This window comes from Gemmatimonadaceae bacterium (assembly GCA_040882285.1).
In the GTDB taxonomy this organism is placed as follows: domain Bacteria; phylum Gemmatimonadota; class Gemmatimonadetes; order Gemmatimonadales; family Gemmatimonadaceae; genus JACDCY01.
The window spans coordinates 1-43,847 of sequence record JBBEBQ010000003.1; the positions used below are offsets into that span (position 1 = coordinate 1).

The following is a 43,847-nucleotide window of genomic DNA, read 5'->3' on the forward strand; positions in this document are numbered from 1 at the left end:
GTCACTAGTCACTAGTCACTAGTCACTAGTCACTAGTCACTAGTCACTAGTCACTGTTTCATTGGCTTGCGTCCCTTCCAACGCGGTCGCCGGCTCCGCGCCCACGCGCTCGGCTGCTATCGCGAACGTCGGGCAGTGGTGCACGAAGTCGCCGTCCGCGGGGGACCAGCTCACCACGCGCTCGCGGGAGAATGCCTTGCCGTCGGTGCCCATGCCCATGAGGTCCGGCGCCAGCGCGGCGCACAGCCCGCAGCCGATGCACTTGGCCTTGTCCACCTCTATGCGCATGTCGCGGCGCGGATACACGCCGCTCTCCTGCTCGAAGGCGCTGTCGTAGAAATCGAGCGCCTCGCTCGCCGCGTCGTACCCGGCGGAGATCAGCTCCGAGGTGCGGGAGAAGCTGAACCAGCCGATGTGGGAGACCTTGGGCCGGATGAGGAGCATCGGCGGGCCCGCCCAGTGCATAAGCGGGACGAGCTGCAGCGCGTGCATCATGGACGAGGCCGCGCGCATGTAGATCGAGCCGAAGCCGTGCGTGAGGATGTCCTCGCGGCGGATGATCTCGGCGCTGCCGACGTCCACCGCTATCACCGCGTCCATCCCCTGGGCCGCGATGGTGACGGGGAGGTTGTCGATGATTCCGCCGTCGGCGCAGACTCGCCCGGCAACGATGCCCGGAGGAAAGAACCCGGGGAGCGCGCAGGACGCGTACACCGCGTCGGGCACGTGAACGTCGCGCAGTCCGGGCAGACCCCACACCACCTGCGCGGCCTGCTCGAGGTCGACCGTGTTGACCAGCACCGGTATGTCGAGCTCGTCGAACGACGCCGCGGGCGCCACCGCTTCGCACAGCTCGCGGAGCGGCGCCTCGAGGTAGATCGAAACCGCTCGCTGCCTGTCGCGGACCATCCCCAGCCGGTTCAGGCGGAAAACGTCGCGCCGCCGCACGGCGAGCGCGCGCTCCTCCATCGTGCCGACGCTCGTCCCGCCCGCGGCGGCGGCGGCGATGAGCGCGCCGATGCTCGTGCCAGCCAGGAGGCTGGGCACGACTCCGCGCTCCTCGAGCGCGCGCAGCACGCCGATATGCGCGAACCCCTTGAGGCCGCCTCCGCCGAGTACCAGCGCGATCCGTTCCGGGAGCAGTGCGGTCATTGTGCAAGCGTAATCAGTGGAGTGATGGCCGGCATCGTCCAACCATATATTGGTTGCAAAACCTTCGACCCTCCACAGCCGCCATGTCCAGAATCCATTCGATGCTGCCGCTCGCCGTGATCCTCGCCGGCGCCGGCTGCGCCACCGTTCCGCCGTCGACCGACCAGAGCCGCGTGGAGCCCGCGGTGGTGGCCGCGGCTCCGGCGCAGCAGCGCGGGCACCTCGTGCAACCCCGCGAGATAGACGCGCACATACGCTTCCTCGCTTCCGATCTGCTTGAGGGAAGGGCGCCGGCCACGCGCGGCGGCAGGCTCGCCGCGGAGTACATCGCGTCGCAGCTGCGCCTGTTCGGCGTCGAGCCCGGCGTGAACGGCTCGTACTTCCAGGAGTTCCCGATCGAGGTGGTAGGCGCGGACCGGTCGAAGCTTTTCGTCGTGGCGGGCGGCCGCGCGAGCGCGCGCCTGCGCTACCCGGAGGACGTCGTCGTGTGGGCCGGCTCCGCCGCGCCGCGGAGCGAAGCATCGGGAGAGCTGATTTTCGTCGGGTATGGCACCACTGCCCCCGAGTTCCGCTGGGACGACTTCAAGGACGTTGACGTCCGCGGCAAGATCCTCCTCGTGCTGGTGAATGACCCGCCCGAGACGGCGGCCGAGCCGAATCTGTTCGGCGGGCGCGCGATGACGTACTACGGCCGATGGACGTACAAGTTCGAGGAGGCCGAGCGGCGCGGCGCCGCGGGAATGCTCATCGTGCACACCACCGAGCGCGCCGGCTACCCCTGGCACACGGTCGTCGGATCGTGGGCAAAGGAGCAGCGGATGCTGCCGCGCCCCGCGACCGGCCCCGCGCCGATCGGAGTGCGCGGCTGGATCACCGACAGCGCGGCGACCGCGCTGCTCTCGCAGGCGGGCGTCGATCTCGGGCAGTTGACGCGCTCGGCGGAATCGCGCGATTTCCGCCCGGTTTCGACCGGCATCAACGTGTCGATGTCGTTCCCCAACACCGTCGAGCGGTTGCAGGCGGTGAACGTCGTGGGGGTAGTCCCCGGCACGGATCCAGTGAAGCGCGGCGAGTACGTCGCGTACACCGCCCACTTCGATCATCTCGGCATCGGCCCGCCCGTGAACGGCGACTCGATCTACAACGGCGCGTCCGACAACGCGTCCGGCGTCGCGGTGATCCTCGGCGTGGCGAATTCGGCCGCAAATTCGCCGCGCGTCATGCGATCCCAGCTTTTCGTGTTCGTGGACGCGGAGGAGTCCGGATTGCTCGGGTCCGAGTATTACGCCGCGCATCCGACCGTGCCGATCGACAGGATCATCGCCAACCTCAACGTGGACGGCGGAAATCTCCTCGGCAGAGCGCGGACGCTGCGCGTGCTCGGCGACACGAAGAGCTCGCTCGGCTCGATGCTGGCCGAGCTCGTGCGGGCCGACACCGTCACCATCGAGCCGGATACGCACCCCGAGCGCGGCTACTTCTACCGCTCGGACCATTTCTCCTTCGCCAAGGTCGGCGTGCCTTCGGCGTCGATCGGCGCCGGCGTGCAGTTCGTCGGACGGCCCGAGGGGTGGGGGGTCGAGCAGAACGAGGACTACACCGCGCACAGGTATCACCAGCCGTCCGACGAGTACCGGCCCGATTTCGATCTGACGGGCGCGGCGCAGCTCGCGGGCATCGCATACCGGTTCGGGAGCTGGCTCGCCGATTCGCCGGTCGTCCCGACGTGGAATCAGGACGCCGAGTTCCGCGCGCTGCGGCCGGGAGGGGAGTGACCGCGCAGGACCCGCTGCTCGCTCTCCGGAGCGAATTCCCGATTCTGGAGCGCACCACGTACCTGGTCTCGAACTCCCTGGGACCGATGCCGCGCAGCGTGCCGGCGAAGCTCGCGGAATACGCCGCGGCCTGGGGCGATCACGGCGTGAAGGCATGGAACTTCGGCTGGTGGGAGATGCCGGTCACCGTGGGGAACGTAATCGCGCCGCTGATCGGCGCGGGCGAAAACGAAGTGGTGATGCTGCCCAACGTGACCATCGCCCAGTCCGTGGTTTTTTCCGCGCTCGATTTCCCGCCGGAGCGCAACCGGATAGTCATGACGGGGCTCGATTTTCCTTCGGTCCGATACGCCGCGCACGAGATGGCGCGCCGGCTCGGGGCAGAGGTCGTCAGCGTTCCCTCCGACGACGGGATCGCGATCGACACCGAGCGCGTGCTCGCGGCCATCGACGAGCGCACGCGGCTCGTGGCGGTGTCGCACGTCCTGTTCAGGTCGGCATTTGTGATGGACGCGGAGCGGATATGCCGCCGCGCGCACGAGATGGGCGCGCTCGTGGCGCTCGACGCGTTCCACTCCGTGGGCATTCTGCCGGTGGACGTCAAGGCGCTCGGCGTGGATTTTCTCACCGGCGGCGTCCTGAAATGGCTGTGCGGCGGACCGGGCGCGTGCTTCCTGTACGTCTCGCCCGCGATCAGGGACCGGTTGTCGCCGGCGCTCACCGGCTGGCAGGCACACGAGGAGCCGTTCAGCTTTGAGCCGGCGATGCGGTTCACGACCGGCGCGTTCCGCTGGCTCAACGGCACTCCCGTGATCCCCGCGCTGTACGCCGGCGCCGAGGGTCCGAAGATCGTGCGGCGCGCGGGGGTGGATGCCATAAGGCGCAAGAGCATGCGGCAGACGGCGAGGCTGATCGAGCTCGCGGACGAGCGTGGCTACCGGGTGCGCGCGCCGCGGGACGCGGCGCGGCGCGGCGGCACCGTCGCAGTCGACCTGCCGAGCGCGGAATTCGTGGCGCGGGACCTGGTATCGCAGGACATTCTGATCGACTACCGCGTGGGCGCGGGGATTCGGATCGCGCCACACTTCTTTACCGAGGATGCCGAGCTGGACACGGTCTTCGAGGCCATCGACGCGTCGCTCGCGACGGGGAGCTGGAAGAAGTTCGCCGGGTCCACGCCGGTCGTAACCTGAGACAGGCGGGCGAAGCGCTCCGCGTCTCCGCCAGTGTGGCCGACGCGCTCGCCGCCGGCAAGCCGGTCGTCGCGCTGGAGAGCTCGGTCTTCGCGCAGGGGCTGCCGGAGCCCGCCAACCGTGAAGCGTGCGACAGGATGCTCGGCGCGATCGCGCGTCACGGCGCCGTGCCGGCGATCACCGCGGTGGCGAGCGGCGAACTGGTCGTAGGCCTCGAGGACGCGGATCTCGAGCGCTTCCTGGCGCGGGACGGAATCGTGAAGGTCGCGGCGCGCGATCTCGCGGCCGCGGCCACGCTCGGCGCCGACGGCGCGACGACGGTGAGCGCGAGTCTGGTGCTCGCTGCTCGCGCGGGCATTCGGGTTTTCGCCACCGGCGGAATCGGCGGCGTGCATCGCGACGCGCCCTTCGACGAATCCTCGGACCTGATCGAGCTGTCGCGGAATCCGGTCGTCTGCGTCTGTGCCGGCGCCAAGGCAATCCTCGATCTCCGCGCGACCAGCGAGCGGCTCGAGACGTTGAGCGTCCCTGTCGTCGGGTTCGGCACGGACCGGCTGCCGGAGTTCTACACCGCGGGCGCGGCGATTCCGGTGGCGTGGCGCGTGGATTCGCCGGAAGAGGTAGCGCGGCTGTTCGAGCGGCATCTCGCGCTGGGCATGACGAGCGCCGTGCTGGTCGGGAATCCGCCGCCCGAGAGCAGCCGGCTCGCGCCGGACGAGATCGGGGCCGCGGTGGCGGCGGCACTGCGCGAGCTGAAGAGCGCGGGCATCGCGGGAAGGGAAGCGACCCCCGCGCTGCTCGCTTCAGTGGAGCGCGCGACGGGCGGAAGGTCGGTGGCGACGAACCTCGCGCTGCTCGAGAGCAACGCCGATCTGGCCGCGCGCATCGCCGTAGCGCTCGCCGCCCCGAAAAAAAACCGTTGAACTAACGAGCGCACAAGTGGTACAATTTCAAAAGGTTCTCTCGCGCCGGAGGAATGCACCAAAATGGCTACCCCTTTCCTTAGTTCTGAAGAGTACGACGAGCGTGCGCATCAGTTCTACAACGAAGGGAGGTACGACGACGCAGTAGAGACTTTACGCGAAGGGCTCGACGTGTACCCGAATTCCGTCGAGCTGCACATCGGTCTGGGATACGCTTTTCACGCGCGGGAGGAGTTCGCGTGGGCCCGCCGCAGCTTCGAGGAAGCTCTCATCCTCGACTCGGAGCACGAGGACGCGCTTGCCGGCTTCGGCGAGACGCTGCTCAAGTTCGGGCAGCAGGCAGCGGCGCTCCGGTCCTTCCGGCGCATACTCGAGCTGGGATACAGCGACGATCTCGAGCTGATGCTCCAGGTGGGACGCGCGCTGTTTCGCGAAGGCCTGATCGAGGACGCCAAGCAGTTCTTCGAGGTCGCGGTGGAGCAGGCGCCCGAGTCCGCCGAAGCCGTGGCATGCGTGGGCTACGCGCAGCACCGGCTCGGCGACAACGACGGCGCGGTCACGACGCTGCGTCGCGCGCTCCAGCTCGACAGCGACCACAGCGAGGCCCGCATCTATCTCGGCAACATTCTGTACGACCGCGGCGATTACGAGGCCGCGTTGTATCATCTCGACCGGTCGTCGCCCGACGACCACTGGGACGAGCTCGGCATCTGGCGGATCATCGAGCTCAAGAAGACCGTGTATCGGCTGCGCGACAACGACGCCGAGCTGAAGCCGTGGCAGGACCGGCTGAAGGATCTCGCCGGCGAGCCGGACGACATAGACGAGATGCTGGCGGAGATCGAGGCCAAGGTCGTCGAGTCGGACCAGGAGCAGGCGCGCGGCCAGCTGGAGCTGTTCGGCGCGCTGCTGACGTCGCTGGCCGGCCGCGAGGAACCGGAATTGCACACGATCGCGCTCGACGAGCGCCGTCAGCTCGAAGGGACTTGGGACGAGATCGTCGACCAGATGCACCGGGCGAGCCCGACGGCGCGCACCAGAACGATCGAGGAATACATGGCAACCGAGGCACGCCGCGCTTTTACGCTGACCGGGAAGACGGTGTCCACGTCGGACGCTGAGAGCTTCGTCCGTGCGATCGCGCACGCAGGGCTTGTCCGGATCGTAAGATGACGGCCGGCTACGGCGGCGGCGGCGCGGACTCCGCGCTGGCGGACATCCGGCCCGTAGTGACCAGGATCGACACTCCCCGCAGCTCGGAAGATCTCGCGGCCGACCTGATCGAGATCTGGAGCGGATTGGAGACGGTCCTGCGCCGGATGTTCGGCGGATCGGCGCTGAGCGGTCAGGCGCTGGTGCGCGAAGTCCGACAGCGGGAGATGATCACCCTGACGCAGGCGCACGCGCTGCTCGAGTTCCTCGCCGCGCGCGAGCGGTGCGACAACGTGAGCTACAAGCCCACGCCGGCGGACGTGGCGGCCGCCAAGGACGCGTTCGCGCAGCTCGACACCGCCACGGGCGTACCCGGCCGCGACGCGGCTACCGCGGGCGCCGCGTCCGCGATGGCCGGCGCACCGGCCGCCGCCACGGGATACAGCTCGGCGCAGCGCGCTGCCGCCGCGCCGCAGGAGCCGGCGATCGTGCCTCCGGCTCCGGGGCTTCGGCCGCTCATGCGCGAGCGCGCGGCCGGCCTCCCCACGTGGGGCTGGATCGCCATCGCGGTCGTGGCGCTCGCGTTCGCCGGCGTGGCGGCCTACTACGCGATGCAGAATCGCGGCGACGACATGGATAAGGCGGTCCGCATGATGGCGGATGGCAGGCGCGAGGCGGCGCGCGGAGAGTTCACCCGGATCGCGCGGGAGAATCCCGAGCTGGCCACACCGCACGTGTTTCTCGCGCGGATAGCCCGGGAAGAAGGCGATCTCGCGGCGGCGCGGCGCGAGATCGAGACGGCCATCCGGCTCGACCCGGCGTGGAGCGTCGCGCAGCGAGAGATGGGAATGCTGCTGCTCTCGCAGGGCAACTACGATCTCGCGCGGAGGTTCTTCGTGCGCGCGATTGAGCTCAACCCCGCCGACTCGGCAGCGAAGGGATTTCTCGGATGCTCGCTCATCCGGCTGGGGAACCGTGACCTGGGACTGAGGTTCATCGGCCAGGCGGGGACGGGGTCGTGGTCGGCGTGCGCCAGATAACGACCGTATCTGCCTGAGCGCGGCGGTCTCCCGCGTTGCCGACCCCGAGCGCGCGGAAGGGGAATCCAAGTTTGGAGTGTGGCAGTGCGGAGTCATCAGTGAGGAGTGTCCTCGTTTGCTACTCCGAACTCATCACTCCCGACTGCCACACTCCTAACTTGGATTCCCTGCAACATCCTGGAGCCCGGTCGCCCCATGATTGAGTTCCACAACGTCGGAAAAACGTACCGGTCTCTCACCAGCCGGAGCGTTCGCGCCGTGGACGGCTTTTCGCTCGAGATCCCGCGCGGAGAAGTCTTCGGGATAGCGGGCCCCAACGGCGCCGGCAAGAGCACGCTCATCGGCGTCCTGCTCGGGTTCCTGCATCCGTCGGACGGCCGCGTGCGCGTCAACGGGATGCAGCCGCGGTCGTACATAGAGAAGCACGGGATCGGCTACCTCTCGGAGCTGGTGACGATCAACAAGCGGTGGCGCGCGGACGCGGCGCTCACCCGCTACGCGATCCTCGCCGACATCCCCCGCGAGCGGATCTCCGAATCGGTCGAGAAGGTGATAACGACCCTCGGACTCGGCGAGCACCGGCGCAAGAGCGTGAAGGCGCTCTCCAAGGGAAACCTGCAGCGGCTCGGCTTGGCGCAGGCGCTGCTGCGCGACGAGGAGCTGCTCATCCTGGACGAGCCGACCCACGGTCTCGACCCGGTGTGGACGCAGCGCTTTCGCGACATAGTCGGCGGGCTGCGCGATCCCAACCGCACGATGCTCATCGCGTCGCACAACCTCGACGAGCTGCAGCGCCTCGCCGACCGCGTGGCGATCATCGATCACGGCAGGCTCCAGCGCGTGGTCGGCACGAGCTCGCTGGACCAGCAGTCCGTGGGCGCGCTCACCTACCGGATCTCGCTGGCCTCGGGCGCCGAGCATTTTATGCGGGTATTCCCCGAGGCCGCGGCCGTGGGTCGCGGCGAGTACGAGGTGGTCGTGTCCGACGTCGTGGCTCTCAACCGCCGCCTCGGCGAGCTGATGCTGGCCGGCGGGGTCGTTGCGGCGGTGGTTCCAACCAGGTCCGTGCTCGAGCAGCAGTTCCGCGAAGCGGTGGGAGAGAGCGCATGAACCGGCGCCAGGTCGCCTCGTACGTGCCGTGGCAGCTGTGGGACTTCGCGCTCGACCGCGGAGTCGCTCTGCTGTTCGTGGGCGGGCTGATGGGACTGTCCGTGCTGTGGCCCGGATACATCGCGCTCCGCGAGCAGATGGCCCCCGAGCTGGTCGCCGGCAAGCTGCTCGAAATCGCCGTCGCGCAGCAGGTATCGATCCTCGTGGTCATCGCGGCGAGCGGGATCGTCGCGAACGACAGGATCGGGGGCTACTACCGGTTCCTGTTCTCCAAGCCCGTGCGGATGCCGGCGTATTACGCGCTCCAGTTTTTCGTGACGCTCACCGGGTTGCTGCTCGCCACGCTGATCCTGCTGTCGGCGTTCTGGATTCTGGTGGGGTGGGCTTCGCCCATGGTGCCGCTCATAATGGTTGTCGCGACTTTTCTCGCTCTCGGCGGGACGATCTTCTTCTTCTCGACCATCACGCGCTTCGACTGGGCGATGCTCGTGCTCCTCTGGGGCGCGAGCGCGCTGTCGCGCACCCTCGCGGCCGACAAAGCATGGTACGAGGTCGCGCGCTGGGTGCTGCCGCCCACCCACCAGATCGGCAAGCTCCAGGGCGCGCTGTTCGCGGGCACGGAGATAGACATTGCCGGGACCGCCTGGCTCGTGGGTTACGGCGTGATCTTTTTCCTCGCCGGGCTCGTCGTACTCCACAGGAAGGCGATAGCAGAGTGATTCCCGCCGGGGTGACACGCGCCGTGCTTGGCAACGGCCTCACGGTGCTGGTGAAGGCAGACCCCGATTCGGAAGTCGTCGCGATAGTCACCTACGTCAAGGCGGGATACTTCGACGAGCCCGACGATTCCGTCGGAATCTCGCACGTGCTCGAGCACATGTTCTTCAAGGGCACTCCGACGCGCGGAGTGGGCGAGATCGCGCGGCAGACGAAGGCGAGCGGCGGCTACCTCAACGCTCACACGATCTACGACCACACGAGCTACTACACCGTCCTGCCGGCGGCCTCGCTCGCCAGGGGAATCGCAATCCAGTCCGACGCGTACCGCAACGCGCTGATCGACGAGACCGAGCTCGCGCGCGAGCTCGAGGTGATCATCCAGGAAGCCAAGCGCAAGGAGGACAACCCCGCGGCGGTCGTGACCGAGAACCTCTACGCGCTGCTGCACGACACGCACCGGATGCGGCGCTGGCGCATCGGACGGGAGGATGTGCTCCGCGGCCTGACGCGCGAGCGAATGCTCGCGTTCTACCGCGCCTACTACCGCCCGTCGAACACGATCCTGGCGATCGCCGGCGGAGTGGACACGGCTGCCGCTCTCGCGGAAGTCGAGCGGGCATACGGCGACATGCCCGCCGGCGACGTCGCGCGCGACCGCGGGCCGCCGGAGACGGGCACGCCGGCTTTCCGCTACCGCGAGCTCTCGGGCGACGTCGCGCAGACGCAGCTCGCGCTCGGCTGGCGCACCGCGCCGCTGGACGATCCCGTCACGCCGGCGCTCGATCTCGGCGCGATGCTGCTCTCCGCGGGACGCTCGTCGCGGCTGTACCGCGCGGTCCGGGAGCGGCAGCTCGCGTCTTCCGTCTCGGCGAGCAACTACACGCCGACCGACGTGGGCGTATTCGTCATCCACGCCGAGACCGAGCCGGAGAAAACCGCGGACGCCGCGCGCGGAATACGAGCGCAGGTGGACTCCCTGCGACACGGCGACATCGCGCGCGCGGAGATCGACCGCGCGCGGCGGCTGTTCGAGAGCCGCTGGATCCGCCACCTCGAGACGATGGAAGGGCAGGCGCATTATCTGGCGGAGTGGGAAGCGCAGGGCGGCTGGCGGCTGGGCGAAGACTATTACGCGCGCTTTCTGCGCGCGGACGAGCGCGACGTTGCGGACGCCGCCGCGCGATTTCTCGGGAACGACCGCTGCGGCGTAATGATCTATCGTCCCGAGTCGGCGCCGGCGGTCGCCGCGGGAGCCGCGGAGCTCAACGCGCTGCTGCAGGGGGGCGACGCCGGGCTGCGGCACGAATCTCCGCGCGCGGCGCCGGCTGTCCACACGCGGCCGGTAGAGGAGGCTGGCGTCGAGCACGGGGTGCACGTATTCCGGACCGGGCGCGGGCTCCCCATTCTCGTGCGGCAACGGTCGTCAGTGCCGATGGCTCACCTCGCGGTGGTCAGCGCCGCCGGCGCGGCCTACGACACCGAGGACCGTTCCGGTCTGGCGCTGCTGCTCGCGCGCACAGCGCTGAAGGGGACGGCCACCCGGACCGCCGACGAGCTGGCCGCCGAAGCCGAGCTCCTCGGCGGGAGCATGGCGACCAGCGTAACCGCGGAGACGCTCGGCTGGAGCATCTCGGTGCCGGCAAGCCGGCTCGAAGCCGCGGCGGCGCTGCTCGCCGACGTGATCGAGAATCCCGCGCTGAGCCAGGACGCGCTGGAGACCGAGCGCTCGATAACTCTCTCGGATCTGGCTTCGTTCCGCGACGACATGTACTCGTACCCCATCCATCTCGCGGGCGCGGCCGCGTACGGCGCGCATCCGTATGCCCGGTCCACGCTGGGGACGGAGCAATCGCTGCACGCGGCCAGCGCGCGCGATCTGCGCGAGCGGCACGCGCGATCGGTGGCGCGCGGGCGCGTCGTCGTCGGCATCGTGGGCGACGTGGAGCCGCGGCGCGCGGCGGAGGCCGCGGCCGGCGTGTTCGGGAAGATCGAGTACGACGAGCGCGCACAGCTCGTGCGCCCCGTGTGGCCCGACGCGGTCCGGCTCTCCGCGGAAGACCGCGACAAGGCGCAGACGGCGCTGGCGATGGCGTTTCCCGCGCCGTCGCGCCGCGACGACGACCGGTTCACCGCACGGCTCATCTCACTGATGGCCAGCGGTCTTGGCGGACGGTTCTTCGACGAGCTGCGCGAGCGCCAGTCGCTGGCGTACACGGTGGGCGTGCACGTGATCGAGCGCGCGCTTGCCGGCACCTTCGTCGGCTACATCGCCACGGCGCCGGAGAAGGAGGAAAGAGCGCGGGAAGGGCTGCTGCGCGAGTTCCAGCGGCTGCGGGAGGAGCTGGTCACCGAGGAGGAGCTCGAGCGCGCGAAGGAATACGCGGTGGGGACGCATGTCATCCGCCGGGAGAGCAACGCCGCGCTGCTGTCCGAGATGATCGAGGCCTGGCTGTTCGGGCGGCTGGCCGAGCCCGCGGAGTTCGAGGGAAAGATCCGCTCGGTCACGCGCAAGCAGGTACGGCGGCTGGCCGCGGCGTGCTTCGATCCCGCGAGGCGGGCGGAAGGAGTGGTGCGGGGCCGTTAAGGGGCGGCGGCTTCGCGCAGACCCGCGCGAGCCCGGGTGAGCATCGCCACGGCCGGACGCAGTCGTCCGTTGGGGGCTCGCAGTCCGCGCTCCGAGTTGTAATCCCCGGCCTCGCCGACGATCAGGCCCTTGATCGCGGTCTGCGTCGTCGCCCAGGCGAGTGCGCCCCAGATCGCCAGCTCCTGACTTTTCTCGCCGTGCACTGCGGGAAACCCGCCCGCGTTGAATACCCAGTGCGGCTTCTGCCGCTCCGGATTCTGCAACAGCCAGCGCTGCGCGATCCGCGTGCGCGTGTCGAGCGTCGTCGCCCCGTCGAAGCCGGGAAGCAGCGTGAAGCCGACGACGTCCATCGGCGATCCGGGGCGCGCGGCCCAGGAGTACAGCACGCTGTCGCGGACGCCGTAGTTCGACGCGGCGACCCCGACCCTCATCGCCGGACGCAGGCGCTGTCCGAGCTGCGCCGCGCGCGTCAGGTAATCGACCCAGAATTGCACGGGCTGCGTGCCGAGGGCGCGGGCTCCCTCGCCGTACGGCTCGACGGCCGGCAGCAGAATGTCGGGGCGCAGCCGCCGGATGATCTGATCCAGGTGGCGCAGGCGCGTCTGGTTGAACGCGGTGACGGACTCTCCGAGCCGGCCGTTGGCCTTGGGCGAATATCCCAGAGAGACGACGAGAAGCACGGTGTCCGCGCGCAGTCCGGCCAGCGCGCGCGAAAGCGAGTCGAGCGTCGGTCCTTCGATCGCCTCGGGAGTGAGGACGACGCTGACGACGTCGACTTCGAGCTGGTGCGCGAGCGCGGTGTCGTTGCGGAGCGCCAGGCGGGAGACCGGCCCACCCAGGTCCGGGAAGATCTTGAGCCCGAGCGCGAAATCGCCCGCGGGCCGCTCCTGCAGCCGCTGACTCTCGTACCGCGGATAGCTGCGCACCGCGGCCAGGCCGTCGGGGACTTCCACGAGCACCACCGCGGTCATGGCCATCGCGATCAGCGCGAGCACCGCCCGCGCGAATCCGGTGGTGCGCCAGTGCGCCGGGAGCGCGGGAGCCAGCAGCGGAACCTGCGCGTACGCGGTGCGCCAGAGCGCCGCGGTACCGAAGACGATTCCGGCCGCGCTGGTCTGCGCCGCCGCGAGCCCGTGCACGAACTCGGGGGGCTCGGCGCCGCGGGAGACCACGAACTTGCTCACTGCCACCGCGGCGATGACGGTGTTGTACAACAGGATCGGGACGCCGAACATCGGGGTCACCAGGCGCTTGCTCAGGGCATATATCACCTGCAGCAGGAACATCACCGCGACCAGCGGCCACACCCACAACAGCGGCTGCATCGCCCTTCCGTACAGAATCGACGAAGCGGCGAACGCGATCAGCAGAGCGGGCGCGAGCAGCAGCCCGCACAGCGCCGAGAGCGTGGCGAAGTTGCGGGGGGCCCGCCGGAGCTGGGCTATCCTGCCGGCGACGACGACGTTCCACGCGAACATCATCACCGACAGGATGACGTACAGCGGGACCATCAGCGATGGGTGGGGAATCACGTGAGAAGGCTAGATGACGTCGACACGGCTGGCAAGCAATTCACGGGCTGCGTAGCTTCGAGGGATGCCTGGCGCCGTGCCGATGAATCTGCCGAACATCGTTTCCCTCTCGCGGCTCGTGCTCGCGGCGGCGTTCATCGCGCTCGACGACGACGCGACCAGGATCGCGCTGATCGCCGCGGCCGGCTTCACGGATTTTCTCGACGGGTGGCTCGCGCGGCGGCAGCACACGTCGACCTCGATGGGAGCGCTCATCGATCCCATCGCGGACCGCGCGTTCGTGCTCACAGCGCTGTCGGTGTACCTGTTCGACGGCAAGATCACCACTCCCGAGTATTTCATTGTGCTGTCGCGCGATTTCGCGACCGCGATCGGCTTCCTCGTTGCAAGGGTCGTCCCATGGCTGCGGCCCGCCGTGTTCCAGGCGCGGATGCTGGGCAAGACGGTCACCGTGCTGCAGCTGACGCTGCTAGTGGTGGTGCTGCTCTGGCGCGCGCCGGTCGACCTGCTCGTGCTGGCCATCGGGGCATTCTCCGCGGCGTCGATCGTGGATTACACGCTGGCTCTGTGGCATCGGGCCAAGGCCGCGAGCGCCGAGCGCCAGGCCGCCGCCGACACCACCGTTCCTCCGCGGTAGCTCCTCCTCCAGCCGAAGCCAGGACGTTGATCTTTTGGAGAGCGGCTCTCGGTGCGCTCGTGGCGACGCTGCTCGCCTGGGTTCAGGCGGGCGCGCAGAACGCTCCGCGGCTCCAGCCCGAGGCCCGGCTCGACGTGATGACGGGCGCCGCCTGGGCGGTTCATGCGGGGCTCGGCGTGACGGCCCCCCTCGGCACATATGTCCGGTTCGGCGTGGTCGGCGGCATCGGACCCGGCGCCGGCGGCGTGACCGGACGCGGCGATCTGATCGCGCGGTTCACGCTCGATCCGTTCAGGGAGCGGCGCTGGGCCCCGTACGGCGCGGGCGGCGTTTCGGCGCGGTTCGGGGACGGCTCGCGCAACTATCTCCTGCTCCTGGCAGGCGTGGAGGGGCCGGCCCGCCGCGAGATAGCGCCCGCGTTCGAGCTCGGCGTCGGCGGCGGGGTCCGGGTGGGAGTGATCCTGCGCCGGGCTCTCGAGCGGCGACGGTGACACGCGCCCCAGATAACAAGAACGCCCCGCTCTAGGGCGGGGCGTTTCGAACGGCAGCGCGAGCTTTTTCAGGCCGCGCTCGCCGACTCCTGTGCCACGTTGCCCTTGGCGGGACGGGCGAACCGCTCGCCAAGAATCCGCAGCTCCGTCAGCTCGACGGCGTCGAGCTCGTGATACCGGTCCTCGAAGTACGCCATCGTATCGTCGAACCACTCTTCCTGGTGTCGCGCTTCGGCCTGCACGACGCCGCACTGCATTATCTGCTGAAACATCTCATCGCGCGCCCGCTCGAATACGCTGGGCCCAGCCGAGAACGTTTTAGGTCTGTTAGAGGTCTTTCTCGCCATTCCTGATTGTCATGAGTGTGTGATCCGACTGTAAAGATAACACCGGCTGCTTGTAATTACCCCGTCGAGTGCTCCATGGTTTCACTACGTTCGACACCGCGAGATCGCTAAGGGTTTGGACTACAACGCGTCCCGCCGCGCAATCTGCTGCCGCTCGCGGGATCACGTCTGATCCCGCGAGCGGATGAAGCTCAGCAGCAGCTCGCACAGTTGCTCCGGACTCTCCTCGGGGACCAGCCGCGCGACTCCGTGCACGCGGCTCAGCCTGCTGTCCGGGATCGCGTTCACCAGCCGGTCGGGCAGCTTCGGATCGAGCCACTTGTCCTGATCTCCCCAGACGACGAGAGTCGGCGCGTGAATGCCGCTCAGATCGAGGTCCTCGAAATCCTCCCGCCGGACCGAGCTCGCGAGCGCGAGCAGATGCTGCACCCCGTTCTGGCCGGCGAACGAGGCCAGGTATCGCGCGACGAGCTTCATCGGCATCTTGGCCGGATCGGCCACCCCGCCCTCGAGCACGCTCCGCAGCAGCGGCGCCGCGCCGAGAACTCCGCGAGTGACCCGCACGGCGAACTTCGCGGTGCTCCGCTGCATGGACGTGATGTCCTTGGGCGGGAGCTCGTCGAAAGCCGGCGTGTTGATCAACACCAGCCGCTGGACGCGCTCCGGGCGGGTGACCGCCAGCCGCAGCGCGATGACGCCGCCGAGGTCGACGCCGACGATCACGCCCCTGGCGACGCGGAGCGCGGTCATGGCCGCGTCGAGATACTCGGCCTGCGCGGCGATGCCGAAGTCCGCGTCGAACGAGCGATCCGATTCGCCGTAGCCGAACAGATCCACCGCGTAGGCAGTATGGCCCGCTTCGGCCAGCACCGGCGCGACGTTGCGCCAGAGGAAGCCCGACGTGCCGAACCCGTGCAGCAGAATTATGCCGGTGCCGCCGTGGCCGTACCGCTCCACGTGGATCGCTCCCGGACCGACCGGGACCCGGATGCTGTCAGCTTGCATAGCCGTAAATGGCGTTCATGGACTTACCTTTCCCGTTCATCCCGTTCATCCCGTCGTCTCGAGACAGCAAAATGGCCCAAAAGAAGGCACCTTCCGGGCGGAAGAGCTCCGTTCGCACCGCTCGCAACGCATCAAGTCGGCCACTCGGCTTCTACCTGATTCTCGGCGCCATCACGGCGGCCGGAGTCGGTGGGCTCGCCTACGCCGCCCTGAGGTCCGGCCCATCCACTACCGTGGCCGACGCGCCGGTACCGGTTACGCCCGGCAGCGGAACGGCCCGCGGGTACCTGCTTGGTGATTCCGCGGCCCCGGTGCAGATCGTCGAGTTCGCGGATTTCGAGTGTCCCTCGTGCGCGCGGTTCGCGACGATAACGGAGCCCGACGTCCGCACGAGAATCATCGAGACCGGATTGGCGAATCTTACCTACTTCGATTTGCCGCTGCCACAGCACATCAACAGCCAGCCGGCGTCGAACGCCGCCGCGTGCGCCGACGACCAGGGCAGGTTCTGGGCGATGCACGACCAGATATACGCCCGGCAGCACGAATGGAGCACGTACGCCACGAAGAACCCCAAGGGTTCGCTGCGCGCCGCCGCACAGGCCGCGGGCCTGGACCTGAGAGCGTGGGTGGAATGCTACGACTCTCGCCGGCACCAGGCGCGGATCGACGCGAACGCCGCCGAAGCCGGCCGCAGAGGCGTCAACTCGACGCCGACGTTCTTCATCGGCGGGAAGATGTACACCGGCCCGATGACGTACGATGAGGTCAAGGCTGCCGTGGATTCCGCGCGCGCGGCCGCGGGTGCGGCGGGGAGCGACACCAGCAGGTGAGTCGCCGCGAGGTCGTGGCGGCGCTGGCGCTCGCCGGGATCTTCGTCGCGCTGTACCTGACGCTGTACAAGCTGGGCGCGATCGGCGAGCTGTCCTGCCGCGTCGGTTCGTGCGAGACGGTGAACTCGAGCCCGTGGGCGGTGTTCCTGGGCGCGCCGGTGGCGGCGTGGGGCGTCGGGTTCTACGTGGTGACGTTCGCGGTTGCGCTGGCGGGGCTGCAGGCGCGTTTTGCCGGTTCCCGGCGGCTGTCGCTGGCGCTGGTGCTGCTGTCTGGGTTCGGAGTGCTGTTCTCCGCCTGGCTGACGTACCTGGAGCTGTTCGTTATCCGCGCGATCTGCCAGTGGTGCGTCGTGTCGGCTGTGATCGTGCTGGCGATTTTCGCTGTTAGCGTCTGGGATTATTTGGCACGCGGTGATTCCAGGAATGCTACGGGGGAATCCAGGCCGTGAGCTTTGAGCTGTGAGCAGTTGCTGATGGCTGATTGCTAATAGCTCGCTGCTCACGGCCTGGATTCCCCCGCAACATTCCAGGAGCTACAGAGCCCTCCCCAACGACAGCCCTACGCCCGTTGGACTGTCTTCTTCCTCGCCGCCGCGTCGTCCAGCCGCAGTCGCGGCTTGGTCTCCTGATCCTCCTGCCCCTCTTCGCGCGCGCGGCGCCTGAACGGAACCAGGTCGCGGCCCAGCTGCACCAGCGCCCTCGTGGCGACCGTGCTCGCCAGCGGCTCCGGGATCCCCATCACGCGCACGTACGTGTCAATCGCGCGGTCGAACGAGAGGTCCTCGGCCAGCGTGTCCACGAACATCAGCGCGTTGTCCACGTGCCCGCGGATGATCGTCTCCTCCGCGCGCGCCTGCGACAGCTTGAGCCGGCGCTCGGCGTTCGGATTCAGCTTGCGCGAGAATATGGATTCAGGAAACAGGCGACTTAGCATGGAGCGGGCGTTGTTGAGGTGGAGTCAATCTAAGCAGCAGTCGTGCCAGAAAATGGTGACTAGTGACTGGTGACTAGTGACTAGTAAGAGCCGAACAGCAAGGGCTAAGGGCAGTTACTAGTCACTCTTTATCCTCGTACTGAACCTTCAGGGCCGCCACCACGTTCGGGTCCGCCAGCGTTGTCGTATCGCCCAGCGCCCGCCCCTCGGCGATGTCGCGCAGGAGCCGCCGCATGATCTTGCCCGAGCGCGTCTTGGGGAGATCGGCGGAGAACAGGATGTCGTCGGGGCGCGCGATCGCGCCGATCTTCTGCGCCACGAAATCGCGCAACTCGTCGCGGAGCGCGGGGTTCTGCGTGAACCCCTCGCGCAGCGTCACGAACGCGGCGATCGCCTGCCCCTTGAGCTCGTGCGTCTTGCCCACGACCGCGGCTTCGGCCACGGAGGGGTGCTCGACCAGAGCCGACTCGACTTCCATGGTGCCGATGCGATGGCCGGCGACGTTCAACACGTCGTCCACGCGGCCGAGGATCCAGAAATAGCCCTCGTCGTCGCGCTTGGCGCCGTCGCCCGGGAAGTAGAGATCCGGCCGCCCATCCCACTTCGTGAAATACGTCTGCACGTACCGGTCATCGTCGCCCCAGATCGTTCGGAGCATCGCGGGCCAGGGCTTGGTGAGCGCCAGCAGGCCACCGCCCACGGGGATTCTCTGCGCCGTGGAATCGAGCAGCTCCGCGAAGAAGCCCGGCAACGGTTTGGTAGCACTCCCGGGCTTGGTGTCGGTCACGCCCGGCAGCGGCGAGATCACGATCGAGCCTGTCTCCGTCTGCCACCACGTGTCGACGATGGGGCAGCGGTTGCCGCCGATGTGCTCCTGGTACCACATCCACGCTTCGGGATTGATCGGCTCGCCGACCGTGCCGAGCAGGCGGAGCCGCGACAGGTCGTGCTTGGCGGGATACTCGTCCCCCCACTTCATGAATGCCCGGATCGCCGTCGGCGCCGTGTATAGGACCGTGACTCCGTGGCGCGCGCACATGTCCCAGAAGCGGTCCTTTTCCGGCCAGTCCGGCGCTCCCTCGTACATGAGGCAGGTCACGCCATTCGCGAGCGGCCCGTAAGCCACGTAGGAATGGCCGGTAACCCAGCCGACGTCCGCGGTGCACCAGAACACGTCCTCGTCCTTGAGGTCGAACACCATCTTCGTCGTGTATGCCACGCCGGTGAGGTATCCGCCGGTCGTGTGCACGATCCCCTTCGGCTTGCCGGTCGTCCCCGACGTGTACAGGATGTACAGCACGTCTTCGGCATCCATCTCTTCCGGCTCGCAGCCGATCGCAGCGTCGTCGACCAGTTGGTGCCACCAATGGTCGCGCCCGTCCTGCATCTCGGCGAACGTGTCGTCTTCGTGTCCGGCCGACGTGCGGCGGACGACCACCACGTTCTTGATCGACGGCGTCTCCTCCAGCGCCTTGTCGGCGTTGCGCTTGAGCGGGACGACCTGCCCGCGCCGGTAGCCGCCGTCGGCCGTCACCAGCAGCTTGCATTTGGAGTCTTTGATCCGGTCGCTCAGAGATTCGGGGGAGAAGCCGCCGAAAACCACCGAGTGAATGGCCCCGATCCGGGTGCAGGCCAGCATCGAGATGATGACTTCCGGTATCATCGGCAGGTAGATCGCTACCCGATCACCCTTGCCCACGCCCAGCCCGCGGAGGACGTTCGCGAACTTGGTGACCTCGCAATACATGTCCCAGTAGGTCAGCGTGCGCCGCTCGCCCGGCTCGCCTTCCCAGATCAGCGCCGCTTTGTTGCGTCGTGGCCCATTGAGATGCCGGTCCACGCAATTGACCGAGACGTTGAGCCTGCCGCCGACGAACCACTTGGCGTACGGCGGCTTCCAGTCGAGGACTTTTTTCCAGGGCTTCGACCACTGCAGCGTCGCCGCCTGCTCGGCCCAGAACGCCTCGTAGTCCGCGGTCGCGCGGTCGTAGATGTCGAGCGTGCGCACGTGCGCGTTCTCCCGGAACTCCGCGGGGGGCGGGAACTTCCGGTGCTCCTGCAACAGGACGTCGATGTCGTCGTGGCTCATTGAGATGCTGGAGGGATGATTCGACCGAAGTAAAGCCAGCAGCTAGCAGCTAGCTTTCAAGGGCTGCAATTCACCGCAATAGTGCCGCCGCGCGCAGCCGACTGGTAGAGCCCGCGGTGTTCCCCAACCGGACGAAATGATGAACTCAACCGTACGCGCACTCGCCGCAGCGGCCGCCGCCGCGCTGATTGCGGGCTGCGCCACGTTTCCACAGTCGGCCGGCACGCTGGCCCCGGAGCAGCGGACCTTCTGGACGTCCGCCCGCGCCCATTGCGGCCGGGCATACGAGGGGCGGGTGGCGCTCTCCACCGGCTCCGCGGGAGACACGGCCATGGCGGGGAAGCGTCTGGTCATGCACGTGCGCGAGTGCAGCGCGAACGAGATTCGCATTCCGTTCCATGTGGGCGACGACCGGTCGCGGACCTGGGTGCTGACCCGTACCGCGACGGGGATCCGCCTCAAGCACGACCACCGGCACGAGGACGGAGCTCCGGACGCGATCACGCAGTACGGCGGCGACACGCGCGGGCCAGGGACCGCTACCAGCCAGAGCTTTCCGGCGGACGCGCACACGATCTCGCTCAATCCGGTCTACGCAACCAACGTCTGGACGATGGAGATCGAGCCGGATCGGTTCGTGTACGAGCTGATTCGGGTGGGGACCGACCGCCGGTTCCGCGTGCAGTTCGATTTGACGCGCGCGGTTCCCGCGCCACCCGCTCCGTGGGGGTCGTGATCATCACCCGCCGCTCACCCCGCGACATCCCGGACGCCCCGGACGCCCCGGCCGCCCCGGCCGCCCCGGACGTCCCGGACGCCGTGACGGCGTGACGGCGCCCGAAGCCGACACACCGGAGCCGCGCCGGCTCGAGGACGCCTTCTTCGACGTCGCGATCGACATGCTCTGCCTGTTGGGCTTCGACGGCTATTTCAAACGGCTCAACCCTGCGTGGGAGAAGACGCTGAGCTTTACCCGCGAGGAGCTGATGTCGCGGCCGTTCATCGAGTTCGTCCATCCCGACGACCGCGAGCGGACGCTGCGCCAGAACGCGGCTGTCAGAGCCGGGGGACAGGCGTTGTCGTTCGAGAACCGCTATCTCTGCAAGGATGGCTCGTTCCGCTGGCTCCGCTGGAACGCCGCGCCCGATTCGGCCAGGCAGGGGATCTACTCGGTGGCGCGCGACATCACCGGGAACAAGCGGGCCGCGGAGGAGCGCGAACAGCTGGTGCGGGAGCTTCAGACTGCGCTGGAGGAAGTGCGGACGCTGCGCGAGATCCTGCCGATCTGCTCGTATTGCAGGAAGATCCGCGACGACGAGAACTACTGGCACACCGTCGAGAGCTACATCTCGCAGCACACGGGGACGCGGTTCAGCCACGGCATCTGCCCGAGCTGCATGGCGGCGCACGCCGAGCCGGCGCACGACGTAGACTAGCCGGGCGCCGCGCTGCGGTCGCGCAGCGGCTCGAAAGGGGTGCGGCAAGCCAGAGAAACCTGCGCAAAGGCTCGGATTCCCGATCGTCTATGTCGGCGAATTACCAGGGATGAATTGCAGGTTTTCCTGATGGTTTTTGCGACGCGAAGCGGTTTCACTCCAATGCAAGGCCGGCCGCTTCGACCGGATATGGCGGAGGTGCTATATGGAAGCCGCGCTTATTGTCATTCCGCTCGTGGGACTCGCGATCCCGATCGGGATGTTGCTCGCAGCGATCGCGTTCGATGCGGCAATGGTCGCATGGGCGACGTATCGGACGGTGCACGATCACCCGCCGCACCCCTCACGCTGGCTCCACCGGGTTCATTGGCCCGACGGGTTCACGCACCCGCGGCTGATACGCAAGTAAGACGGCCCCGGGTCAGGGGATTCGCCGTGGGCCGGCGCGAAGCGCCCAGCTCGCCAACGAGCCGGCAATGAGAGCCGCGACAGCCGAGGGCCACATAGGCACGTCGTAGGTCGCGACGCGGACCGGCCACTGCCGAGGAAGGGGGCGAGCCGAAAGCAAAGCCCAGCGACTATCGTTAACGGCGATGCTCTCGGAAGCCGGGGTGGCGATGGCGGAAGGAAAGGTTTTTCTCGTCGGTGCGGGCCCGGGCGATCCGGGCCTGATCACCGTGCGCGGCCGCGAGCTGATCGACAGCGCGGATGCGATCGTGTACGACGCGCTGGCCAATCCCGCGCTGCTACCGCCCGACGCGGTATCCGCGGGGTTCCCCGAGCTGTTCTACGTCGGGAAGCGCGGCGGCGGCAAGCGGTCGGTGACGCAGGAAGACGTCAATCAGCTCATCTTGCGGCTGGCGCGCGAAGGGAAGCGCGTGGTGCGGCTCAAGGGCGGCGATCCGTTCGTGTTCGGTCGCGGCAGCGAGGAGGCGATCGCGTGCGCCGAGGCGAGCGTTTCCTGCGAGATCGTTCCCGGGATAACGGCGGGGATAGCCGCGCCCGCGTACGCCGGAATTCCCGTCACGCACCGCGGCATGGCTTCATCCGTCACGCTGGTGACCGGCAGCGAGGACCCGTCCAGGCTGTCGAGCCCGACGAACTGGGGAGCGCTGGCGAAGAGCGGCAGCACGATCGTGCTGTACACGGGAGTGAAGACGCTCCCGCAGACGACGGCGGCTCTCATCGAAGGCGGGCTGCCCGCGGAAACGCCGGCGGCGGCCATCCAGTGGGGCACTCACTCCAGGCAGCGCACGGTGGTCGCGACCCTCGGCACGCTGTGCGACGCGATCGAGCGCGAGCGGCTGAAGGCGCCCGTAGTCACCGTCATCGGCTGGCCGGTGCTGCTGCGGGACGAGATCGCCTGGTTCGAGAAGCGCCCGCTGTTCGGCAAGCGCATCGTGGTGACGCGCGCGGCCGAGCAGGCGCCCGCGCTCAGCGGCCGGCTCCGGGAGCTCGGCGCGGACGTGCTCGAGGTGCCGGCCGTGCGGATCGCGCGGCTCGATCTCGATCCGCTTCGCGCGGCGCTGGAGCAGCTCGGCGCGTTCGAGTGGATCGTGTTCACGAGCCGCAACGGCGTGTCGCTGTTCTGGGAGCAGCTGCTGTCGAGCGGGCGCGACGCGCGCGCGCTCGCGGGAATCAGGATCGCCGCGGTGGGAGCGGCGACCGCGGGCGCCTTGCTCGAGCACGGCATCGCGGTCGACGTGATCCCCGACCGGTTCGTCGCGGAAGGGCTGCTCGATGCGCTGCGCGAGCGCGACGACTTGCGCGGCGCGAGCGTGCTGCACGTGGGCGCGGAGGGCGCGCGCGACGTGCTGCGCGCGGGGCTGGAAGAGCTGGGCGCGACGGTCACGCTCCTGTCGGTGTACCGCTCGGTGCCGCAGCCCGAGGGGGCCGAGAATCTCCGCGCGGCGCTGGAGCAGGGCGAGGTCGATCTGGTCACGTTGACGTCGGCGTCGGCGGTGACGGGCTTCGTGGACGCCGTGGGCGCGGCCGCCGCGCATGGCGCGGCCGCGGCTTCGATCGGGCCGATCACGTCCGAGGCCGCGCGCAACGCGGGTCTCGACGTCACGATCGAAGCAGCGGAGTCGACGATCGACGGACTGGTGGACGCCATAGTCGGGACGTACACCCGTGGGTGAGACGACCGTGCGCGACGTGGTCAGGATCGGAACGCGGGCGTCGGAGCTGGCGCTGCGGCAGGCGGCGATGGTGGAGTCCGCGCTCGTCGCGCAGGGCGTGACCGTCGAGATCGTGAAAATCCGGACGACCGGCGACAAGAAGACGCAGGAGCCCCTGCGCGAGATCGGCGCGAAGGGACTATTCACGAAGGAGCTGGAATCCGCTCTTCGGCGAAAGAAAGTGGATTGTTGCGTGCACTCGCTGAAGGATCTTCCCACCGAGCAGCCCGACGGGCTCGAGCTGGCAGCGATCCTCGAGCGGGAAGACCCGCGGGACGTGCTCGTGATCAATCCGGTGACGGATGCGAGCAGTCTCGCCGATTTGCCGTCCGGCTCGCGCGTCGGAACCTCGAGTCTCCGGCGTCGCGCGCAGCTGCTGGCCGCGCGGCCCGACCTCGACGTCGTGGACATGCGCGGCAACGTCCCGACCAGGCTCAGGAAGATGGACGAGGGGAAATTCCACGCGGCGGTCCTGGCTGCGGCGGGTCTCATCCGGCTGGACGCGAGCCAGCGCATCGGCGCTTTCCTCGAGCCGCCGGAATGGCTGCCGGCGGCGGGGCAGGGCGCGATCGCCGTGCAGATACGCGCGTCCGACGAGCGGATGCGGTCGCTCACCGCGCCGCTGGAACACGCACCGACGCGTACGGCCGTCAGCGCCGAGCGCGCGTTCCTCGCCGCGCTGGAGGGCGGCTGCCAGGTGCCTATCGGCGCGCTGGTGATGCCGTCGAAGGATGGAGCCGGCGAATACATTTTACACGGATTGATCTCGGACGTCGCCGGCCGCCAGATCGTGCGCGGCTCGCGAACGGTGGACGGCGCGGACCCGGAGCTGGCCGGTCGGGAGCTCGCCGCCGAGATTCGCGCGCGCGGCGGATCCAGCATCCTGGCGGAGCTGCGAGCGGCCGCGGACGTCACACCCCCTCAGCCGGAGTGAGCTTGGCGAGATTTCCCGAATCGAGGTCCCGTCGTCTGCGCCGGACGCCCGCTCTGCGGCGGCTGTTCAGCGAGACCGATCTCACGCCCGCGCGGCTGGTGCTGCCGCTGTTCGTGCGCGACGGCGCCGGCGTGCGCAACCCCGTGCGGTCGATGCCGGGAGTGGCGCAGACGTCGGTGGACGAAATGCTGCGGGACGTCGAGCGCGCAGCCGAGCATCGCCTCGGCGGCGTGATCCTGTTCGGCATCCCCGAGCGCAAGGACGCAACCGGCTCGGAGGCGTGGAGCGAGCAGGGCGCGGTACAGCAGGCGGTGCGCGCCATCAAGCGGGAGTTCCCCGGAATCGTGGTCGTCACCGACGTGTGCCTGTGCGAGTACATGGAGCATGGGCACTGCGGGATCGTGCGGGATGGCGAGGTGGACAACGACGCGACGCTCGATCTGCTCGCGCGCGCGGCCGCGTCGCACGCCGCGGCGGGCGCGGACATCGTTGCCCCCAGCGACATGATGGACGGCCGCGTGGCGGCGATCCGGGCGCGGCTGGATTCGGACGGCTTTCACAGCACGGCGATCCTGAGCTACGCCGCCAAGCACGCGTCGGCTTTCTACGGTCCTTTCAGGGATGCCGCGGAATCCGCGCCCGCTTTCGGCGACAGGCGCTCGTATCAGATGGATCCCGCGAACGCGCGGGAATCGCTGCGGGAAGTGCGCGCGGATCTCGAGGAGGGCGCGGACGCGATCATGGTGAAGCCCGCCGGTCCCTCCCTGGACCTCATCTGGCGCGTGCGCGAGGAAACTGATCATCCGATCGCGGCGTACCAGGTCAGCGGCGAGTACACGATGATCAAGGCCGCCGCCGCGCTCGGCTCCATCGACGAGTCGGCGGTGATGATGGAGTCGCTGGTCGCGATCCGGCGCGCTGGAGCGGACCTCATCGTCACGTATTTTGCGGTGGAAGCGGCGGCACGGCTGCGCGAGTGATTCCGCCCGCCGACAACCGAACCGGAGAGAGAATGGCAAAGGCGACTTTTGGCGCGGGGTGCTTCTGGGGTGTCGAGGCCGCGTTCAGGCAGATCCCGGGAGTCACCGACGCGGTGTCGGGATATTCCGGCGGGACGATTGTGAACCCCACGTACAAGGACGTGTGCACCGGGACGACCGGTCACGCCGAGGTAGTGGAAGTCGCCTACGATCCGGCACGGGTCACCTATCAGCAGCTGCTCGACGCCTTCTGGAAGATGCACGATCCAGCCACGCGGGACCGGCAGGGGCCCGACGTGGGCTCACAGTACCGCTCGGCGATCTTCTATCACGACGACGAGCAGAAGCGCCTGGCCGAGGAGTCGAAGGCCGCGCAGGACGCGTCGAAGCTGTACCGGGGGCCGATCGTCACGGCCATAGAGCAAGCGGGACCGTTCTACGAGGCCGAGGACTATCACCAGCGCTATCTGGAGAAGCGCGGGATGGTGAGCTGTAAGGTCTAGTGCCGCGCGAGCTCCGCCTCGGAGGCGATGTAGCCGAACGCCGGCCAGTTGCCTCCGCTCAATACGCGCCTGAAAACCTTCATCGCTTCCTCGCGCCGACCGTTGTACAGATGCCAATTGCCCAGGCCGTAGCCGACGGAAGCATCGGTGAGCGCAGCGGTGCCTGACGGAGCGAGGGAATCCGGCGACAGCTCGCCCTTGTACAGGAGAAGCAGCCGGTGGTACGCGTCGTTCTCGATGATGTCCATGTCGCGCGAGATCGAAGCCAGCACCGCTTCCGCTTCCACATTGCGGCCCAGCCGTCGCAGCGTCATGTACAGCCAGTGCGACGTGGCCACGAGCATGTCGGGGTTGCCGGAGACCCGCATCGCTTGGCGGTATGCCGGGAGCGCGCGGTCAAAGTCGCCCTGCAGGTAGTGCGCGAGCCCCAAGTGGTACCAGATATTGGACTGCAGGGTGCTCGTCGGGATGTTGCGCGCGTTTGGAATCCCGTCAGGCTCGATCTCGTCCGGCTGGCCCTTAGTCAGCTCTCCGGCGTGAGTGAGATCGGCTATCGCGTTGTCCAGCTCCCGCACGGTGATGTATCTGTGCCCGCGGTGGCGATACATGCGCGCGTCGTCCGGATGTTTCGCGATCCCCTCGGTGAAAATCGCGATGGCTTCCCGGTAGCGCCCGAGATACGCGGTGCGGCGGCCGAGCCAGATGATCGGGTCGGCGTTGCCCGGGGCGCGATCGTACGCCCGGCGGGCTTCGGCGAGCCTTTGCTCGTACACCGCGCGCGCCGCCGCGGGAATCGGCGGGCTGTACAGCGGCTCCCCGAGCAGCGACATCGCTTCGGGCTGAGCGCCGGCGGCGGTTGTGCCCGCGGCCGGCGGCGCCAGCCGGCAGGAGGCGAGTCCCAGAGCGAGAGCCAGTGGCGCGTACGCCGCGCATCGGCGGCCGATTGCTTGCATAGCTATTTCCGATTCCGTTGGAGTGACACGCCGGACATCGACGGCAGGCGAGCGAATTATGGCGAAATACGACGACGACGGCATAGGTAGCGAGCCCCCACGGAGGCGCGGCGGAGCGCAGCCGGCTACCAAGCTGCCCATGCGGCACGAGGACCGGGAGCCCATGCGCGGGATTCGCCTGGTCGCGATCCTGTTGAAGGCGGTCGCGGCCATTCTCGTTTTCGTCATGCTCGCGCAGATCTATTTGACGGTCACCGATCCTTCGGGGATGCCGGTGACGCCGGGTACCATCATGGGCGAGGCGGTGCGCCTGCTGGCGTTCGCCGCGTTGCTGTGGGGCGGCGCGGACCTGGCGCTGATGCTCACTCGCACGCATCATGAGACGCGGGCGATGCGATTCCTGCTGCAGCGCCAGAACAATCTCCTGTCGAAGATCCTGCGCGGCGAAAGGAAAATGGGAAAGGGACCGGAATGACTACCAGCAAGGAAACCGACTGGATGAACCATCCGGTTCTCCGCAAGCTCGTGCAGGAGATCAACGCGCTCACGCTCGCGGAGCGTGTCACGCTGGTGAAGGGGCTGATACCGGGAATAGCCGAGGAGCTGAGCGACCGCGAGTACGAAGGGTTCGTCGAGTCGGTGCGACTCAAGGGCGAGCGCTTTCACGAGGCGCAGGCGCATCCGGGCGAGGGACGCGCCGCTCGCATGACGCCAGGGGAGCGCGATCTCGAGAAGCGCTGAATGGGGCCCGCCCACCTGCACGAGGACGGCGATCCGCTCGACGTCCTCGTCATGATCAACCGCAAGGAAGTCGAGCACTTCTTCTCGATCTACAAGGACCTCGAGGGGAGGCGCGCGGAGATCCAGCGGCGGGAGAAGAGCGAGCTCGCGGCGGAAGTCATCCTCGATTCGATCCGGCGGTACGAGAAGAAGTATCTCCAGCACGGTCCCTGATCGTCCGGTGGGCGCCGCGCGGCTCAAGATCCACGTGGTCGCGAACGCGAAGAAGACCGGGCTGGCCGGCCTTCACGGCGACGCCGTCAAGATCCGCTGCGCGGCGCCGCCGCTCGACGGCCGCGCCAACAGGGAAGTGCGGGAGATTCTCGCCGGACTCCTCGGCGTTCCCGTGCGCGACGTGACCATCGCGCGAGGCGAGCGCTCGCGCGACAAGATCGTGGAAGTTGCCGGAATGGACGCCGACGAGGCCCGCGCGCGGCTGGGCGTCTAGGCCGGCGTCACCGTGCCGTGATCCACGGGCTCCGGCGCGCCGCGCATGAAGAGATACTCGTAGAGCACTGCCGCGATGATCCCGCCGAGGATCGGCGCGGTCCAGTAGATGAGCTGCCCCTCGTACATGCCGCTCGCGACCGCTGGCCCGAACGAGCGCGCCGGGTTGAGTGATCCGCCCGTGATCGGCCCGATCGCGAGTATGCCGGCGGCGAGAGTGAAGCCGATCGCGAAGCCGCCCACCCGGGGAGCCTTGGGATCGACGGCCGTGCCGAACACCACCAGTACCAGGAAGAACGTCGCGATCATCTCCGCGACGAACGCCTGCGTCCCGGTGATGTCGAGCGAGATGAACTGGCCGCCGCCGCGGGCCGCGGCGAAAATGGGATCGGGAAAGACGATCTTGAGCAGATACGCGCCGAGCATCGCGCCGAGCAGCTGCGCCACGAGATAGACGCCGGCCATCATCGGCTCGATGCGCCGCACGGCGAGAAAGCCGAGCGTGACCGCGGGATTGAAGTGCCCCGAGATCCGCATCAGCGCGGTGACCATCACGGCGAAAATCAGTCCGTGCGCGAAAGCGATCTCCACCAGACTCGCCTGCGATCCGGATATGGCCGTGCCCATGATCGCGGCGCCGCCGACGAAGACCAGCGCCAATGTGCCGATGAGCTCCGCCGTAAAGTGCCTCAGCGAGTCCCGCATGCTCCTCCCTCCGCTGTGAGTGCCGGCTGGGCCGGCTGGTTTTCTGTCTTAACTGGCCTGACGCAGCACCAGCGCCGCGTTGATTCCGCCGAACCCGAACGAGTTGGTCAGCATGTGCTCGACTCTCCGCTCGCGGCCGGCGCCGGGAAGGTAGTCAAGATCGCACGCCTCGTCCGCGACGGTAAGGTTGATCGTGGGCGGAAGCCAGTTCTCTTCGAGCGCGAGGGCGCATATCCCCGCCTCGATGGCGCCGGACGCACCGAGCGCGTGACCGTAGTAGCCCTTCGTGCCGCTGACGAGAAGCCGGCGTGAGTGCTCGCCAAACACGGCCTTTATGGCCACGGTCTCGGTCGAGTCGTTGAGCTGCGTGGAGCTGCCGTGCGCGTTGACGTACTCGATGTCGGCGGGTGACACGTCGGCGTCCGCCAGGGCGATCCGCATCGCGCGCGCGGCCTGCGAGCCGTCGGGCAGCGGCGCGGTCATGTGATGCGCGTCGTTGGTGACGCCGAAGCCGGCGACTTCGCCGTAGATGCGCGCGCCGCGCGCCACCGCGCGGCCGTACTCCTCGAGGATCAGCGTGGCCGCGCCCTCGCCCATCACGAAGCCGTCGCGGTGGCGGTCGAACGGCCGCGAGGCGTGCTCGGGATCGTCGTTGTTAATGGACATCGCGCGGATCAGCGCGAACGCGCCGAAGCACAGCGGCGACAGCGGGGCCTCGGCGCCGCCCGCGATCATCACGTCGGCGTAGCCGTCGCGGATCTGGCGGAACGCGTCGCCGATCGCGATCGCCCCCGACGCGCAGCTCATGGAGTTCGTCGAGTTCGGCCCCTGCACGCCGAGCTCGATCGCCACGTTGCAGCTGGCCGACCCGCCGAACACCGCCAGCGCGAGCGTGGCGTCGACGCCGCGCAGCCCATCGCGCATGAACACGCCCATCTGCTGCTCACCGTAAGCGACCCCGCCGAGCGCCGTGCCCATCATCGCGCCGATCCGCTCCCGGTCCTCGCGCTCCATGCGGATGCCGGCGTCGTCCAGCGCCATGCGCGCGGTGACCACCGCGAACTGCGCGAACCGGTCGAGCCGGCGGGCGCGCTTCGCGTCGAGATGGTCAGTGGCGACGAAGTCGCTCACCTCGGCGGCGTTACGACTGCGGAACGGCGTCGGGTCGAAGCGCGTCACGTTGCGCACGGCCGATCGGCCGTCGCGCAGCCCGCGCAGCAGCGCGGAGTGCGTGATTCCGATCGGCGTGATCGCGCCGATCCCGGTGATCGCGACGCGGCGGCGCTTCATGAGCCCTCCCCTGCGCGCAGAGCGGCGCGCTCGGCGACCGCCGCCAGCCCGGCGAGCGTGCGGCTCGCGATGCCGTGGATGAACACCGGACCGATGACGCGCCGCGCGGCGTACACGCCGATCAGCGGCCAGCGCGGCCCATCCCACGCGTGCACGATCCTCACCCGCGTTCCCGCCGCAACGGGCTCGAAGCTCCACTCGACATCCATCTCCCTGGTTATGCCCCCGATGTGGCGAAAGCGAATTGCGGGCCGCTCCGGAATCAGCTCCATGAGCGATAGCCACCACGTGGGCCATCCGATAGGACCAAAATGACGATACGCGGACATCTCGACGACCGGCACTCCCTCAGGCGCCGGCGCGCGAAACCGCACGTACCGGTAGTGTCGGAGATGCGCGGGCCAGCTCTCCACGTCGCGCGCCACGTCGAACATGGTAGTCGGGGCCGCGGCGACGATGCGCTCGTCGATCGTCTCTATCGCGCGGCCGAGCGGCATCGCGCCGAGCGATCCACTCCCTGCCGCGCCGGTCATCGCGGCGCCCAGCTGGTAGTCACCCGGAACGCGAACCGCCGGCAGACGCGCACGTTCTCGCCGACGGCGTCGCGCACCAGCTCCCGCAGCTCCGCGGGAGTGAATCCGCGCAGCACGGAGACCACTCCGTCGTGCCGGCTGACCGGGTGAAAGCGCAGCGGGAACGACGCGAGCCACAGTCCGGCGGCCGCCATCCAGCTCCGGCGGAGGTCGCTGACGACGACACGCACGCGCGCCACGCGGCTCAGCTCGCGCAGCAGCGCCGTCCCGGTGGCGCCCGGAAAGTGATGCAGCAGCTGCGAGCACGTGACCACGTCCACGCTGTCGTCCGCGAAGGGGAGCCGGAGCGCGTCGGCGCAGACCGCCGCATCCACCTTTGCCGCGGTCGCGGCTGCGAGGTCGGGAGCGATGTCGAGTCCGATCGTGCGCAGCTGCACGCCGTGCGCCCAGGCCAGGTGCCTCGCCCGCGCGGGAATGTCTCCCAGCCCCGTGCCGATGTCGAGCAGCGTCGCCATGAGCGGGAGATCGCCGATCGTCGACTCGAGCTCCGCGAGCAGCGCGGACGCCCCGCCGAACAGGGCGTTGGCGCGGACGACGTCGCTCATCGATCGGCGCACGACGCGCGGATCGAGATCCTTTTCGTCGAGTATCTCGCTGCCATGGCGTCGGGCCGGTGTGAGCATCGTCGGCGCTCTCAAGCTCCGAAGCTCGCGTATCCGCCGCGATAGTAGAGCAGCGGCTGCGCGTCGCTCGCGTCCGCGGCCTCGACGCGGCCGACGAATATCGTGTGGTCGCCGCCCTCGAAGCGGTGCGTCAGCGCGCACTCCAGCCGCGCCGCCGCGCCCGTGAGGAGCGCCAGTCCGTTTGCCCCCCGCGTGTAGGACGTGCCCTCGAACCGGTCATCGTCGGGATCGCTGAACCTGCGCGCCAGGTCCTCCTGGTCCGCGGCGAGCACGTTGACGGTGAACGCCGCGGCGCTATCGAGGATGCCGTGCATGACCGCGGCGTGGTCGATGCACACGAGGACTAGCGGGGGATCGAGGCTCAGCGAGCAGAACGCGCTCACGGTGATGCCGTGGTCCACGCCGTCGCCGCCCCTGGCGGTCACCACGGTCACGCCGCTCGCGAACCTGCTCAGCACGCTGCGGAACCGGTATTCGTCGATCCCGGTCATCGTCCGGCGACCAGCAGCAAACCGAGGTTGGACAGGCGTAGCACCTCGCGCGGCGGCACGAAGTCGCCGGCCGCGCCGACGAACAGATCGGCCAGATCCTGGCGGCGCGACAGCAGGCGCACGGCGCGATTCATCATTCGCGGGAATGCCACCGCGGCGCCCACGAGACGCTCCAGCCGCCACTTCCCGCCGAACTCCGCGCGCCGCGCGCGGTCGTACGCGGCGAGCGGCGCGTTCGCGCTTCGCGCCGGGGCCGCCAGCGATTCCAGCACGAAGGAGCTGAGCAGCTCGCCGCCCCGGAGCGCGGCGTAGATCCCCTCACCGGTGAACGGATCGAAGAAGTCCGCGGCGTCGCCGACCACGGCGGCGCCCGGAGCCCACGCGCGCCGCACCGCCGACGCGAACGGGCCGGTCGCGCGCACGGGCGTCACGCGCCGCGCGCCGGCAAACCGCTCGCGCAGGTGCGGCCGGTCGTCGATCCATTCCTCGAAGAACTCCTCTCTTGCGCCCGCGATGTCCTGCGCGCGCGCGACCGGGACGACGAGCGCGACATTTATCACGCCGCCGCCGACGGGAGCGAGCCCGAAGTAGCCCGCACGGTCGACGTGCATCTCGCCGACGTCGCCCATCCCGGCTACGCCCGAATGGTGCGACACGAGCGCGATCCGGCTCGGCCAGCGGGAGCGCCGGGCGAGGCCGAGTCTGCGCGACACGACCGAGCGAAGTCCGTCGGCGCCGACGATCAGCCGCGCTCCGAGGGAAGTGCGCCGGCCGTCCGCGTCCGCGACGACCACGCCGGTCGCGCGTCCGGCATCGTCCCGCGCGACGTCGACGACTCTCGCTTCCTCCCGCACGCGCGCGCCCGCGGCTCTGGCCTGCGCGAGCAGAATCGAATCCAGGATCGTGCGCCGCAGCGCCAGCCCGTCGTCGCGGAAGCCGCGGAAGCGGTGCGCGCCGGCGAACCTCCCGCGAAAGCTCAATCCGCTCGGCGCGCGCACCATCATCCCGGCCAGCCGCGCGGCGCCGGCGGCCTCGACTTTGTCGAGCGCGCCCATCGCCTGTAGGATGCGCGACGCCTGCGGGCTGAGATACTCGGAGCAGATCTTGTCGCGCGGAAACACCGCGCGGTCGAGCAGGAGCACGTCCACGCCCTGTGAGGCGAGAAAGAACGCCGTCGCCGACCCCGCCGGGCCCGCGCCCACGACGATCACGTCGGCGTCCAACGCGCGCGTGCCGCTCACGCCACGGCCCTCGCCATGCGCTGGAACAGCCCCATGTACCGCCAGTGCGGCCGCGGCAGGTGCAGCACCGACGCCATTCGCGTGAGATACGGCAGGATGACGGAGCGCGAATCGGCCGAGAACATGAAGCGCGGGTGATCCGCCGCGAACCGGCGCAGGCGGATGACGGCGCTGTCGAAGTCGAGCGCCGGCGAGAAGTAGAAGCGCGGCGCGAGCAGCGTGTCGCCCGCGGCCACTACGCCTTCCTCGAGCGCGATCCGGTGCAGCGTCGTGCCGGGGTAGATGCGGAGTCCGACGGTGAGGTACACGGCGTCGCCGCGGCCGAGGCGCCACGCGGCGAACGACAACGTCTCTTCGAGCGTGGCCGGCGTCTCACCCGGTCCGCCCACGAGAAAGATCCAGAGCGCGCGGATGCCGGCGCGCTCGACGCGCCCGGCGACTTCCCGCGCCTTGGCGGCGGTGAATCCCTTCTCGAGCCGGTCGAGCACCGAGTCGCTCGCGCTCTCGGCGGTGATCCCGAGGGTGCGGAACCCGGCCGCGCGCATCGCGGACAGCAGCTCGCGCGGCGCGGTCGCGGGAGTGAAGTTCGTCGTGTCGAGCTGGACGCCGAGCCGGCGCCGCTCGATCTCCTCGCACACTTCGATCGCGTGGCCGGGCGGAGAGTTGAACGTCGAGTCCACGAAGTCCACGTGGCGCACGCCCGCGTCGCGGCGCAGCTCGGCTATCTCGTCCGCGACGAGCGCGGGATTTCTGGTGCGGTACCCGAATCCTTCCACGTTCCGGTACGTGCAGTACACGCAGCGGTACACGCAGCCGCGCTTGGTCTGCACCGGTACTGTTGCCCCGTGCCGCTGGTAGCGCTTGAGATCGATCCAGCGCGCGAGCGAGAGCGGCGGGAGCGAATCCAGGTCGGCATCCTCGCCCGGGGGCGTGAAGGCGATCGCACCTTCGCCGCGCCGCACGAGTCCGGGAATCGCCTTGGGCTCCTCGCCTGCCGCGAGCGCCGCCACGAGCGCGACGCTGGCGCGCTCGCCGTCGCCCGCGACGGCGTAGTCGACGCCCAGCTCCGCGAACAGGGCTTCGGGCGCGACTCCGAACGCCGCGCCGCCCGCGACGAGATGGGCCGCGGGTGAGGCGGAGCGCAGCTCGCGCACGACGGCCGCCGCCTCCGGCGTGTAGTGCTGCAGCGCAACCACGTCGCTGTTGTCGATGTTGCGCACGGACACGCCGACGACGTCGGGCTCGAATCGCCGCGCGGCGGCACCCGCGGCGGCGGCCGGCGCGCGCGCGAAGCAGAGATCGAGGAGCCGCACGTCGTGGCCCGCGTGCTCGAGCGACGACGCGACGGCCGCGAGGCCGTTCGGCATGACGGGATAGGGCTGCCGCTCGGTGTTCGTGCTCACGAGCAGCACGCGCGCCCGCGAGCCCGCGCTCGCGCCGCGCGAAGCGACCGGCGGGTTATACGCCGACAACAAGAAGAATCCCCGCGATCACCGCGCCCGACAGCGTAGCCAGCATGTTGACCAGGTCGTTGTCCATCCAGCGCACTCCACGAATCACCTGCGTGTGCCTGCCGCAATCATGTACCGGCTGCTCGGTCTCGGTGCCGCAGTCGGGGCAGAATCGGCGTGCCTGCAACGTCGCGCCAAGGACCGAGTCAATGATCATGCCGAACATACCCGAAAAAACTGCCGCGAGGGCGACGGCACGTGGCCATCCAATAAGTAGCATGGTTCCGGCCATCCCGGCGGCTCCGGCGGCGGCGCCGAAGAAGCCCGCGATGGTCACGCCACCGGACGTGCCGCGAGTCATTCGCGTCCAAAAGATTATCGAGCGGGGGACACCACCGAATGCGATGCCGGTCTCGGTCGCCCAGCTGTCGGCCGCCGCGGCGGCGATCGCGCCGGCTCCGGCGGCAAGCAACACGGGTGTCCCGGCGAACAGCCAGCCCAGAGCGGCGACGGCGAACACTCCTCCATTGGTGAGCACCTGCACCGCGTCGCGTGTGGCGCTCTTGGCGAGCACGCCCCGCGTCAGCGCCCGCTTGCGTTCGGCGCCGTACGCGGAGAACCCCGAAGTCAGCGCGAAAAAAACCACGAGGACGATCCCCCAGCTCCACCCCGCGGTGACCGCCGCCGTACCGACGACGGCCGCGGCGAGCGCGCCCGTCGTGGAGAGCAGCCGCGCCCGGGCCGCGGCTGCGGCGATGATCGCCGCGAGGGCCGCGCCGATTACCAAACGGAGCATCATGGCGTCATGAGCGTTGAAGGGTGTTCAGGCGCAGATTAGCTTGGGCGCTCACTAGAGACGCAAAAAACTTCCGCGACAATGCCAGCCACAGTCGACGCCCTCCTTCCGCTCAGCCTGCTCGAATCCGTACGTGGGGCTGATACGCCCGAGGACACGGAAGCCGAATATGTCCACGAGCTTCGCAACAAGCGACTCGGCCTCAGTGACACCGTGTACGCTGAGATCCAGCGGTACACGGACGACGTGAAGAAGAACCGGAGAGTGGGCAACGATAAAGCGATCGCGATTGCGAAGCTGATCGGGCGCCGGCCGGACGCGGAAGCGGTGTTCCGCGGCGCCGGCAGGCGGCTGGCGGGCGAGATGTACGACTCGATCTCGGGGACGCGCCGGGGGTTGGTGCGCTTTCTTCCGGCTGTCATATCCCGGCCACTCGCGCTGTCGGGCGCGCGCCGCGTCGCGCGCCGCTACCTGAACGGCTCGCTCAGCAGGGTCGGCGGCTACATCATGCTGTCGGTGGGCGAATCAGCCACCGCCAACACCGCCCCGCGCGGCATCGGCTGCACGTTCTACGAGGCCAATCTCGGCGAGCTGTTACGGCTGCTGGTGGACGGGGGCGGGGCGATAGAGCACGTGCGCTGCATGGACCGGGATGAAGGGTCGTGCGAATGGCGGGCGGAGTGGAGATAGATCGGGGGTTGGACTAGCCCGAGCGTTGTGCGTTTCCCGTTTTTCCGTGGTGCGTTATTGCGTGCCTATTTACTGCAATGCGGCCAGCACCTTGGATCGCAGGCCGCAAAGCATTCGTCTGACGTCGATCGTTTCTGCATTTAGGGATTCCCATTGGGCACGGGGCAGTATCCCGTGGTCCCGGGCGAGCTGAAGTTGATACTCCAGCTCCATGCTGGATTTCCGGCTGATGTCGAGAAAACGCGCAAGCTCGGCCTGACTGGCCGCCCCGCAACCTTCCACGATATTGAAGGCGATCGACTCTGCTGCAGCGGTTATCTGCGAACGAAGAGAGGTGTATCCAGTGCGCGGAAGACGGCTGGTGGCGAGCCTGACGTTCAAGGCAAGAGCGTGCGCCTGGCCCCAAACGCGTAATTTGCGGTAGTCCTGCACGCCGAAGGCTGATCCTCTGCCTCTTGCACTAGCCCATCAAAAAACTTCGAGCTGATACGAACCACCCCGCGACATCGCCGCCGTCCCGGCTATAACGTCCCAACGCAAAAACGGTTAAACGGGAAACGCACACCGCGCCCTGCCTTCCATCCGCTCTTGATCCCTATCTCCGCCTTGCAATGCTGACTCCCCAATCCCTTCCATCCATTCAACAGGCCATCAGGGAATCGACGACGGACGGGTGGCTGATCTTCGATTTTCACGGCCTCAACCCCATCGCCTCCGGCATGCTCCGCCTCGAGGGCATGACCACGCGCCGCCTGTTCGCCTTCATCCCCCGCGAAGGGACCCCCGTGGCGATCTCCCACGCGATCGAGCAGGGCCCGTGGAAGCACTGGCCCGCCGAATGGAAGAAGCTCGAGTACAGCGGCTGGCGCGTGCTCGAATCGATGCTCGCCGAGGTCGTCGGCGGCAAGCGCGTGGCGATGGAGTACTCCGCGGGCGACGCCGTGCCGTATCTGGACCGCGTGCCGGCCGGCGTGATCGAGATGGTGCGCGCCGCGGGCGCCACGGTGGAATCGTCGGCGGATCTGGTCACGCGGTTTTATGCCGTGTGGAATGATGCGCAGCTCGCCTCGCACCAGCGCGCCGCGGAGACGATCGCCGGCATCGCGCACGCTGCGATGTCGCTCGCGGGCGAGCGGGCGCGCTCGGGCTCGCCGATGCAGGAGTTCGAGCTGAAGCAGTGGATCCTCGACCGGTTCGCGAAGGAAAAGCTGGAGACCGACCACGGACCCATCGTCGCCATCGGGCCCAACGCGGCCAATCCCCACTACGAGCCGACCGCCGGGGAGTCCGCGCCGATCGAGCGCGGCGCGGTTCTGCTCATCGATCTCTGGGCGCGCGAAGCGAACGGAGTGTACGCGGACCAGACCTGGATGGGGTCGCTCGGCGAGCCTGACGCGCGGAGCCTGAAGGTCTGGGAAGCCATCCGCGACGCGCGCGATGCGGCGATCGCTCTCCTGCGCGAGAGGCTGGCCGGCCCGACGCCGGTCCGCGGCGGAGAAGTGGACGACGCGGCGCGGGCGGTCATCGAGCAGCGAGGCTTCGGCCCGCAGTTCATCCACCGCACCGGCCACTCGATCGACCCGCGCGACCTGCACGGCTCGGGTCCGCACATAGACAACCTCGAGACCCGCGAGGAGCGCGCGCTCCTCCCGGGAGTCGGCTTCTCGATCGAGCCCGGGGTTTATCTACGCGGCGACGTCGGGATGCGTACCGAGGTCAACGCATTCGTGGCGCGTGATCTCGTCGTGACGCCGAAGGATATTCAGCGGGACCTGATCATCGTGTGACGGGCCGCGGCGCGATCGTCGGCCAGATCGCCGGGTCTTCGCCGCCCAGGCCGTACAACGCGAATCGCCTGATGCCCAACCGCCGCGCGTCGCGCACGATATCGGCGATCAGCATCGCATCGTTCACCCAGATCTCGCCGCGTCCCGGCGCTCTCGCGCGCAGGGTCGAGCTCGATTCGTCCCGCACGAGCTCCACGCGCCAATCGCGGGCGAGCGCGACCGCCTCCTCGAACGACACGCGGCGGCGTCCCTCACCGGCGAGCCACGCGTAGCCGTCGGCGGGGATCAGCAGCAGCACGCGGTGGGCGCCGATCTCCGCCGCGCGCGCGCCGATATGTCTCGCCATGATCTCGCGCGGCGTGAGCGGTCCGGGTGACGCGGGCTCGGTCTCCAGCTGCAGCGCAAGGAAATCCGTCAGCGGACCAAGCTGTCGGCCGGGGTACGCCGCGGTGTCGGCGACGGGGACGGCGATTCCGACGGGTGAGAGATCCCTCGCCCGCGCGGCGGCACGAATGTCAGTGACGAGCGCCGCGAGCGCGGGAACGTCGCGTGGACCCAACGACCTGAAATCGAGCAGCATTCCCACGTAGTCGCGCTCCTCCGCGAGCCAGACGGCTCGTTGGGCGAACCGTTCGCGCGTCTCCGCATGGGACATTACGATGCGAAGAATGTCGGACTGATAGCCTCGCATGCTCCAGTTCGTCACGATCAACAGCCGGCGGGTTTTCCGCAGGTCGTCCCTCGGGATCTCGGCACAACTAATTTCCGCGGAGAAGACCAAGCTGTCGGGCGAAGCGCATCCCATCGCGACGACGGTTCCCGCCTCCGCGAGCGAGTCGGCGCGCGCCCACGCCGTCATGCTGGACGGAGGAAAGCTGACGAACATCCATTCCTCCGGCACGGGCGAATTCGAGCGGAGAAACGCACATCCGGCGAGCGCTCCAGCCAGTAGCGTGATCGTGGCTGCCGCAAACGCGCGCCGGGCTATGCCCGGCTGCGGAAATCCGGCGGCCCCGGGTACTATTTGTGCGTTACCGTTAGTCATGGCAATTGAAAGGTCCATGCTGCGACACGGGGCGCTAGGGATGTCAGTCCTGGCGCTCATTTCGTCCGGGTGCTCGCGCGACGACGAGCCGGCGTACGCCAAGTCTCCCAACGGAAACGGTCCGCGGATCACGGTCATCGCCCCCCCGACCGAGCCGTACCGCCCGGCCGCCGTCGTGAACGGCGTGCCGCTCCGCGGAGCGGTGCTGTTCACCGGCACCCGGCCGGACGATTCGACGGTGACACCGGGACGCGATCAGAACGTGTGCGGCGCTACCATCCACGTGCCTACCCTCACCATGCAGGACAGCTCGCTGGCCGACGTCGTCGTGTGGCTCGACAACATCAGGACGGGCCGGCCGCTGCCGGTGGCGAAGCGCTTCGAGCTGGTGTCGCAGAAGTGCGGCTTCACGCCGCGCGTGCAGGCCATAGTCACCGGTGGCGCTCTGAACGTGAGGAACGACGATCCGGTGATCTACCGGAGCCACGCGATCGACTCCCGGACCGGCGAGACGGTGATCGATCTCCCCTTCACCGATGCGGGACAGGTGATCCCGCTGGACCGGCAGCTCGCCGCGCCGGTGCTCCTGGAGGTGAAATCCGCATCGCACCCCTGGATGCGCGCGTGGGTCGCGACGTTCGATCATCCGTACTTCGCGGTGACGGGGAAGGACGGCAGCTTCACCATCGACGACGTTCCGCAGGGCACGTACACGCTCAAGGCGTGGCATCCCGCGCTCGGCGTCACCAGTCATTCACTGACGATCGGCCCCGGTGGAGCATCGGCGGTCGTGAAGTTCGGCGATCGCGCGCCGCCGGTGAACCCCGCTACGGGCGCGCAATGACGCGGTCCACCGCCATCGCCAGGAAGAGCAGCGCGAGGTAGAGCAGCGAGAACCGGTACAGCCACCAGGCGTGGCCCTGCCACGCGGCGGTCGCCCGCAGCTTGAGGACCGCGCCGAGGAATATCGCGTCCAGGAGCAGAGCGCTGGCCAGATAGATCCAACCCAGCGCCCCGAACGTCACCGGCAGCACCGTCAGCGGGATCAGGATGAACATGTACCAGAGCATCTGGTTCATGGTCTCGCGCTCGCCCCATACCAGAGGCGCCATCGGTATGCCGGCGTTGCCGTAGTCCTTCTGCTTGAGGAGGGCCAGCGCCCAGAAGTGCGGCGGCGTCCAGTAAAAGACGATGGCGAACAGATACAGCGCGGTGAGATCGATCTGATTGGTGACGGCGGCCCAGCCCACGAGCGGAGGAAACGCGCCCGCCGCTCCGCCGATGACGATGTTCTGCGGGGTCGAGCGCTTGAGCCAGCGGGTGTAGATGAAGACGTAGAAGTAGAACCCGCCCAGCGCGAGCACCGCCGTGAGCACGTTCGCGAACCGCGCGAGCAGGAACGTGGCCGCGCTCGCGAGCGCGACTCCAAACGCGAGCACCGCGGCGGGAGACATCCTGCCGCTCGGAATGGGCCGGAGCCTGGTCCGCGCCATCGCGTCGTCGATGTCGCGGTCAAAATACATGTTGACCGCGTTCGCGCCGCCCGCCATCAGATAGCCGCCGATCACCACGATGAGGATCAGCAGCAGGGACGGCCGGCCGGCGACGTACATCGGCGCCACGGTCGTCACTAGCAGCAGGCTTATGATCCGCGGCTTGGTGAGCGCGAGCAGGTCGCGGCCGAACGGCCCCCCCGACGGCGCGGCCGCGGACGGCATTATCTCGCCGGCCGCCGCGTGACCGCCGCGAAGACGAAAACGACGAGCCAGACGAGAGTGCCCAGTGCCTGATGCAACACGCGCAGCTGCAGCGGCAGCCCGGTCTCGACCATCGCGGCCGCGACGAGGATCTGCGCCAGCGCGGTGAAGAAGGCGATCTTCACCCACAGGTTCGTGGCGGCGGGCTCGCCGCGCTTGCGCAGCGCGAGCACCATGCCGAGCAGATGAAACAGCAGCAGGAAAGCGAGAATGCGGTGGCTCACCTGGACGAACAGAGCCGCGCCGCCCAGCGAGACGCGGCGGCAGTGGGGAAACCCGATGCACGACACAGCCGCACCGGCCATGTTCGCGGTCGCGCCACCCAGGAGAACCGCGAAAAACGCCATGACCGCCGCGGTTGTCGAGCCACGAATCGTGCGCGGCGAGGTGGGCGCGATGGCTCGGCCCGAAAGCGACGAGCTTCGCACGGCGGCCAGCGATAGAGCGGCGATGAGACCCATGGCCAGCGCCAGATGAATCACCACCGCCGCCGCGTGCAGCTCCAGCTTCACGGTCACAGCGCCGAGCAGAGCGGCGGCCACGACGAGTAATGCCGCGGCGACGGCGGGGCGGAGGATTCCGCCGCGTCCACCCACACCCGCCGACGTACGCCCGCGCCACGCCGCGAACAGCAGGGCCAGCACGGCGAGCGTCAGCGCGGCGGCTACGTACCGGTGCGTGACCTCGATTATCAGGTCGAGGCGGTCGAGCGGCGGGAACCAGTAGCCGTGGCAGCGGGGCCAGTGGTCGCCGCACCCCATCCCCGAGCCCGTGATCCGCACGACCGCGCCGAGCACCGCCTGCATGTAGGCGAGCGCGAGCGATGCGTACGCGATCCGCCTCAGACCGGCAGCGCGTACCAAGTTGCTATCAGTAGTGCGGCGATGGCCAGCGCGGGCAACAGCGCCCAGCCGATCTCGAGCTCTCGCGATGAAGACGCGGCGCTCTCCGTCGTCGTGGATCGCCTGTCCGGCCCCCAGCGCATCCCGCCCCGCCGCGGACGCTTCCTGCGGTCGTCGGGATAGATGCCGGATGCCGCGCCCGTCACCACGGACCAGATCAGCGCGCCATGGGCGACCGCGCAGGAGGCTGCGGCCACCCAGAATATCATGCGCGCGAGACCGGGACTCATGGCAGGAAGGTACTCGCCACCCATCCGCCTTTGCACTACCGTTTGTCGCCATGAATTCCACGAATCGCGGGAATACCGACCTTCCGCGCACCATCGGGCTCTGGTCGGCGGTGGCCATACTGGTCGGATCCGTCATCGGATCGGGGATCTTCCGCTCGCCGGCCGCGATCGCGGACCGGGTGCCGGACGCCACGGCCATGATGCTGGTGTGGGTCGCCGGCGGCGCGTTCGCGCTGTGCGGCGCGCTGACGGTGGCCGAGCTGTCGGCGGCGTTCCCGCGCAGCGGCGGGCCGTACGTGTACCTGAAGGAAGCGTGGGGCAGGTTGCCGGCGTTCCTCTACGGTTGGGCCGAGCTGACGATCATCCGCGCGGCCGCGCTCGGCGCGATCGCCACGACGTTTGCCGAGTACTTCGTGCGCGCGCTGGGCTACGATCCCGGCGTGGCCCCGTACTCCGACCAGGTCCACTACGTCGCGGCCGGGGCGATACTTCTGGTGGGGACGCTGAACTACTGCGGCGTGCGCTGGGGCACACTGCTGCAGAACGCGACCACGATCGCGAAGTACGGCGCGCTGCTGGTGATCATCGGGCTCGCGTTCGCGGTAGCTCTCGGGGGCGACGCGGCGGCCGCGGTGGCTACGCCGGCCGTTCCGGACGCGACGCGCGCGACGGTCTCGGTCGGCGCGTTCGGGCTGGCGCTGGTCTCGGTGCTGTGGGCGTACGACGGCTGGGCGGACCTGAGCAAGGTGTCGGGCGAGGTGAAGGATCCGCAGCGGGTCCTCCCCAAGGCCATCATCATTGGGACGCTCGCCGTGATCGGCGTCTACCTGCTCGCCAATCTGGCGTATCTCTCGGTGCTGTCGGTGGACGGCATGCGGACCTCCCGGCTCGTGGCCGCGGACGTCGCGTCGAAGGCGATGGGCCCGGCCGGGCTGGCGTTCGTGGTCGGCGCCGTAATGATCTCCACCTTCGGCACGCTCAACGGGTCGCTGTTGACCGGGCCTCGCGTGCTGTTCGGGATGTCGGAGCACGGGTCGGTGTTTCGCCATCTGGGGCGGGTGCATTCGCGCTTCCAGACTCCGCACGTCGCCATCGCTACGGCCACGGTGCTGGGCGCGCTCTTCGTTCTCGTCGGTACGTTCGAGAACCTGGCGGACGCGTTCGTGACCGCGATCGTACCGTTCTACGCGTGGGCAGTCGCGGGGATTTACCTCCTGCGCCGCCGGGCCGGGTACCAGCCGCCGTTCCGCGTGCCCGGGTATCCGGTGGTTCCGGCGCTGTTCATCGCAGCGACCATCTATTTGCTGGGCAATGCTTTACTCGATCCGGGAAGCCGGCTCGCGACCATGGCAGTGTTCGGAGCCATCCTATTGGGGATTCCGATCTACTATCTGACCGGTGGCTCGCGACGTGGCACCGAGTGATGAAACCGATACAAAATCAATGGTTGCAAGGCGCCGCTGGAGGCGTAGCTTGTAGCCGCACGATGTCCTATTTTGTCCGCGCTCATGAGAGCCGCATTGTCCCCCCCAGACGCTCGAGAGGGAAATCGATGACAAGATCACTCGTCCGCGTCGCGTCCACCGTTGTGGTCGCGATCCTATCATTTACCGCCGCGCCGGCGGCCGGCGCACAGGGCGTCACGACCGGCGCCATCGCGGGGTCGGTGAACGACGCGGCCGCGGCCGGTCGTCCCGATGTCCGGGTCGTGGCCGTGCACGTGCCTTCGGGAACGACGTACGAGGCCCGCACTCGTGCCGACGGAAGATTCACGATTCCGGGCATGCGAGTCGGCGGACCGTATCGTGTCACCGCGACGGTGATCGGCTTCGAGGCGGACGTCAGGGAGGACGTGTTCGTCAACCTGGGCCAGACGACCGACCTCAGGTTCACGCTGCGTGAGACGGCCGTCCAGCTCGGCGCCGTGACCGTCACTGCGGAAGGCGAGAGGATTTTCAGCTCCGCCCGAACGGGCGCCGCGACCTCCGTTGGTCGGGAAGCCATCTCCCGGCTGCCGACGATCTCCGGCCGGATCGAGGACTTCGCCCGCCTGACGCCGCAGTACAGCGGCGCGGGGTTCGGCTTCTCCTTTGCCGGCCAGGACAACCGGCTGAACAACGTCACGGTCGACGGCTCGTACTTCAACAATTCGTTCGGTCTCGCCGGGCAGCCGGGCGACCGGACCGGTGTCGCGCCGATCTCGATGGACGCGATCGAGCAGCTCCAGATCAACATCGCGCCATACGACGTCCGACAAGGCAACTTCGTCGGCGCCGGTGTGAACACGGTTACGAGGAGCGGCACGAACCAGATGCGAGGCTCGCTGTACTGGGCATTCCGCGACAACCGCAAGCTGCTGCACGGGACGAATGCGGGCGAGAACAAGGTCGACCCGGGCCAGTTCAACTACAGAAAGGTCGGAATGAGCATAGGTGGTCCGATCATCCCGAACCGGCTTTTCTTCTTCGTCAATTATGAGGTGGACGGCCTGACCTCACCGGGAACCACTTTCCGTG

At 68.5% G+C, this 43,847-nt stretch carries 48 protein-coding genes; 28 read left to right on the forward strand and 20 right to left on the reverse strand.

The window, feature by feature from the left end; all coding sequences use genetic code 11:
- Positions 1-39: 39 nt before the first annotated feature.
- Positions 40-1,152, reverse strand: coding sequence for a patatin-like phospholipase family protein (locus WEA80_00260; GenBank protein ID MEX1185005.1), 1,113 nt, complete (start codon positions 1,150-1,152; stop codon positions 40-42).
- An 83-nt stretch (positions 1,153-1,235) separates the two neighbouring features.
- On the opposite strand from WEA80_00260, the gene WEA80_00265 reads away from it, so the two are divergent.
- The 8 genes from WEA80_00265 to WEA80_00300 all read left to right on the forward strand — a co-directional run bounded on the left by WEA80_00265 (position 1,236) and on the right by WEA80_00300 (position 11,649).
- Positions 1,236-2,927 carry a M28 family peptidase gene (locus tag WEA80_00265; GenBank protein ID MEX1185006.1) on the forward strand — a complete coding sequence of 564 codons (1,692 nt, stop codon included), beginning with the start codon at positions 1,236-1,238 and terminating at the stop codon, positions 2,925-2,927.
- The gene (locus WEA80_00270; protein MEX1185007.1) at positions 2,924-4,120 is read left to right on the forward strand and encodes an aminotransferase class V-fold PLP-dependent enzyme; all 1,197 of its coding nucleotides are present in this window, start codon (positions 2,924-2,926) and stop codon (positions 4,118-4,120) included. The genes WEA80_00265 and WEA80_00270 overlap by 4 nt, the downstream gene beginning before the upstream one ends.
- A gap of 35 nt (positions 4,121-4,155) precedes the next feature.
- On the forward strand, positions 4,156-5,043 hold the full coding sequence (locus WEA80_00275; GenBank protein MEX1185008.1) for a pseudouridine-5'-phosphate glycosidase: 888 nt from the start codon (positions 4,156-4,158) through the stop codon (positions 5,041-5,043).
- Positions 5,044-5,106: 63 nt separating this feature from the next.
- On the forward strand, positions 5,107-6,216 hold the full coding sequence (locus WEA80_00280; GenBank protein ID MEX1185009.1) for a tetratricopeptide repeat protein: 1,110 nt from the start codon (positions 5,107-5,109) through the stop codon (positions 6,214-6,216).
- Positions 6,213-7,235 carry a tetratricopeptide repeat protein gene (locus tag WEA80_00285; protein MEX1185010.1) on the forward strand — a complete coding sequence of 341 codons (1,023 nt, stop codon included), beginning with the start codon at positions 6,213-6,215 and terminating at the stop codon, positions 7,233-7,235. The genes WEA80_00280 and WEA80_00285 overlap by 4 nt, the downstream gene beginning before the upstream one ends.
- A gap of 195 nt (positions 7,236-7,430) precedes the next feature.
- Entirely contained in the window at positions 7,431-8,345 is a 915-nt protein-coding gene (locus WEA80_00290) for an ABC transporter ATP-binding protein (protein ID MEX1185011.1), read from the forward strand.
- A complete protein-coding gene (locus WEA80_00295; GenBank protein ID MEX1185012.1) occupies positions 8,342-9,064 on the forward strand; it encodes a hypothetical protein in 723 nt (240 codons plus the stop codon). Before WEA80_00290 ends, WEA80_00295 begins: the two co-directional genes overlap by 4 nt.
- A complete protein-coding gene (locus tag WEA80_00300; protein ID MEX1185013.1) occupies positions 9,061-11,649 on the forward strand; it encodes a pitrilysin family protein in 2,589 nt (862 codons plus the stop codon). Before WEA80_00295 ends, WEA80_00300 begins: the two co-directional genes overlap by 4 nt.
- On the opposite strand, the gene WEA80_00305 is transcribed toward WEA80_00300, so the two are convergent.
- Positions 11,646-13,181 (reverse strand): hypothetical protein, encoded by a 1,536-nt coding sequence (locus tag WEA80_00305; protein MEX1185014.1) that lies wholly within the window; start codon positions 13,179-13,181, stop codon positions 11,646-11,648. The genes WEA80_00300 and WEA80_00305 overlap by 4 nt on opposite strands.
- Before the next feature lie 64 nt (positions 13,182-13,245).
- Here WEA80_00305 and WEA80_00310 point away from each other — a divergent pair, with 64 nt between their 5' ends.
- Together WEA80_00310 and WEA80_00315 are read left to right on the forward strand one after the other, a co-directional pair.
- Entirely contained in the window at positions 13,246-13,818 is a 573-nt protein-coding gene (locus WEA80_00310) for a CDP-alcohol phosphatidyltransferase family protein (GenBank protein MEX1185015.1), read from the forward strand.
- Between the two features lie 26 nt (positions 13,819-13,844).
- A complete protein-coding gene (locus tag WEA80_00315) occupies positions 13,845-14,309 on the forward strand; it encodes a hypothetical protein (protein MEX1185016.1) in 465 nt (154 codons plus the stop codon).
- A 68-nt stretch (positions 14,310-14,377) separates the two neighbouring features.
- Here the strand turns inward: WEA80_00315 and WEA80_00320 are convergent, their stop codons facing one another.
- On the reverse strand, positions 14,378-14,581 hold the full coding sequence (locus WEA80_00320) for a hypothetical protein (protein MEX1185017.1): 204 nt from the start codon (positions 14,579-14,581) through the stop codon (positions 14,378-14,380).
- A gap of 237 nt (positions 14,582-14,818) precedes the next feature.
- Positions 14,819-15,661: an alpha/beta hydrolase gene (locus WEA80_00325; GenBank protein MEX1185018.1), complete on the reverse strand. Its 843-nt coding sequence runs from the start codon at positions 15,659-15,661 to the stop codon at positions 14,819-14,821.
- Positions 15,662-15,732: 71 nt separating this feature from the next.
- Here WEA80_00325 and WEA80_00330 point away from each other — a divergent pair, with 71 nt between their 5' ends.
- Positions 15,733-16,494, forward strand: coding sequence for a thioredoxin domain-containing protein (locus tag WEA80_00330; GenBank protein MEX1185019.1), 762 nt, complete (start codon positions 15,733-15,735; stop codon positions 16,492-16,494).
- On the forward strand, positions 16,491-16,943 hold the full coding sequence (locus WEA80_00335; protein ID MEX1185020.1) for a vitamin K epoxide reductase family protein: 453 nt from the start codon (positions 16,491-16,493) through the stop codon (positions 16,941-16,943). Before WEA80_00330 ends, WEA80_00335 begins: the two co-directional genes overlap by 4 nt.
- Before the next feature lie 110 nt (positions 16,944-17,053).
- Here the strand turns inward: WEA80_00335 and WEA80_00340 are convergent, their stop codons facing one another.
- Together WEA80_00340 and acs are read right to left on the reverse strand one after the other, a co-directional pair.
- A complete protein-coding gene (locus tag WEA80_00340) occupies positions 17,054-17,428 on the reverse strand; it encodes a hypothetical protein (GenBank protein MEX1185021.1) in 375 nt (124 codons plus the stop codon).
- A 121-nt stretch (positions 17,429-17,549) separates the two neighbouring features.
- Positions 17,550-19,517: an acetate--CoA ligase gene (acs, locus tag WEA80_00345; GenBank protein ID MEX1185022.1), complete on the reverse strand. Its 1,968-nt coding sequence runs from the start codon at positions 19,515-19,517 to the stop codon at positions 17,550-17,552.
- 139 nt (positions 19,518-19,656) lie between these two features.
- On the opposite strand from acs, the gene WEA80_00350 reads away from it, so the two are divergent.
- The 7 genes from WEA80_00350 to msrA all read left to right on the forward strand — a co-directional run bounded on the left by WEA80_00350 (position 19,657) and on the right by msrA (position 25,550).
- A complete protein-coding gene (locus tag WEA80_00350) occupies positions 19,657-20,253 on the forward strand; it encodes a hypothetical protein (GenBank protein MEX1185023.1) in 597 nt (198 codons plus the stop codon).
- Between the two features lie 91 nt (positions 20,254-20,344).
- Positions 20,345-20,953, forward strand: coding sequence for a PAS domain S-box protein (locus tag WEA80_00355; GenBank protein MEX1185024.1), 609 nt, complete (start codon positions 20,345-20,347; stop codon positions 20,951-20,953).
- A 205-nt stretch (positions 20,954-21,158) separates the two neighbouring features.
- Complete coding sequence (locus tag WEA80_00360; protein ID MEX1185025.1) at positions 21,159-21,362, forward strand: hypothetical protein; 204 nt, start codon at positions 21,159-21,161, stop codon at positions 21,360-21,362.
- Between the two features lie 184 nt (positions 21,363-21,546).
- Positions 21,547-23,094, forward strand: a complete 1,548-nt coding sequence (gene cobA / locus WEA80_00365; GenBank protein ID MEX1185026.1) for a uroporphyrinogen-III C-methyltransferase — start codon at positions 21,547-21,549, stop codon at positions 23,092-23,094.
- Positions 23,087-24,067 (forward strand): hydroxymethylbilane synthase, encoded by a 981-nt coding sequence (hemC, locus tag WEA80_00370; GenBank protein MEX1185027.1) that lies wholly within the window; start codon positions 23,087-23,089, stop codon positions 24,065-24,067. Before cobA ends, hemC begins: the two co-directional genes overlap by 8 nt.
- A 2-nt stretch (positions 24,068-24,069) precedes the next feature.
- Entirely contained in the window at positions 24,070-25,047 is a 978-nt protein-coding gene (gene hemB, locus WEA80_00375; GenBank protein ID MEX1185028.1) for a porphobilinogen synthase, read from the forward strand.
- Between the two features lie 32 nt (positions 25,048-25,079).
- On the forward strand, positions 25,080-25,550 hold the full coding sequence (gene msrA / locus WEA80_00380; protein MEX1185029.1) for a peptide-methionine (S)-S-oxide reductase MsrA: 471 nt from the start codon (positions 25,080-25,082) through the stop codon (positions 25,548-25,550).
- Here msrA and WEA80_00385 read toward each other — a convergent pair.
- On the reverse strand, positions 25,547-26,503 hold the full coding sequence (locus WEA80_00385) for a tetratricopeptide repeat protein (protein MEX1185030.1): 957 nt from the start codon (positions 26,501-26,503) through the stop codon (positions 25,547-25,549). The genes msrA and WEA80_00385 overlap by 4 nt on opposite strands.
- A 58-nt stretch (positions 26,504-26,561) precedes the next feature.
- Between WEA80_00385 and WEA80_00390 the strand changes: the two genes are divergently transcribed.
- Genes WEA80_00390 through WEA80_00405 form a run of 4 tightly spaced genes read left to right on the forward strand, consistent with a single transcriptional unit; the run spans position 26,562 to position 27,731 of the window.
- Positions 26,562-26,978 (forward strand): hypothetical protein, encoded by a 417-nt coding sequence (locus WEA80_00390; GenBank protein ID MEX1185031.1) that lies wholly within the window; start codon positions 26,562-26,564, stop codon positions 26,976-26,978.
- Positions 26,975-27,244 carry a hypothetical protein gene (locus WEA80_00395; GenBank protein MEX1185032.1) on the forward strand — a complete coding sequence of 90 codons (270 nt, stop codon included), beginning with the start codon at positions 26,975-26,977 and terminating at the stop codon, positions 27,242-27,244. Before WEA80_00390 ends, WEA80_00395 begins: the two co-directional genes overlap by 4 nt.
- Positions 27,245-27,457 carry an inorganic diphosphatase gene (locus tag WEA80_00400; GenBank protein MEX1185033.1) on the forward strand — a complete coding sequence of 71 codons (213 nt, stop codon included), beginning with the start codon at positions 27,245-27,247 and terminating at the stop codon, positions 27,455-27,457.
- A gap of 7 nt (positions 27,458-27,464) precedes the next feature.
- Complete coding sequence (locus tag WEA80_00405; GenBank protein MEX1185034.1) at positions 27,465-27,731, forward strand: DUF167 domain-containing protein; 267 nt, start codon at positions 27,465-27,467, stop codon at positions 27,729-27,731.
- Here the strand turns inward: WEA80_00405 and WEA80_00410 are convergent.
- The 8 genes from WEA80_00410 to WEA80_00445 are packed head-to-tail and all read right to left on the reverse strand — an operon-like array spanning position 27,728 to position 34,923.
- Entirely contained in the window at positions 27,728-28,435 is a 708-nt protein-coding gene (locus tag WEA80_00410; protein ID MEX1185035.1) for an aquaporin, read from the reverse strand. The genes WEA80_00405 and WEA80_00410 overlap by 4 nt on opposite strands.
- A gap of 48 nt (positions 28,436-28,483) precedes the next feature.
- Positions 28,484-29,725 carry a beta-ketoacyl-ACP synthase II gene (gene fabF / locus WEA80_00415; GenBank protein ID MEX1185036.1) on the reverse strand — a complete coding sequence of 414 codons (1,242 nt, stop codon included), beginning with the start codon at positions 29,723-29,725 and terminating at the stop codon, positions 28,484-28,486.
- The gene (locus tag WEA80_00420; GenBank protein ID MEX1185037.1) at positions 29,722-30,258 is read right to left on the reverse strand and encodes an SRPBCC family protein; all 537 of its coding nucleotides are present in this window, start codon (positions 30,256-30,258) and stop codon (positions 29,722-29,724) included. Before WEA80_00420 ends, fabF begins: the two co-directional genes overlap by 4 nt.
- Positions 30,255-30,941, reverse strand: coding sequence for a methyltransferase domain-containing protein (locus WEA80_00425; protein ID MEX1185038.1), 687 nt, complete (start codon positions 30,939-30,941; stop codon positions 30,255-30,257). The genes WEA80_00420 and WEA80_00425 overlap by 4 nt, the downstream gene beginning before the upstream one ends.
- 11 nt (positions 30,942-30,952) lie before the next feature.
- Positions 30,953-31,432, reverse strand: coding sequence for a flavin reductase family protein (locus WEA80_00430; GenBank protein ID MEX1185039.1), 480 nt, complete (start codon positions 31,430-31,432; stop codon positions 30,953-30,955).
- Positions 31,429-32,673: an NAD(P)/FAD-dependent oxidoreductase gene (locus WEA80_00435; GenBank protein ID MEX1185040.1), complete on the reverse strand. Its 1,245-nt coding sequence runs from the start codon at positions 32,671-32,673 to the stop codon at positions 31,429-31,431. The genes WEA80_00430 and WEA80_00435 overlap by 4 nt, the downstream gene beginning before the upstream one ends.
- The gene (locus WEA80_00440; GenBank protein ID MEX1185041.1) at positions 32,670-34,145 is read right to left on the reverse strand and encodes a radical SAM protein; all 1,476 of its coding nucleotides are present in this window, start codon (positions 34,143-34,145) and stop codon (positions 32,670-32,672) included. Before WEA80_00440 ends, WEA80_00435 begins: the two co-directional genes overlap by 4 nt.
- Positions 34,132-34,923, reverse strand: a complete 792-nt coding sequence (locus WEA80_00445) for a DUF92 domain-containing protein (GenBank protein MEX1185042.1) — start codon at positions 34,921-34,923, stop codon at positions 34,132-34,134. Before WEA80_00445 ends, WEA80_00440 begins: the two co-directional genes overlap by 14 nt.
- A 78-nt stretch (positions 34,924-35,001) precedes the next feature.
- Between WEA80_00445 and WEA80_00450 the strand changes: the two genes are divergently transcribed.
- On the forward strand, positions 35,002-35,610 hold the full coding sequence (locus WEA80_00450; protein MEX1185043.1) for a hypothetical protein: 609 nt from the start codon (positions 35,002-35,004) through the stop codon (positions 35,608-35,610).
- 69 nt (positions 35,611-35,679) lie between these two features.
- Here WEA80_00450 and WEA80_00455 read toward each other — a convergent pair whose 3' ends face one another.
- Positions 35,680-36,042 (reverse strand): four helix bundle protein, encoded by a 363-nt coding sequence (locus WEA80_00455; protein ID MEX1185044.1) that lies wholly within the window; start codon positions 36,040-36,042, stop codon positions 35,680-35,682.
- A gap of 179 nt (positions 36,043-36,221) precedes the next feature.
- Here WEA80_00455 and WEA80_00460 point away from each other — a divergent pair, with 179 nt between their 5' ends.
- Complete coding sequence (locus tag WEA80_00460) at positions 36,222-37,397, forward strand: M24 family metallopeptidase (protein MEX1185045.1); 1,176 nt, start codon at positions 36,222-36,224, stop codon at positions 37,395-37,397.
- Here WEA80_00460 and WEA80_00465 read toward each other — a convergent pair.
- On the reverse strand, positions 37,387-38,442 hold the full coding sequence (locus WEA80_00465; protein ID MEX1185046.1) for a hypothetical protein: 1,056 nt from the start codon (positions 38,440-38,442) through the stop codon (positions 37,387-37,389). The two genes, WEA80_00460 and WEA80_00465, sit on opposite strands and share 11 nt — an antisense overlap.
- Positions 38,443-38,482: 40 nt before the next feature.
- Here WEA80_00465 and WEA80_00470 point away from each other — a divergent pair, with 40 nt between their 5' ends.
- Positions 38,483-39,286 (forward strand): hypothetical protein, encoded by an 804-nt coding sequence (locus WEA80_00470; GenBank protein ID MEX1185047.1) that lies wholly within the window; start codon positions 38,483-38,485, stop codon positions 39,284-39,286.
- Here WEA80_00470 and WEA80_00475 read toward each other — a convergent pair.
- From WEA80_00475 to WEA80_00485, 3 genes are read right to left on the reverse strand one after another with little or no spacing between them, the layout of a single operon-like run.
- On the reverse strand, positions 39,270-40,160 hold the full coding sequence (locus tag WEA80_00475; GenBank protein ID MEX1185048.1) for a heme o synthase: 891 nt from the start codon (positions 40,158-40,160) through the stop codon (positions 39,270-39,272). The two genes, WEA80_00470 and WEA80_00475, sit on opposite strands and share 17 nt — an antisense overlap.
- Positions 40,160-41,062, reverse strand: a complete 903-nt coding sequence (locus WEA80_00480) for a COX15/CtaA family protein (GenBank protein MEX1185049.1) — start codon at positions 41,060-41,062, stop codon at positions 40,160-40,162. The genes WEA80_00475 and WEA80_00480 overlap by 1 nt, the downstream gene beginning before the upstream one ends.
- A complete protein-coding gene (locus WEA80_00485) occupies positions 41,041-41,331 on the reverse strand; it encodes a hypothetical protein (GenBank protein ID MEX1185050.1) in 291 nt (96 codons plus the stop codon). Before WEA80_00485 ends, WEA80_00480 begins: the two co-directional genes overlap by 22 nt.
- A 50-nt stretch (positions 41,332-41,381) precedes the next feature.
- Here WEA80_00485 and WEA80_00490 point away from each other — a divergent pair, with 50 nt between their 5' ends.
- Together WEA80_00490 and WEA80_00495 are read left to right on the forward strand one after the other, a co-directional pair.
- A complete protein-coding gene (locus WEA80_00490) occupies positions 41,382-42,755 on the forward strand; it encodes an amino acid permease (protein MEX1185051.1) in 1,374 nt (457 codons plus the stop codon).
- 128 nt (positions 42,756-42,883) lie between these two features.
- Positions 42,884-43,847, forward strand: a 964-nt coding sequence (locus tag WEA80_00495) for a carboxypeptidase-like regulatory domain-containing protein (GenBank protein MEX1185052.1), incomplete at its 3' end; no start/stop codon positions are given.

What these genes read in the sequence shown, in the direction of transcription:
- WEA80_00320 (MEX1185017.1), bottom strand. Translation starts at nt 14,581, where the DNA reads ATGTTTCAGCAGATAATGCAGTGCGGCGTCGTGCAGGCCGAAGCGCGA.
- cobA (MEX1185026.1), top strand. Translation starts at nt 21,547, where the DNA reads ATGCTCTCGGAAGCCGGGGTGGCGATGGCGGAAGGAAAGGTTTTTCTC.
- WEA80_00470 (MEX1185047.1), top strand. Translation starts at nt 38,483, where the DNA reads ATGTCAGTCCTGGCGCTCATTTCGTCCGGGTGCTCGCGCGACGACGAG.
- WEA80_00385 (MEX1185030.1), bottom strand. Translation starts at nt 26,503, where the DNA reads ATGCAAGCAATCGGCCGCCGATGCGCGGCGTACGCGCCACTGGCTCTC.
- WEA80_00485 (MEX1185050.1), bottom strand. Translation starts at nt 41,331, where the DNA reads ATGAGTCCCGGTCTCGCGCGCATGATATTCTGGGTGGCCGCAGCCTCC.
- WEA80_00290 (MEX1185011.1), top strand. Translation starts at nt 7,431, where the DNA reads ATGATTGAGTTCCACAACGTCGGAAAAACGTACCGGTCTCTCACCAGC.
- WEA80_00330 (MEX1185019.1), top strand. Translation starts at nt 15,733, where the DNA reads ATGGCCCAAAAGAAGGCACCTTCCGGGCGGAAGAGCTCCGTTCGCACC.
- WEA80_00445 (MEX1185042.1), bottom strand. Translation starts at nt 34,923, where the DNA reads ATGATGCTCCGTTTGGTAATCGGCGCGGCCCTCGCGGCGATCATCGCC.
- WEA80_00450 (MEX1185043.1), top strand. Translation starts at nt 35,002, where the DNA reads ATGCCAGCCACAGTCGACGCCCTCCTTCCGCTCAGCCTGCTCGAATCC.
- WEA80_00490 (MEX1185051.1), top strand. Translation starts at nt 41,382, where the DNA reads ATGAATTCCACGAATCGCGGGAATACCGACCTTCCGCGCACCATCGGG.
- WEA80_00420 (MEX1185037.1), bottom strand. Translation starts at nt 30,258, where the DNA reads ATGACCGGCGCGGCAGGGAGTGGATCGCTCGGCGCGATGCCGCTCGGC.
- WEA80_00390 (MEX1185031.1), top strand. Translation starts at nt 26,562, where the DNA reads ATGGCGAAATACGACGACGACGGCATAGGTAGCGAGCCCCCACGGAGG.
- WEA80_00425 (MEX1185038.1), bottom strand. Translation starts at nt 30,941, where the DNA reads ATGCTCACACCGGCCCGACGCCATGGCAGCGAGATACTCGACGAAAAG.
- WEA80_00295 (MEX1185012.1), top strand. Translation starts at nt 8,342, where the DNA reads ATGAACCGGCGCCAGGTCGCCTCGTACGTGCCGTGGCAGCTGTGGGAC.
- WEA80_00310 (MEX1185015.1), top strand. Translation starts at nt 13,246, where the DNA reads ATGCCTGGCGCCGTGCCGATGAATCTGCCGAACATCGTTTCCCTCTCG.
- WEA80_00400 (MEX1185033.1), top strand. Translation starts at nt 27,245, where the DNA reads ATGGGGCCCGCCCACCTGCACGAGGACGGCGATCCGCTCGACGTCCTC.
- WEA80_00430 (MEX1185039.1), bottom strand. Translation starts at nt 31,432, where the DNA reads ATGACCGGGATCGACGAATACCGGTTCCGCAGCGTGCTGAGCAGGTTC.
- WEA80_00265 (MEX1185006.1), top strand. Translation starts at nt 1,236, where the DNA reads ATGTCCAGAATCCATTCGATGCTGCCGCTCGCCGTGATCCTCGCCGGC.
- acs (MEX1185022.1), bottom strand. Translation starts at nt 19,517, where the DNA reads ATGAGCCACGACGACATCGACGTCCTGTTGCAGGAGCACCGGAAGTTC.
- WEA80_00465 (MEX1185046.1), bottom strand. Translation starts at nt 38,442, where the DNA reads ATGACTAACGGTAACGCACAAATAGTACCCGGGGCCGCCGGATTTCCG.
- WEA80_00395 (MEX1185032.1), top strand. Translation starts at nt 26,975, where the DNA reads ATGACTACCAGCAAGGAAACCGACTGGATGAACCATCCGGTTCTCCGC.
- WEA80_00340 (MEX1185021.1), bottom strand. Translation starts at nt 17,428, where the DNA reads ATGCTAAGTCGCCTGTTTCCTGAATCCATATTCTCGCGCAAGCTGAAT.
- WEA80_00475 (MEX1185048.1), bottom strand. Translation starts at nt 40,160, where the DNA reads ATGCCGTCCGCGGCCGCGCCGTCGGGGGGGCCGTTCGGCCGCGACCTG.
- fabF (MEX1185036.1), bottom strand. Translation starts at nt 29,725, where the DNA reads ATGAAGCGCCGCCGCGTCGCGATCACCGGGATCGGCGCGATCACGCCG.
- msrA (MEX1185029.1), top strand. Translation starts at nt 25,080, where the DNA reads ATGGCAAAGGCGACTTTTGGCGCGGGGTGCTTCTGGGGTGTCGAGGCC.
- WEA80_00360 (MEX1185025.1), top strand. Translation starts at nt 21,159, where the DNA reads ATGGAAGCCGCGCTTATTGTCATTCCGCTCGTGGGACTCGCGATCCCG.
- WEA80_00280 (MEX1185009.1), top strand. Translation starts at nt 5,107, where the DNA reads ATGGCTACCCCTTTCCTTAGTTCTGAAGAGTACGACGAGCGTGCGCAT.
- WEA80_00460 (MEX1185045.1), top strand. Translation starts at nt 36,222, where the DNA reads ATGCTGACTCCCCAATCCCTTCCATCCATTCAACAGGCCATCAGGGAA.
- WEA80_00285 (MEX1185010.1), top strand. Translation starts at nt 6,213, where the DNA reads ATGACGGCCGGCTACGGCGGCGGCGGCGCGGACTCCGCGCTGGCGGAC.
- WEA80_00325 (MEX1185018.1), bottom strand. Translation starts at nt 15,661, where the DNA reads ATGCAAGCTGACAGCATCCGGGTCCCGGTCGGTCCGGGAGCGATCCAC.
- WEA80_00260 (MEX1185005.1), bottom strand. Translation starts at nt 1,152, where the DNA reads ATGACCGCACTGCTCCCGGAACGGATCGCGCTGGTACTCGGCGGAGGC.
- WEA80_00410 (MEX1185035.1), bottom strand. Translation starts at nt 28,435, where the DNA reads ATGCGGGACTCGCTGAGGCACTTTACGGCGGAGCTCATCGGCACATTG.
- WEA80_00350 (MEX1185023.1), top strand. Translation starts at nt 19,657, where the DNA reads ATGAACTCAACCGTACGCGCACTCGCCGCAGCGGCCGCCGCCGCGCTG.